Source organism: Actinomadura rugatobispora, assembly GCF_055379765.1.
The window spans coordinates 1940463-1996467 of the sequence record NZ_AP029191.1 but is presented as its reverse complement, the minus strand read 5'-3'; the positions used below and the strand labels follow the sequence as shown (position 1 = coordinate 1996467).

The following is a 56005-nucleotide window of genomic DNA, read 5'->3' as shown; positions in this document are numbered from 1 at the left end:
GCCTCCAACCGGGCCCCGTGCTCCGCGCTGGTTTTGCGGGTTGCGTTCGTGCTCTCTTTCCCTGCGCCTACCAACCGCGTTGGTGGCCCTGCACTCCGGTGCGAGCCGTGCCCGAACCCCGTGCTTGCGCCGCTGCGACCCGGCGGGCCTCGGCGGCTGCGCTGGGTGGCTGGTGGGGCGGGGCAGGCCAGGGTGGCAAATTTCTGTTCGCCCGAGCGGACGATCTTGATCCCGTTGGGGTCAGTGTGATCTCTCCGCATCAGGCCGGGAACGTCCTGAGCTACGTGGAGATGGCGGCGGTGGCGGGTGGGGTGGAGGTGGGTGCCGTCGGTCTGGCGGTGCCGCTGGTCGTGGAGAACAGGGGCGCGCGGTCGCCGACGCTCGGGGCGGCCAGCGCCTGGAACTGGCACAGGACCCGCATGATTTCGTCGCCTACGAGGTGAGCGCGATCGTGGTGCAGGCCCAGGCGGGCTGCCTGGTCGCCGTCCGCGACCCCGAACGCGCCGCCGACCTGTTCGCCCGCGTGGAGGAGGCCAGGCAGCGCGCCCTGTCAGGCCGTGGAGGCCCTGCGCGGGGACCGCGATGCCTAAGGCTCCCCGCTGGGGCTGGCCGTTGGCCGAACGCCATTCCGGCATCGGGGGCGCCGACCCGATTTGCGTGGTTGTGGTTACGACGGCGCAGCGGTGCTTGCGGCTTTCTGGTCAAGCGGTCCACGCTCGCGCTGCTGGTCGAGGTGCGCGCTGCGGTTGGGGAAGACGCCAGCCTGCAGACTGCTGCGTTGTCTTGTACGTCCCGCGCTGGTGGGCGGACGGGGCCGGGGGCGGGAGTTCGGCGTTGTGGGGTTGATCGAGATCGTTAGTGAGGTGCATCTCTCCTGCGGCACCGTGAAGAACTACGTTGCAGCCGTCCAGGACCCTTAACGGGGTGGGGATTGTGGCCTGGGCTTGGGACGACGGGCACACGATGACTAGGGAGGTGGCTGGGGTAGCATCGGCGCGATCTGTTCGCGAGCCCCAGGCGAGGACATGTCCGACAACGAGCTCCCTCCGGCCGAGTACCGCCATGTTTACGAGTTCCGTCTGCGGTTCGGTGACATCGACTCGCAGGGGCATGTCAACAACGTCAAGTTCCTGGGCTTCCTCGAGGACGCGCGGCTGGAGATGTTCCACGGCGACCCCGTCCGGAAGGGGGAGCAGCCGATCCGCGGGATGGTGATCTCCCGGCACGAGATCGACTACCGGCGGCCGCTGCTGCCGACCGTGTACCCGATTCGGGTGGAGACCTGGGTGACGGAGGCGCGGGCGGCGTCGTTCAAGCTCGCCTACGAGGTCCGCGATGACGAGCACGTGTACGCGGAGGCGATGTCGGTGCTGGTGGCGTTCGACCCGGAGGCGAACCGGCTGCGGCGGTTCACCGAGAAGGAGCGGGAGTTCATCGGCCGCTACGTCGCGGCATGACCGAGACGGTTGTCCGCCGGTCCCTGGTGGAGTTGCGGGTCGTGCGGCCGGACGACGCCGGGGCGCTGGCCCGCCTGTGCGTTGCCAACCGCGAGTATCTGCGCCCCTGGGAGCCCGAACGGGACGACGCCTACTTCACCGTGGAGGGGCAGCGCGCGAACCTGGACGACCTCCTCGACGCGTACGGGGCCGGCGAGATGTGGCCGGGTGTTGTTCTGGTGGACGGTCAGGTCGCCGGGCGCATCACGCTCAACAACATCCTGCGCGGGCCGTTGCAGAGCTGCTTCGTGGGCTACTGGGTGGCCTTCGCCCACGCGGGACGCGGCGTGGCGACCGAGGCCGTGCGGCAGGCCCTTCAGGTGGCCTTCCGCGAGTTGGGGCTGCATCGTGTCGAGGCGTTCACGCGCGTGGACAACCACGCGTCGCAGCGGGTGCTGGAACGCAACGGGTTCACCCCGGTCGGGGTGTCGCGTCGGCACATTCACGTGGAAGGCCGCTGGCACGACGAGCGGCTCTTCGAGCGGCTGGCTCCTTGGGACGACGGAGTCGCGCTGCACCCGCCGTGCGCGTGACGATCTCCGATCACGGGGAGTAAGCAGGTGACGCCCTTTCCCCCCGAGGTGATCGATGTCCCCCTATCTCGCCGCATGGATCTTCTGGATCATGATGTTCTTCGCCATCGAGCTGCCGGCGGTCTTCAACCGGCAGCCCGGTGACACCCTCTCCGAGGTCATCTGGCGCGTGTTCGCCGTCCGCGGCAAGCCGGCGGGGTGGCAGCTGCGCCGGGTGGTCCTGCTGCTGGGGCTGGGCTGGCTGGTGGCCCACCTGCTGACCGGCGGGAAGGTCTGAGTCAGGCGGTGGGCGAGTACAGCCAGGGCTCCTTCAGGTCGAGGTAGGTCCACTCGCCCTCGTAGAAGCTCATCATCTTCTGCATCTCGTCGCGCATCTCCTGCGGCGGCTCCTTGCGCTCGCCCTCCCTGGCCGCGGCCTCGGAGGTGAAGTACGCGGCCTCGGTGAAGCCGCCGTCGTGCTGGACCGCCACGACGCTGCCGATCATGTCGGGACGGAACTCGCGCATCGCCGACTCGTCCTGGCTCGCCAGGTAGGCGCGAAGGCCCGGCAGGTCGCGGATCCGGCCCTGCATGACCTGGACGAAGCCGGCGTCGTCGGAGCCGCCGTCCAGGAAGGTGTCGGTCTCGGTGCAGTCGTGGAAGTGGACGTCGCCGCCGAACAGCTTCGAGGTCTCCATCCACCATTGGTGCTGCTCGGGGCGGTCGCTGTTGCGGCGGGCCGCCTCGGGCGACTCGAAGCGGGCCAGGCAGACGAACATCCCGTCGTCCGTCACCCCCGCGGTGCTGCCCAGCCAGCCCGGGGCGGTCGGGCCGAGGTCGCGCTGCCAGTGGTCCATGGCCTCCTTGAGCTCGCCGGTGTCGCCGGAGACATGGCCTTGGATGGTCTGGATGAACATGGTGTCTCTCCCCCGTTGAGATCACCTTCCGGAACGGTACGGCCACGGCCGGCCGCACCCGATTCCGACGCTATGACGCCGCGCGGGCGGGGACAACCCTCGGGTCACGGACCCGTAACAAGCGCAACAGCAATCCGTTTTGGCCGCACTTCTCCCTTTAGTGTCACCTGGCGAATTGTGGTGATCCCACGCGAAAGGGAAAAGATGCGGCGCGTCTCACAAGGGGTGCTGGCCCTGCTGCTGGCAGCCGGGATGACCGGCACGGCGGTCCAGGGCGTCCAGGCGGCACCGACGGCGGCGGAGGACATCGCCGCGCGGCTCAAGGCGATCCCGGGCATGAAGGTCGAGGAGAAGCCCTCGACGCTGCCCGGCCACCGCTGGTTCTGGCTGAACTACCGGCAGCCGGTGGACCACCGGCGTCCCAAGGGGCAGTGGTTCGAGCAGCGGATCATGCTCCAGCACAAGGCGGCGGAGCGGCCGATGGTGCTCTACACCAGCGGCTACGACACCCCCGAGACCATGTTCCGGTCGGAGCCGACGGCGCTGGTGGACGGCAACCAGATCTCGGTGGAGTACCGCTACTTCACGCCCTCAAGGCCGGAGCCGACGGACTGGACGAAGGACACCATCTGGCAGGCCGCCACCGACGAGCACCGGCTGATCGGCGCGCTGAAGAAGATCTACCAGAGCCGCTGGATCTCCACGGGCGGCAGCAAGGGCGGCATGACGGCCGTCTACCACAAGCGGTTCTACCCGAACGACGTCGACGGCAGCGTCGTGTACGTGGCGCCCAACGACGTCGACAACGACGAGGACAGCCGGTACGACAGGTTCTTCGCCACCGTCGGCACCGACGACACGTGCCGCGCCCACATCAAGAGCCTGGCGCGCGAGTTCCTCAAGCGGCGCCCCGCGATGCTGGAGAGGTTCAAGGCCGACGCCGCCGGGAACGGCTGGACGTTCTCCATCCTCCGCGACCCGGACCGGGCCTTCGAGAACTCGGTCATGGACTTCGAGTGGGGCTTCTGGCAGTACAAGCTCCAGTCCGACTGCGCGGCCCTGCCGCCGCTCGACGCCACCGACGACGTCCTCTACAAGACCCTGGACGAGATCGCCGGGATCTCCTTCTACACCGACCAGGGCCTCGCGCCGTACATCCCGTACTACTACCAGGCCGGGACGCAGCTCGGCTGGGGCTCGCCCCAGTTCAAGCACCTGCGGCCCCTGCTGCGCTACGAGAGCAGCTACCAGCCCCGCACGTACGTCCCCCGGGACATCCCGATGCGGTTCGACGGCGGGCGGGCCATGCGCGACATCGACCGCTGGGTGCGCGACCACGGCAGCCGCCTGATGTTCCTGTACGGCGAGAACGACCCGTGGGGCTCGGAGCGGTTCCGCCTGGGCAAGGGCAGCAAGGACTCCGCGGTGTACGAGGCGCCCGGCATGAACCACAGCGGCCGGCTCATCGACAAGCTGCCGGCCGAGCAGCGGTCCAAGGCCATCGCGGACCTGCTCCGCTGGGCCGGCGCCACGCAGCGCGCGCAGGTGCTGACCACCACGCCCGCCGACGCCACGGACCCGCTCCAGCTGCAGCGTCCGCCCCTCTGAAATGAGTCACCGGCCGTCCCCGTCTTCCGGGGGCGGCCGGTGGAGGCGCCGGTTAGAGGGACGGGGCGTTCACCATGCTGCGGGCGGCCATCGTGAAGTAGTCCCAGAGCATCTTCTCCAGATCCTCGGGGAGATCCAGATCGTCCACGGCGTCCCGCATGTGCCGCAGCCACGCCTCGCGCTCGGGCTCGCCGATCACGAACGGGGCGTGCCGCATCCTCAGCCGCGGATGCCCGCGCTGCTGACTGTAGGTGTTGGGGCCGCCCCAGTACTGGATGAGGAAGAGCAGCAGCCTCTCCTCGGCCGGGCCGAGATCCTCCTCCGGGTAGAGGGGACGGAGCACGGGGTCGTCCGCGACTCCCTGGTAGAAGCGGTGCACCAGCCGCCGGAAGGTCTCCTCGCCGCCGACCGCTTCGTAAAAGGTCACCTGTTGCGCCATAGCGCTGTCCACCTTATGTGAGAGCGGGACCGCTCCGAGAGGGATCGTTCACCTTGATCGCGGTCCGGGACGCGGTCAGCCGGCGACGGCCGGGGTCGCCACGGCGATGCCCGCCTCGTCGAACGCCTTCTTGACCCGCTCGCGCAGCTCGCGGGAGACGTCGGCCTGCCGTCCCGGGGCGGTCTTCAGCACCATCCGGACGATCACCGCGTCCCCCGCCAGCGCCTGCACGCCCCACACCGACGGCTCCTCCAGGATGAGCTCGTCCCAGTCCGGGGCCGCCGCGAGCTCGTCGGCGGTGGCCTTGAGGATCTCCTTGACCTTCTCCACGTCCTCGCCGATGTCGACGGGGATGTCCAGCACGGCCCTGCCCCAGTTCTGGGACTCGTTCCCCACCTTCTTGATCTCCCCGTTCGGCACGTACCAGACCACGCCGTTGACGTCCCGCATCCGGGTGACCCGCAGCGTGACCGCCTCGACGGTGCCCTTGGCGCTGCCCACGTCGATCACGTCGCCGACCCCGTACTGGTCCTCCAGCAGCATGAACAGCCCGGCCAGGAAGTCCTTGACGATGTTCTGCGCGCCGAAGCCGACCGCCATGCCGATCACGGTGGCGCTGGCGAGCACGGGGGTGAGGTTCAGCCCGAGCTGGCCGAGGACGCTGAAGAACGCCGTCCCCATGATCACGATGGAGGAGATGCTGCGCAGCACCGATCCCATCGTCCTGGCCCGCTGGGCGCGCCGCTGGTTGAGCAGCGCGGGGCTGCCGTCGAACACCGTCCGGCTGCGCTCGCGGACCTTCTCCGACATGGTGCTCTCGGCCATCCGCAGCGTGATCCGGGTGATCATGCGGTGCGCCATGGCCCGCAGCACCAGCGCGATCACCAGGATCACGATGATCCAGAAGACGGTGGTCAGCGGCCGGTCGAGCCAGTTGCGGAAGAACCCGGTGAAGTCGTCGTTGTGCGAGATGTTCCACACCACGCGGCAGGCGACGCTGGGGGTCTTGCTGCGGCAGGCGGTCTCGGGCGTGCCGTCCTGTGCCCAGGGCAGCACGAGGGGCTCAAGGGTGAGTGACATAGGGGGCAGACCCTCCCCGGCCGGATGTGGGTGTCGCGTTGCCGCACCCGGCCCTCTCAGGGGCAGGACCCGGCGCGGTACGAGCCTGATCGTAAGGGACGGCGACAAGCGGTTCGTACTGCGCGGGGGGCGTGTGGTGTCCCGGCCGGGGAGGGGCGGGGAGGCGGATCGCGGGCGTCGGCACGGGGGTGGGGCCGGGTCAGCGGTATGGCTTTGACCTGGGCATACGGAGGCGGGGAGGGGGCCCGCGGCGTCGTGGACGCGGCGTGCTGAGGGTGATCGTCCGGGCGGGGGCCTGAAGCGGCCAGGATCACGCTCCAGGTCCGGCGGCCGGTCGCGCCGCGCCCCGGTTATCAAGCCATGTCCGGAATGCACGGCAATTTTCCCCTCGCGGCACGCCCCCCAAGTCGTGATCGGCCACCGTGCGGGTCGGTGGCGAAGAGTCCGCCTGCCCGTGCCCCGGTCCCCGAGGTCGCCGTTCCGCCCGCGGCGCGGGCGGAACGAACTGTCGGCCGGTAGGCCGTGCCAGGGCACGGGCAGGTGCCCAATGCGGCCCGCCCTTCCGCCACCGCCGGAAGGCAGGGGCGCCGCGATGGCGCCGTCAGGGCGGCGCTCAGGCCGGTCCGGGCGGCGGCCCGGTGTCCGGTGGGACGCTCTCTGGTCCGGTGGTGCCGTCTCCTTCCGGGGTGAGGCGGGTCGGCCGGGTGCATCGGGCGAACGTGTCCCGTGGGCCGGCGGCTGCCGCGCCGTTTCGGCCGCGACCGCACGGGACACGCCCGGTCTTTCAGGAGCGGCCGGTGGGCCGTTCCGCAGCCGCCGTCTCCGGCGGCTGAGCTCTCAGGGGGCGCTTCCCGACGGGGAGGTGCGCCTGGGGGAGGTGCGTCTTCGGGCGGTGCGCCGGGGACAGCGGCTCCTGGGGGAGGGGCCCGGCGGGGAGCGGTGCGGCGCGCAGGGACTCGCCGTGCAGCGGCTCACCGTGCAGCGATTCGGGGTGGAGCGTCTCGCTCGGAAGCGGTTGCAGCACGCGGGCCAGCTTGACGGCGGCGCCGCCCGGATCGTCCACGCGGTGCATCCGCTCGCCCCAGGACCACCAGTAGTAGTGGTCGTGGGACTCGGGGGCGGGGGCGCAGGTGACGTCCTCCGCGAGGCTCGCCGCGTCCGGGTTGACGACCCGGAGGAAGACCGGGCCTGAGCGGGTCCGCACCACCCGGGCCACAAGGCCGCGCGTGTCGAGTTCGTGCTCCAGCTCCTCCAGGTAGCCCGTGCGCCTGTCGGTGCCCACTTGCAACACCCCCTCCGTCGTCCGTGCCGTGAGGCCGCTCGCGGCGCCCCGCCGATGCGTGCGCTGATCGAACTCTCTGGGTCCGTTCGGTTACTCGCGGCGAGAATTGCAACTCTCACGCACGCGGTCAAGGGGCGCCGCCGTGCACGGGATAGCGGTATCGCCTCCGCCGGGAGAGGAATGCCCCCGTCCGGAGGAAGAATCTCTACCCCCGGGGCCCGAAGCACCCTCCGAAGCGCCCGTGATTCCCCGGAATGGCTTGGCCGGTCCCGTTGCGGGAGTTACGCTCTGTGCGCGAGAGATTATCTCTCGTGGCCATCCATTGACCTGGTCGCCGTGACCCTGAGGCGGGAATCCCCCCGGCACCCCGCCTTCCGGGCTCAGCGGTGAGGAGGCCGGAACCGATGTCGGACACCCCCCGGAAAGAAACGGACATAGCGCGCGGAATACGCGCGCGCGGTCTGGCCCGAGGGCGTGGCCCCGCGGAGATCGCGGAGGAAATCCACGATCAATGCGGGCCGCTTTTCGGCACCAGCCGGATCAAGGCGCACCGTTTGTCCCATGGTGTCGCTCTGTCCGACATCGTCGCCCAGGTGAAGGCGCTGTACGAGGTCGCCGGCAAACCCGTTCCCCGGCTCGGGGAGACCCTGCTGTCGGCGTACGAGAGCGGCTACAAGCGTCCGGGGCCCGAGTACCTTCACTACCTCTGCGCCGTCTATCGGGTCGAACCCGACGAACTCGGCTACCAGAGTCCCTGTATCTGCGGCCGTGGCCACGCGGCCGCGCCGGGCGGCGCCTCCCCCGTGGCGCCGCGGTACGCGCCTGAGCGCGTACCGGAGCACCCCCTGGGGCGCTCCATCGCGCCGGTCCCCGACCAGCCCCTGGTCGGCATGGTCGTCCCCAGCCCGGGCGACCGTTATTGGATTCCCGTCAGTGAAACCCGGGGCCCTGACCGCGCCGGCGGCCCCGCTTCCATCGATGTTGGAGAGGAGGACATCGTGCTTCGCAGAACCCTTCTGCAGCTGCTGGCCGGAGCGGGCGTGGCGCTCGACGGCCAGTTCCTGGGCGCAGTGGACAACCTACGACGCAAGATGGACGACACCCTGGTCAGCGCCACCGTCTCACCGACCATGCTGGACCAGTGGGAGGAGACGACCCTCGGATACGGCCGGCAGTACCAGGCCACCCCGTCCCTCCGGATGCTGTGCGATGTGCTGCTGGACTTCAGCGAGGTCCGCCGCATGGCCGACAAGCGGCAGCCGGTCGAGCTGCAGGAACGGCTGTGCCGCATCGCGGCCCAGCTGTCCGGGCTGTCCGGGCTGATCATGATCAATCTGGGCGACCACCGGCTGGCCCGCTCGTTCTTCCGCACCGCGCGCACGGCCGCCGACGAGACCGGCGACCGGCACCTGCGCGCCTGGGTGACGGTGCGCGAGTCGCTGGTGCCGATGTACTACGGCGACCCGCGCGAGGCGCTGCACCTGGCGCGCAAGGCGCAGGACCTGGCCGGCCGCAGTCCCGGGGTCGCGGCCGCCATGGCCCCGGCCGTGGAGGCGCGGGCGCTCGGGCTGCTGGCCATGCGCGGGCGCGGCGACGCCGCGCCCAGCGCGCGCCGGGCCCTGGTCCGCGGCCGGGCGGTGTTCGACCAGCTCACCACGGAGCAGACCAGCGACCTGGCGTTCGGGTTCACCGACCGGCAGATGGCCTTCTACGAGGGCGACACCTTCACCAATCTCGGCGATCACCGGCAGGGCGACGAGGTGCTGAGCCGGGCCCTGACCCTCTACGCGCCCACCGACCGGGTCGATCGCACCCTGGTGCGCCTCGACCGCGCCGCCTGCCAGTTGCACGCGGGCCATCCCGACGCCGCGCTGCAGGCCGGCCGCGACGCCATCCTCGACCTGCCGCCCGAGCACCGTTCCGACATCCTGGTGCACCGGGCCCGGCAGATCGGCGCCGCGGTCAACGCCAAGCACGGCCAGATCGCGGCCCTGAACGACTTCTACGAGGCGCTGTCGGCGCCGGTGAGGAGTCCCACCACCGGCTCCCCGCCCGCCGTGCCGCCGTCCGAGCAAGTCTGACCGAGATGGAAACGCGTGACGGCGCCCCCGGGAGCGGTGGCGCCGCGGGGGACGCGGAGCGTCCCACGGCGGCCGCCGCGGACGGCGCCGCCCGGGCCCGGACCCTGGTCCGGATCCAGGCGGAGCCGCCGATTTGGAGGTTCGACGACCTGAGTCTGCGGCGCTACCGCGCCGACGACCACGACACCGTCCTGTCACTGCACCGCGAGGGCCTGGCCCAGGTCGGCCTGCGGCCCGGCGACGGCGTCTACTACGACCACGACTTCTTCCGGATGGAGGACATCTATCTCCGCAACGACGGGGAGTTCATCGTCGGCGAGGCGAACGGCCGCATCGTCGCCATGGGCGGGCTGCGGCGGGCCGATCTGGTCCCGGCGGGCCGTGACCGCGCCCTCGGCGGGTACGTCACGGGCGGCCCCGCGCTGGACGCGGTCGAGATGGTGCGGCTGCGCGTCCATCCCGGCGCGCAGCGGCGCGGGTACGGCCGGGCGGTCGTGGCGGCACTGGAGGAACGCGCCGCCGAGTACGGCTACCGGGTGCTGCGCGCCGACACCACCGAACTGCAGGGGCCCGCGCTGCAGCTCTACCGGGGCTTCGGCTGGAACGAGACCAGACGCGAGGTGATCGGCGGCATCGTCAACATCTACCTGGAGAAAACCCTCCGCTGAGCCGCTCGGGACGGGGTGCCCGAGCAGCTCCGCTGAAGGGACGGCGGAACCCGAGTCGCGGTGGCCTCGCGCCGGCGGCGCGGCCCGGTGCGGGACCACCGCGATCTCGGGAGTCTTCCCCTGGCCGTCCCTTCAGCGGAGCACCTTTCAGCGCCGCGCGCGGACGGGCGGGACCCGTTTCCGTGCGCCCACCACCTGCATCGCCGGATAGCGGCGCTGCTTGAGCTCGGTGAGCCCGCGCCCGCGCAGGAACCCGGTGACCTCGCCGCTCCCGAACAGGCGGACCCCGGTGATCTCGGTGACGGCCCGTCCGCCGAGACGGGCCAGCGGGAGCGGAGGACGCCGGCTGGTCAGGACGACCAGCCGCCCGCCGGGCTTCAGCACGCGCACCATGGAGTCGAGGGCGCCCCACGGGTCCTCGAAGAGGTAGAGCGCGCCGAAGCAGCAGACGGCGTCGAACGAGGCGTCCCGGAACGGCAGGTCCGCCGCGTTCCCGCGCACGTACCCCACCTGCGGCTCGGCGGTGTCGGCGGCGGCGCGGTCGAGCATCCCGGCGGCGCGGTCGAGCCCGACCACCAGCCCGTCCTCGCCGACCCCGGCGGCCAGCGCGCGGGTGACGTTGCCGGGGCCGCACGCCACGTCCAGGACGGTCATGTCCGGCGGGCCGGTCCGCCGGCCGTCCGTGCCGCGACCGGCCGGACCGGGGGGAGCCCAGGCCCAGCCAGGTGCGGGCCAGCGCGTGCTCGGCGGCGGTGTCGGGGCCGACCGGCCAGCCCTTGGCCAGGTTGAAGCCGATGGGACGCCAGTACCGCTCGTAGATCCGCGGCAGGAACGTCGACTCCATGACCCGCTGGGCGATGGACGGCGGCGGCTCCTCCTCGGGACCGATCAGGTCGAGGTAGCCGGGGCCGGCATCGGACGCGGCGGGCGGGGGGACGTCGAGGAGGCCGAGGATCCGTTCCCGCACGGAGCCGTCGCGTGCGTGGCCCTTCCCGGAAGGACCCCCACGCGCGGCGCCGCCGCGCACCATCGAGGCCGTCACCCCCTTATTCGATCACCCGTCAATTGGGTTCGCCCTGTTTTCGCCCAGGTTGTGATGCATGCCACGCTACGTCACGACGCCGCGGCGCCGCTCAGAGGGCCAGGCCCGTCTGGGCCGCCATGAACGACAGCGTGTCGGTCATCAGCCCCACCGAACGGCTCACCGAACGGGCGTCATGCCCGACCTCCGACTCGTTCCGCAGCAGGATCGGCGCGTCACCCGCCGTCGCGTGCTGGAGCGCCGCGCACATCTTGCGGGCGTGCAGCGGGTCCACCCGGGTGTCGCTGTCGAAGATCGTGAACAGCACGGCCGGATAGGACACCCCCTTCTCCACACGGTGGTACGGCGAGTACGCCAGCAGCCAGCCCAGCTCCTCCGGGTCGTCGGCGGTGCCGTACTCGTCGTTCCAGGTGCGGCCGAGGCCGAACCGCTCGTACCGGACCATGTCCAGCAGCGGCGCCGAGCACACCACCGCCCGGTAGAGGTCGGGACGCTGGGTGAGCGCCGCGCCCACCAGCAGCCCGCCGTTGGAACCGCCGGAGATCGCCAGCCGGTCGGGAGCGGTCAGCCCGTCCGCGATCAGCCTCTCGGCGGCGGAGTGGAAGTCGTCGAAGACGTTCTGCTTGCGGTCGCGCATCCCCGCGCGGTGCCACTCCTCGCCCTCCTCCGACCCGCCGCGCAGGTTGGCGACGGCGTAGACGCCGCCCGCCTCCACCCAGGCCAGGATGCTCGCCGAGTACCCGGGCGTGAGCGAGATGTTGAAACCCCCGTAGCCGTACAGGATCGCCGGCCGCGGCCCCTCGCCGCCGGCGCCGGGACGGGAGAGCACCAGCATCCGCACCTCGGTGCCGTCGTACGACTCGTACGCCACCTGCCGCGCCTCGAGCTCCGGCACCTCCACGGTGCCCGGCGCGCTCGCCCAGACCCCGACCTCCCCGGTGCGGGCGTCGTAGCGCAGCACCCCGGTGGGCGTGACGTTGTCGGTGTAGCCGAACCACGCCTCGTGGCCGCCCTCCGGCCGCTCCACGATGCCGCCGATCGTGCCCAGGCCCGGCGTCGGCACCGTGCCGGTCCGCTCGCCGGTCGCCAGGTCGTGCACCGTGATCTCGCTGATCGCGTGCCGGGTCCAGGCGGCCAGCAGCACCGGGCGGTCGCCGAGGTCCGGCCCGTCCAGGATCGCGAAGTCGGTCAGCACCGCCTCCGGGTCCTGCGGGAGGAGATCACGCCAGTTCTCGTACGACGGATCCGCCGGGTCGGTGACGCACAGGCGCGAGCGCGGCGCGTCGCGGTCGGTGAACACGTAGGCGCGGCCGTCGCGGCCGACGTGCAGCCCCGTCCCGGCGTCCACGCCCTCCTGGACGGGACGCAGCGCGGGCCGCTCCGCGCCGCCCGCCGCGGTCAGATCGGCGATCCACAGGTCGTTGCGCGGCGCCGTGCCCTGGGACGCGGAGATCGTCAGCCAGCGCCCGTCGCGGCTCACCCCGGCGCCGTAGTAGTTGGTCTTCTCCATCCCGGCACCGAAGATCAGGACGTCGGTGCCGGGATCGGTGCCGACCCGGTGCAGGTAGACCCGCCGGTGGTACTGGTCCTCGCCCTCGGGGACGGCCTCGGGCGGCAGCCGCCGGACGTAGTAGAACGCCTCGCCGCCGGGCAGCCACGCGATCGAGCCGTACCGGCTGCGGTCGATCGGGCCCTCGACCCGCTCGCCGGACGCGACGTCGATCACGTACAGCAGCGACTCCTCGTCACCGCCCGTCGAGATCTTGTACGCCAGCCGCCGCCCCTCCTTGTCGGGCTGCCAGCCGTCCAGCGTCGTGGTGCCCCCGGGATCCAGCGCCATCGGATCGACCAGCGCCCGCTCGGAGCCGTCCGGGTCGACCGTGTAGAGCACCGGATGCTCCTGCTCGGCGGTACGGCGCGTGAAGAACCGCCGCTCGCCCCGCCAGACCGGGGCGCCGACGCTCCCGGCGCCGAGCAGTTCGCGCAGCCGCCCGCGGAGCCGGTCGCGGCCGGGCAGATCGTCCACGAACCGGTGGAACAGCTGCTCCTGCGCGGTCAGCCACGCCTCGGTGTCGCCGTCCTCCCTGGCCTCCAGCCACCGGTAGGGATCGGGGACCTGGTGGCCGTGCAGGGTCTCGACGATCTCCTCGCGCTGCGCGGGCGGGTACGGCGGTCGGCTCATGATCTGCACCTTATGCGGCCGGGCTGCCGTTCCGTACCCGTACCGCCGCAAGGCAAAGGCCGTGCCAGGGGGCGGCGAGGCGGGCGTGTCGCGCGGGCCCTCTCCGGTAGAAGGGAAGCCGATCACTGGATCGTCCAACGGGGGTTGATCATGAAGACCAGGTCGTCCGCGCGCCTCGCCGTCCTCGCCGCCGCGGCCGCGACCGCCGCGGCCCTGGCCCCGCCGTCGGCCGCCGCCCCGGCCCCCGACGGGAAGGTCGACTTCACCTACTCGCCCCCGGAGCTCTCCCAGACCGGCGACCAGGTCATCTGGCGCTGGGCGCTCCGCAACACCGGAGACCGCCCCGTGAGCGGCGTCCTGCTCTTCCACCGCATCAAGCCCAACCTCAAGATCGTTTCGATCAGCGCCCCCTGCAAGGTGACCCGCCGGACGGTCAGATGCGACTACCGCACGCTGAACCCCCGCCAGAAGAAGCAGGGCACCCTGACCGCCGACCTGCCGGACGACGTCACCGGCCTGGTCCAGATCCGCGGCAGGGTCACCTGGCAACTGCCCGCCACCGCCCCCACCCCGCCCGAACGCCCCTCCACCGGCGCCCTGCCCCCCGAAAGGGACGAATCCCCCCAACCTCGCCCCAACATCACCGTGAAACGAAGCGCGCTCATCACTCCCTGGTACGCGACGACTTCGTGACGGAAGGGCAGCAAGAACTCACCTTCCGTGATGACAGCAGCCCTTTGCGTTCGATCTGGAGCGCATGTGGGGATTAATGGGGTAGCGGACCGCCTTCTCAGGCGCCACACTGATTGCGGGTCGGTTCGCCCCTGGGGAGGTCCTCATGGCGGGTTCGCAGGTGCCGGAGACAATACTCGGGCCTCGGTGTGAGGCGCGGTCGCCCGCGTCCGCCGAGGCGAAGCAGAGCCCGGTGGAGGGCGTCTGATGAGACAGGTCCTCCTCCTGAACGCCACTTACGAACCGCTGACGACGCTCCCGCTGCGCCGGGCCGTGTGCCTGGTCCTCAGGGAGAAGGCCGAGGTCGTCCACACCGACGCCACCGGCGCCGTACTCCACTCGGCCACCATGTCCATCGAGGTCCCCTCCGTCATCCGGCTCCGCCGGTATGTACGGATCCCGTTCCGCACCCGCGTCCCCCTGACCCGGGCCGCGCTCATGCGGCGCGACAACTTCCGCTGCGCCTACTGCGGCCACCGCGCCGAGACGATCGACCACGTGCAGCCCCGCAGCCGCGGCGGCAAGCACATCTGGGAGAACTGCGTCGCCTCCTGCACCACCTGCAACCACCGCAAGGCCGACCGCCTCCTCGAAGAGATCGGCTGGACCCTCAACATCATCCCCGGCGTCCCCCGCGGCGCCCACTGGAGACTCATAGGCGTCATCCACGACGGCGACCCCCAATGGGCCCCCTACGTAACAGAACCTGCAGCGTAGTGTTTATTGCGAGCGCGAGCTGCGCTCCTCGCCTGGCGGCTCGTCGCTTGTCGCGCTCGCGGCGAGCGCTGCATCGCTTCGCGATCAGCCGGATTCTCGCCTTCGGCTTCGAACCCGGCTGGCCTTCGGACGCGCTCGCACGCCCGGGGGTCTCCACGGGGCTGGGCAGGCGGGCCGAGGTTGTCGCGGACGTAAGTCGGCTGAGGTCGTCGTAGCCGACCGGGCTCCCGGGTTTATATCCTTGGGGGCGTGCCACGTTATGACTATCGCTGCCGCGCCTGCGGGTCCACCTTCGAGGTCTCGCGCCCGATGAGCGAGGCGTCCGCGCCCGCCGCCTGCCCCGACGGTCATGATGACACCGTCAAGCTGCTGTCCACGGTCGCCGTCATGGGCCGAGGAGGTCCCGCCCCGGCCCCGCCCCCGCCCAGCGGCGGAGGCGGCTGCTGCGGCGGAGGCTGCTGCTCCTGACCGCGGCGTTCACAAGTCAGCGAACGGCGGGATGATCCTCACAATGATGATCAACCGATCGTGCGGTGAGGCCAGGAAGTAGAACCAGCCATTTGCGGCGTTCATCCTTCGTAGACCTCCCGCGTGAGGGCCTTCCCCGAGCTCCGAAACGTCCACGCCCACATCGGCGAGTTCGACGAGCTGGTCCGCGAGTCGCTCGACCTCTTTGATTACGGCGGCTGGAATACCGCCGGCGACGTGTGAGTGATCCGGGGAGTATTCCCATGCCCACTGGTCGCTCAAGAGCGCGTGTTCTCGGAGAGTGCGGCCTGCGCCTCGTCGAGAATGCGCCCGAGCTCCACGGCGGCCGCGCGGGCTTGGGCGGCATTTCCGCGCTGCGCGCGATCCTCAAGCTCCCGGAACCGAGCTGCCAGGTGTGGTTGCCGGTGGATATGGACGTAGATCGCCCATTGTCGAGAGAAACGCCGCAGCGGCCCGAGGTCCGACCCCAGCCGGGCCTCGTCCGCAGCCTGGTCCAGTTCGCGAGTGAACGCCGGCAGTGCCGCAGGGGAAACCTGTGCCACGGCCTGACGCAACGCGGTCACCGTGGCCGGAGGCTGCGGAATGAGCGGCTGCTCCGAAGCACCGAGAGACATAGGTTTCCCCCTGAGTGAGCGGCGTTCACCTCAGCTTATCGAGCTCGCCCTGGGAGAGGGGACGATCGTGGCTAGAGCTGGCTGATGTCTCTGGCGGCGCCGGTGGAGGCTGAGGTGGTCATGGCTGCGTAGGCCTGGAGGGCGGCGGTCACGGGGCGGTGGCGGTCGCGGGGGCGGTAGCCGCCCAGGTCGGCCAGGAGCTTTTCGCGGCGGACGGCCAGTTCTTCTTCGGGGACGTCCAGCTGGAGGGTGCGGCGGGGGATGTCGATGACGACGCGGTCGCCGTTCTCGACCAGGGCGATGGTGCCTCCGGCGGCGGCCTCGGGGGAGGCGTGGCCGATGGACAGGCCGCTGGTGCCGCCGGAGAAGCGGCCGTCGGTGACCAGCGCGCAGGCCTTTCCGAGGCCGCGGCCCTTGAGGAAGCTGGTCGGGTACAGCATTTCCTGCATGCCGGGGCCGCCCTTGGGGCCCTCGTAGCGGATCACGACGACGTCGCCCTCGCGGACCTTGTCGCCGAGGATGCCCTCGACGGCGTCCTCCTGGCTCTCGAAGACGACGGCGGGGCCGGTGAAGGTCCAGAGTTCCTCTTCGACGCCGGCGGTCTTGACGATGGCGCCGTCGGGGGCGATGTTGCCGAACAGGACGGCCAGGCCGCCGTCGGTGGTGTAGGCGTGCTCGGCGTCGCGGATGCAGCCCGCCTCGCGGTCGAGGTCGAGGGTCTCCCAGCGGGCGTTCTGGCCGGAGGCCTGCGTGGTGCGGACGCCGCCGGGGGCGGCGTGGAACATGTCCACGGCCTCGGGGAGCACGTCGGGGGAGTGCACGTCCCACTTCGCCAGGAACTCCTGGAGGGAGGACGAGTGGATCGTGTGGACGGTGCGGTTGAGCAGCCCGGCGCGGTCGAGTTCGGCCAGGAGGGCGGGGATGCCGCCGGCGCGGTGGCAGTCCTCGACGTGGTACTTGGGGGTGGCGGGGGCCAGCTTGCAGATGCACGGCACCCGGCGGGACAGCTCGTCGATCTCCTTGAGGCCGAAGTCGACGGCGCCCTCGTGGGCGGCGGCCAGCAGGTGCAGGATCGTGTTGGTCGAGCCGCCCATGGCGATGTCGAGGGCCATGGCGTTCTCGAACGCGTCGCGGGTGGCGATGTTCAGCGGCAGGACGGAGTCGTCGTCCTGCTCGTAGTAGCGCTGGGCGATCTCCACGACGGTGCGGCCGGCGTCGGCGTAGAGCTTCTTGCGGGCGACGTGGGTGGCCAGGACGGTGCCGTTGCCGGGCAGGGCCAGGCCGATCGCCTCGGTGAGGCAGTTCATGGAGTTGGCGGTGAACATGCCCGAGCAGGAACCGCAGGTCGGGCAGGCCGCCTCCTCCATCTGGGCCAGGGTCTCGTCGGACACCGAGTCGTCCGCGGAGGCGATCATCGGGTCGATCAGGTCGAGCTTGTGGCCGTCCCGCACGCCCTCGACCGGCTTGCCGGCCTCCATCGGGCCGCCGGAGACGAACACGGTCGGGATGTTCAGCCGCATCGCGGCGATCAGCATCCCGGGGGTGATCTTGTCGCAGTTGGACACGCAGATCAGGGCGTCCGCGCAGTGCGCGTTGACCATGTACTCGACGGCGTCGGCGATCAGCTCGCGGGACGGCAGCGAGTAGAGCATGCCGCCGTGGCCCATGGCGATGCCGTCGTCCACGGCGATGGTGTTGAACTCGCGGGGGACGCCCCCGGCCTCGCTGACGGCGGCGGCGACCATGTCGCCGACCTCGCGCAGGTGGACGTGGCCGGGCACGAACTGGGTGAAGCTGTTGGCGACCGCCACGATCGGCTTGCCGAAGTCCTCCCGCGCTACGCCGCTGGCCCGCATGAGGGCGCGGGCGCCCACCATGTTGCGGCCGTGGGTGACGGTGCGTGACCTGAGCGGGGGCATGAGGGACCTCTCCCAACCTGTGACGTGCGCTGAATGTGGACGCAGCGGCGGATCGCGGCGCTGCCGCCGGCTCCGCAGAGGTCATGTAGGGCCGGCCCGTATCGAACGATGGTATCAACGCGCGGCGAAACGCCGGGACGCGAAGCGTCCCGGCGTTGGAAGTCGGGGATGCGGAGTGGCACCTCGCCGGGGACGAGGTGCCCCTCCTCGGGGGCTCGTCGTTGAGCCGGGGCCCTTACTCCGCGTCGGGGTACTTGGGCGGCAGGGAGTCCCGGGCGGCCTGGTAGATGCGTTGCACGTCGGTCTCGGTCAGGACCTTGGGACGGCGGCGCAGGTAGCCCCGCGCCCGGTTGCCCGCGAAGACGTCGACGTCGCGGACCCGCATGACCTTCCACGGGATGGACGGCCCGTAGATGGCCACCGACGCCTGGACCGGCACCTCGAACCCGACCCCCGCCGCGATGATCTTGCTGGCCTGGTCGGCCTCCCAGCGCGCCTCGTCCAGCCGGTCCTTCTTGTTGAAGGGGCCGTGGAAGAGCTTGCGGTGGGAGAGGGTCCGCACCGGGAGGCGCTTGTCCCACTTCTCCGAGTCGATGGCGTACACGCCGCTCGGGCCGATGACCAGGTGGTCGATCCGGCCGTCGCTGACGCCCTCGTCGTCGCGCGGGACGGCGCGCGCGTGCAGCACGCGGTAGCCGCCCTTCTCGAGCGAGCGCAGCTGCTTCTCGGTGCGGCGCTCGGCCGCCGAGGACTTCTGCCAGGCCGGGACGCTGGAGTCCTTGCGGGAACTCCGGACGACGTCGCCGACCACGGCCAGCACCGCCACGGTGAGCCCGATCCGCAGGCCGAAGATGAGCGTGAGCAGCAGGCACAGCGCGACCGCGATCCCGGCGCGCACCAGCCACCGCTTGATCCGGGGGTCCTTGAGCGCGTCGTCGACGGTGTCGCGCAGGGGCGGGCGGCCGGACGGGCGGCCGCCGTCGGCGTCGTCAGGGGTCTGCTGAGGCTGCCCGCGGGCCTCCTGGGAGTTGCCCCTCTCCATGATCGCCATAAGTGACGCTCCGTGTTCCTTTCGCTCCGGAAGCATGATCCTCCGAGCGCAGAGTAATCATTTTCGCGATCGGGGACTAGCCATGTCGGGTTAATACTTTTGTCCCCGGTTCATCATGGTTGGAAGTTGCCGCCGCCGGGTACGGCGGTGCTCATCCCTCTTTCGTGGCTTGTCGTCCTTGTCATCTTTGATGCTGGGGCATCCGCCGTCTAGCGTTCCGCGGTGTGACCCATACCCATGATCTGAGCGCCATGCGGCTGGCCGCCGCGATTCGCTCCCGCGAGCTTTCCCCCGTCGAGGTCGCCGACCACTACCTGGAGCGGATCGAGCGGCTGAACCCCAGGCTGGGCGCCTATGTGACGGTCACCGCCGATCGTGCCCGTGAGGAGGCGGAGCGGGCGGAGAAACGGCTGATGGAGGCCGCCGATCCCGCCGATCTGCCGCCGCTGCTGGGCGTCCCGGTGCCGATCAAGGACCTCAACATGGTGGACGGCGTCCGGATGACCTTCGGTTCGGAGGTCTTTACCGATCTGTCCGGGTTTGCCGATGACAATGTCGTCCTACTGCTGAGGGAAGCGGGGTCTGTCCTTCCAGGTAAGACCTCGACCCCCGAATTCGGTCTGCCCTGTTACACCGAAAACGCCGTGGCGCCTCCGGCCCGGACGCCCTGGGACCTCACCCGGTCGGCCGGCGGCTCCAGCGGCGGGGCGGCCGCGGCGGTCGCCGGCGGGCTGGCGCCGGTCGCGCAGGGCAGCGACGGCGGCGGCTCGATCCGCATTCCCAGCAGCGTCTGCGGGCTGTTCGGGATCAAGCCGACCCGGGGCCGGATCTCGCAGGGGCCGATCGTCCCCGACCTGTTCGGCCTGTCGGCCAACGGGCCGATCGCGCGGACCGTCCGGGACGCGGCCCTCCTCCTGGACGTGATGGCCCGCCCGATGCCCGGAGACCTCTACCTGGCGCCTCCGCGCGAGGGGTCCTACCTCGACGCGGCCGAGCGTCCCCCGGGCCGCCTGCGGATCGCTCGGAGCCGTGAGCCGGTGGTGCCGGACGCCGAGGTCCATCCCGACTGCGTCGCCGCGTACGAGGACGCCTCGCTGCTTCTGGAGGAGCTCGGCCACGAGGTCGTGGAACTGCCCCAGGTGCTCGGCCCCGACCTCGTGCCCATCTTCGAGACGCTCTGGGGCGTCATGGCGACCCTCACGCCCGTCGAGCCCGAGCGGGAGCACCTCCTGCAGCCCCTCACCCGGTGGCTGCGCGAGCGCGGGCACGCCACCAGCGCGCCCGAGCTGTTCGGGGCCCACGCCATGCTGCAGGCGGCGCTGCGCAGCGCGTTCCCCGTCATGAACGAGTTCGACGCGATCCTGCACCCGACCCTGGCGCAGCCCCCGGCGCCCATCGGTTACTTCCACGGCCAGGAGCCGGAGGAGAACTTCGCGCGGCAGAAGCACTTCACGCCCTTCTGCGCCCCCTACAACGTGTCCGGCCAGCCCGCGGTGAACGTGCCGCTGTACTGGAACGCCGACGGCCTGCCCATCGGCGTCATGCTCGCGGGCCGCCTGGGCGGGGAGGACACGCTCATCTCCCTGTCCGCGCAGCTGGAGGAGGCCCGCCCCTGGATCGACCGCAAGCCGCCCATCTGGAACGAGTGACCTTCCCCGGCCTGCCGCCAGTGTGGGGTAGGGCGCTTGATACGGGTAATGCGTACCGGAGGGGAGCAAGCAGCGACTAAGGGGCAGGGTCAGAGCGTGGCGGATGCAGAACTGAACAAGCTGGCTCGGGCGCATCGCGTAGCGACCCGCTACGCCGACTGGCGTGGCCGGGACACCGAGGTCTCCCAGGGCACCCTCAGAGCGGTCCTCACCGCCCTGGGGGCGGACGTCTCCACGCCCGAGGCCGTACGGGAGACACTGGCCCGCCTGGAGGAGGAGCGGCGCGCCCGGTTGCTCCCGCCGATCCTGTTCCAGCGGGCGGGACGCCCCGCGGCCATCAGGATCCCGTGGAACGCGCGGGCGGCGACCGAGGTGTGGCTGGACATGTCCACGGGCGGCTCGGCAGAGCTGCACGGGACGAGCGTCCGCACGCCCGAAGGGCTGATGAAGCAGTACCACCTGCCGCAGGGCACCCCGGAGGGCTGGCACCGGGTGCGCGTGCGCGTCCGCGACCAAGGGCGGGAGGAGAGCGCTCCCCTGCTCCTCACCCCCGAACGCCTGCACCCGCCACAGCGGACCTGGGGATTCACCACGCAGCTCTACTCGGTGCGCTCCAAGGAGTCGTGGGGCCTGGGGGATCTGCACGACCTGGCCGACCTCGCCTCCTGGAGTGGACGGGACCTCGGCGCGGGCTTCGTCCTGGTCAACCCCCTGCACGCCACCGAACCCGCCACGCCCATAGGCCCGTCCCCCTACTCGCCCATGAGCCGGCGGTTCGCCAGCCCGCTCTACCTGAGGGTGGAGGACGTCCCAGAGTACGCCGCGCTCTCGCCTGAGGACCGCGAACGGTTCTCCGCCCTGGCCGCCGGGGCCCGCGACGTCGGCTCCAAGAAGGGGGCCGGGGGCGGCTACCTCGACCGCGACGCCGTATGGGAGGCCAAGCGGGAGGCCCTCGAAACGCTCTACGCCTTGCCCCGCGGCCCCGAACGGCAGCGCGCCTACGAGTGGTACCGCCACCGCGAGGGGGCACCGCTGACGGCGTTCGCCACCTGGAGCGCCCTGGGGGAGGAGCACGGCGCGGACTGGCGCCGCTGGCCCGCCGAGCTGCGCGACGCGGAGAACCCCGCCGTCGCGCACGCGGCCAAGCGCCTCGCCGACCGCGTCGAGTTCCACGCCTGGCTGCAGTGGCAGCTCGACGAGCAGCTCGCCGCGGCCCAGGCGTCCGCCCGCGCCGCGGGCATGCCCATCGGGATCGTCCACGACCTGTCCGTGGGCGTGCACCCCGGCAGCGCCGACGCCTGGATGTACCGCCCCATGTTCGCCCCCGGCATGAGCGTGGGGGCGCCCCCGGACGAGTTCAACCAGCTCGGCCAGGACTGGGGCCAGCCGCCCTGGCATCCCGGCCGTCTCGCCGAGGCCGCCTACCTCCCGTTCAGGGGGATGCTCGCCGCGGCCCTGCGGCACGGCGGAGGACTCCGCCTCGACCACGCCATGCAGGTCTCCCGCCTGTGGTGGGTCCCCGAAGGGCGTTCCCCGGCCGACGGGACGTACGTCGCCTACGACCGTGACGCGATGCTCTCCACCCTCGTCTGGGAGGCATCCCAGGCCGGGGCCGTCGTGGTGGGGGAGGACCTGGGGACCGTCGAACCCGACGTACGCGACGACCTCGCCGACAGGGGCATCCTGGGAACATCCCTCCTCTGGTTCGAGCGGGACGCCGAGGGCCGCCCCCGCAAGCCCCGGGACTGGCGCGAGAAGTCACTGGCCACCGTCGGCACCCACGACATGCCCCCGATCACGGGTTTCCTGCACGGCGACCACATCGAGCTGCGCAAACGGCTCGAACTGCTCACCCGCCCCCTGGAAGAGGAACTGGCCGACCACCGCACGCACCTGGCCGACTGGCTCGGGCTCCTCCACGACGAGGGCCTCCTCACCACCCCGCCCGGAGAGATCCTCGAAGCCGTGACGGCCGACGCCCCGGGAGGCGGCTCCACCCGCTACGACGCCGAGGTGGCCACGGCCCTGCACGCCTTCCTGGTCCGCACCCCGGCCCGCCTCATAGGGATCTCCCTGGCCGACGCAGTGGGGGAGCGCCGCACCCAGAACCAGCCCGGCACCACCGACGAGTACCCCAACTGGCGGGTGGCCCTCGCCGACGCCAAGGGCGACCCCGTCCTCCTGGACGACCTCCCCGGCCGCCCCCAGTTGGAAGCCGCCCTGGCGCCCCTCAGGGCGCTCACCCATCGTCCCGAGGACGAGGCCAGGCTTCCCTGAAGCGCCTCAGGCGAGGGCTGTGACGAGGCGGGTGGAGACCTCGTCCAGCAGGGTGTCCGGCTCGATCCGGGCCGAGGCGATCGCGGAGAACAGCCCCGGCAGGCCCGGCAGCGGATACCCGTCGCGATCGTCCCCGGCCAGCGCCGCCTTGCCCAGCGGGTTCCGGCGCAGAGACGAGCGCGCCCGCGCCCAGGCCGCCTGCACCTCCTCCGGAGACGGCACCCCGAAACCATGACCGACCGGAGCCGCGTGCCGCAGCTTCACCAGCGCCCCGTCGGTGAAGTCGGAGGCGAGCTTGCAGCGCTCCACCAGATCCGCGCGCACGCCCTCGTCCAGCCGCGTCATCACCGTGCACGGCGTGCGGCAGCGCGCCGCGCAGTCGCCCAGGGCCTGCGCCACCTGGCTGTGCTGCCGGTCGAGGTAGGCCCGCCACCCCGGCGGCGGCTCCGTCGCGACCCGCAGCGTCCGCTCGCACGCCGAACGCTCCGGACGGGTGTGGTCGCAGTTGCGCTCGGCGCCCGGCTCCAGCGGCACCCCGAACCGGCTCCCCGGACCCGACACCGACCCGCCTATCAGCGCCGGATCGCCCGCGTGCCCCAGCACCGGCTCCCACGCCAGCAGCGCCAGGTACTCGCTGGCGATGTGCACCGCGGCCACCAGCGCGGCCATCTCCCGCCGCTCCCAGCGGATCGCCACGACCTCCAGCAGCAGCGAGTACGCCGGGCGCAGGCTCGCCAAGGCACCGCGAGGCCGCTCCCTGGGCGCCTGCGGCATCCGGCTGGCGCGGGCCCGGTCGAGCAGGTCCTTGGGGACCTCCCCCACCTCCTCCGGCATGCCGAAGTCCTCGGCGTCCAGATCGAGCACCCGCTGCCCGAACGCGCACAACGCCCGTAACGACGCCGTCTCCGCCGACGGCACCACCCCGGCCCCGGCCAGCGCCTCGATGTCCCCGAAGGCGTGCCTGCGCGCCAGCGCCGTCAGAACGTCCCGTGCCGTCTCCACAGCCACCATTCTCCGCCGAGCCACCACCGTCCCGCGACCGCGCGGCCGCCCCCGGACGCCCAAGGGCACCGGTGGGGGCGGCCCCGCGGCCGGACCGAACTCAGGCGGACTCGGCGTCCTTGCGCCGGGCGCGCAGCGCCCGGGCCACACCGTCACGGCCCTCCGACAGCAGCCGGGTCAGCGCCGGCGGCGGCGCGTGCTCGGCGATATAGGCCTCGGTACGGTCGATCGTCGACTGCTCCACGACCAGGAAGGGATAGGCGACCTCGGCGAACGTCTGGGACATGTCGCTGCTCCACTCCTTCCAGATCCGGCCCACCTCGGCGAAGTACGGGTCGACGTACGGCACCAGCAGCTCCGCCTGGTCGGGCTCCACGAACCCGCCCAGCGTCGCCCGGTACACCGCGTTCGGCAGCTCCCCGCCGATGATCCGCTCCCACGCCGCGGCCTTGGCCTCGGCCGTCGGCACCGCGGCGCGGCAGGCCGCGGCGTGCCGCTCGCCCGCCGCCGTCGGGTCGCGCTCCACCTCGGCCGCGACCTCCGCCTCGCCCGCGCGGCCGGTGACCACCAGGCGCCGCAGCAGCGCCCAGCGCAGCTCGGTGTCGACCTTGAGCCCCTCCAGGGTCGCCGAACCGTCCAGCAGCCCGGCCACCAGGTCCAGGTGCTCCCCGGTGGCGGACGCCGCGAACGCCTGCACGTAGGCGAGCTGGAAGTCCGAACCGGCCTCCGCCCCCTCCGCCAGCTCGCGCAGGGCGTCGGCCATCAGCCGCAGCCCCTCCTCGCGCCACGCCGGGGCGGCGTACTGCTGCACGGCCGTACGGGTCTGCCGCAGCAGCGTCTGCGCCACCGAGATGTCGGTGACGCCGCGGATGCCGCTGATGACCAGCCGCACGTAGTCGCGGGTGGACAGCTCCGCGTCCCGGGTCATGTCCCAGGCCGCCGACCAGCACAGCGCCCGCGGCAGCCCGTCCCGGATCTCCCCGATGCCCTCGACCAGCGTCCGCAGCGACAGCTCGTCCAGGCGGATCTTGGCGTAGGTGAGGTCGTCGTCGTTCACCAGCACCAGGTCGGGACGCTTCCGCCCGGCCAGCTCGGGCACCTCGGTCCGGGCGCCCACGATGTCCAGCTCGACCCGCTCGCGGCGGACGATCCCCTCGGGCGTCCGGTCGTACAGGCCGATCGCGATCCGGTGCGACCGCAGCGTCGGGTACTCCGGCTTGGCCTCCTGCAGCACCGCGAACGAGGCGAAGTTCCCGTCCGCGTCCACCTCGTACTCGGGACGCAGCGTGTTGACCCCGGCCGTCTCCAGCCACTCCTTCGACCACGCCGTCAGGTCGCGGCCCGAGGTCTCCTCCAGCGCGTCCAGCAGGTCCGCCAGGACGGTGTTGCCCCAGGCGTGCCGCCGGAAGTAGCGCCGCACGCCCTCCAGGAAGTTGTCGCGGCCGACATAGGCCACCAGCTGCTTGAGCACGCTGGCGCCCTTGGCGTAGGTGATCCCGTCGAAGTTGACCTCCACCGCCCGGATGTCGGGGATGTCGGCGGCGATCGGGTGGGTGGAGGGCAGCTGGTCCTGCCGGTACGCCCACGCCTTCATCAGGTTGGCGAACGTGGTCCACGACCCCGTCCACTTGGTGGCCTCGGCCTGGCACAGCACGCTCATGTACGTCGCGAACGACTCGTTCAGCCACAGGTCGTCCCACCAGCGCATGGTGACCAGGTCGCCGAACCACATGTGCGCCATCTCGTGCAGGATCGTCTCGGCGCGCCGCTCGTAGGCCGCGTCGGTGACCCGCGACCGGAAGACGTAGTCCTCCAGGAACGTGACCGCGCCCGCGTTCTCCATCGCACCCGCGTTGAACTCCGGCACGAACAGCTGGTCGTACTTGCCGAACGGGTAGGGCAGGTCGAAGACGTCCTCGAAGAACGCGAAGCCCTGCCGGGTCACGTCCAGGATCGCCTCGGCGTCCAGGTGCTCGCTCAGCGACGCGCGGCAGTACACGCCGAGCGGGATGACGCCGCCGTCGGCCCGCCGGTACTCGCCGGTGACCTCGTGGTACGGCCCCGCGATCAGCGCCGTGATGTAGGTCGAGACCCGCGGCGTCGGCGGGAAGCGCCACTCGCCGGTGCGGGCGCCGTCGGTCGCGAACGCCTCGTTGGTGATCACCTTCCAGTCCGCGGGCGAGGTGACGCGCAGCGCGAACGTCGCCTTCAGGTCGGGCTGGTCGAAGCAGGTGTACATCCGGTGCGCGTCGGCCGTCTCGAACTGCGTGTAGAGGTACACGCTCTGGTCGACCGGGTCGACGAACCGGTGCAGGCCCTCGCCCGAACGCGAGTAGGCGCAGTCGGCCGCCACGCGCAGCTCGTTGGACGCGGCCAGGGACGGCAGCGGGACCCGGCCCTTCTCGGCGTCGTAGGACGCCGGATCGAGCGCGGTCCCGTTGAGGACGACCTCCCGCACCTCGGCGCCGTGGAGGTCCACGAAGGTCGACGCGCCCGGCTCGGCGCAGCCGAACTTGATCACGGTGGTGGAACCGAACCGCTCCGCGCCGGTCGTCAGGTCGAGATGGACCTCGTACGAGTCGACGGTGAGCAGCCGGGCCCGTTCCCGCGCCTCGTCGCGCGTGAGGTTGCCTGCCACATGTACTCCTTGGCTGTCCCGATAGCTGTCGCTCCATGTCTACCAACCGGGTCGGCCGTTGGGGCGCGGTGGCGCGTCACCGGTACGGCCAGGTGGCGGTGGCGCTGTCCGGAACAGACCGGAACGGGCCGGAACGGGTCGGAACAGCCGCAGACCTCGCGGGGAATCTCAGCAAAATCCCTTGGTCAGGTAGAGCAAGTGGGAATGGGGGTCCGCGGTGGGGGGTTGCCGCAGAGGAGTTGTCTGTGAACGGCCTGAGGAGGCTGCCTTGTCGTCCGAGTCGTCCCCCGAGACCCGCACCCCCGTCGACTTCTGGTTCGACCCGCTGTGCCCGTGGGCGTGGATCACCTCCCGCTGGGTGCACGAGGTCGCCGCGCTGCGCCCGATCGAGCCGCGCTGGCATGTGATGAGCCTGGCCGTCCTGAACGAGGACAAGGACATCCCCGAGAACTACCGAGAGATGCTGAAGACGGCCTGGGGCCCGGTGCGCGTGTGCATCGCCGCCGAGCAGAAATACGGCCCCGAGGTGCTGGGAACCCTTTACACAGAGCTCGGCACCCGTTTCCACCATGACAAGCTGCCCAGGGAGAAGGCCACCTACATCGCCGCCCTGGAGGCCGCGGGCCTGGACCCGGCCCTGGCCGGCGCGGCCGACTCCGAGGAATACGACGAGGCGCTGCGCGCGTCCCACAAGGACGGCATCGACCGGGTGGGGCAGGAGGTCGGCACCCCGGTGATCGAGGTCGAGGGCAGCGCCTTCTTCGGCCCGGTCGTCACCCCGATCCCGCGCGGCGAGGCCGCCGTGAAGCTCTGGGACGGAGTGCTGGCGGTGGCGTCCACGGATGGTTTCTACGAGTTGAAGCGCACCCGCACCAGGGACCCGATCTTCGACTGATCCCGACTGATTCGATCTTCGGCTGTTCCGGGGCCCGCCGTTCGGCGGGCCCCGCCGCCGTCCCGTCCACCGTGCGCTGCGATGATCTGCGCGAGATGTGAGCTGTTGCGACACTCTTGCAGCTGCCGCCATCTCGCGCCCACACTGGGCCTGTCCCAACATCTCCGCAGGGATGGTGATGATCGTGCACGTGCCGGACGGATTCATCGACGCGCCGGTCTCGCTCGCGGCCGGCGCGGTGGCCGTCGCGGGCGTGGCCGTGTCGCTGCGCGGCGCCCGCCGGGAGCTGGACGACCGCACCGCGCCGCTGGCCGGGCTGACCGCCGCGTTCGTGTTCGCCGCGCAGATGCTCAACTTCCCGGTGGCCTCCGGGACCAGCGGGCATCTGCTCGGCGGCGCGCTGGCGGCGATCCTGGTCGGGCCGTACGCGGGAGTGCTGTGCGTGTCGGTGGTGCTGCTCCTGCAGGCGCTGCTGTTCGCCGACGGCGGGCTCACCGCGCTCGGGGTCAACATCACGCTGATGGCCCTGGTCACGGTCCCGGTCGGGTACGGCCTGTTCCGGCTGCTGCTGAAGGTGCTGCCCGCGTCGCGGCCCGCCGCGAGCGGCGCCGCGTTCGTCGCGGCCGCCGTGTCGGTGCCCGCCTCCGCGCTGGCCTTCACACTGATCTACGCCGTCGGCGGCACCACCGACGTCCCCATCGGCACCGTCGCCGCCGCGATGCTGGGGGTGCACCTGCTGATCGGGATCGGCGAGGGCCTGATCACCGCGTTCGCCGTGTCGAGCGTGCTGGCCGTCCGGCCGGACCTGGTCCACGGCGCCCGCGACCTGATCAAGCCCGTGACGCTGCGCACCCGGCGGCCCGCCGCCGGAGAGTCCGCCCCGGCGCCCGGCGCGCCGGCCGAGCCCGCGGAGGGACGGTCATGACCACCAAGCGCTTCTTCGCCGCCGCCCTGCTGGTGACCCTGGTGCTCGCCGGGATCGTCAGCTACTACGCCAGCTCCCACCCCGACGGCCTGGAGAAGGTCGCCGGCGACAAGGGGATCAGCGCCGAGGAGAAGGACCACGCGCTCAAGGACTCCCCGCTGGGCGACTACGGCGTCAAGGGGATCGACGACGCCCGGCTGTCGGGCGGGCTGTCCGGCGTGATCGGCGTCGCCGCCGTCCTGGCCGTGGGCGGCGGGCTGTTCTGGGTGCTGCGCCGCCGCGGCGCCCCGGTCGCCGGAGAGGACGCCGGTGCGGAGCGCGCGGCGTCCGCGCCCGCCCCGTCGCGGGACGCCTAGATGGGCGGGGGCCACGCCCACCGGCTGCACGTTCCGGGGAGCTCGCCGGTGCACCGGCTGCCGCCGCAGTGCAAGCTGGTCGCCCTGCTGGCGTTCGTGCTGGTGGTCGTGGCCACGCCGCGCGAGCGGATCTGGGCGTTCGCGGTGTACGCGGTGCTGCTGGCCGCCGTCGCCGCCGTGGCCCGCGTCCCGTACGGGCTGGTGCTGCGGCGGACGGCGATCGAGGTGCCGTTCGTGGCGTTCGCGCTGGCGCTGCCGTTCGTCGCGACCGGTGAGAAGGTCGCCGTCCTGGGGCTGCGGCTGAGCGAGGACGGCCTGTGGGGCGCCTGGAACATCCTGGCCAAGGGCACCCTCGGCGTGGTCGCGTCCGTGCTGCTGGCCGCCACCACCGAGCCGCGGCTGCTGCTGCTCGGGATCGAGCGGCTGCGGATGCCGCAGCTTCTCACGCAGATCGCGGCGTTCATGCTGCGGTACGGCGATGTGGTGGCCGGCGAGCTGCGCCGCATGCGGGTGGCCCGCGCCGCCCGCGGTTTCGAGCCGCGCGGCATGCGGGACGCGGGTGTCCTGGCCCGCTCGCTCGGCGCGCTCTTCCTGCGCTCGTACGAGCGCGGGGAGCGGGTGCACCTGGCGATGGTGAGCCGCGGGTACGACGGCCGCATGCCCGTGCTGCACGACGTCGGCGCCTCCGCCGCGCAGTGGTGGACGGCCTCCGCCCTCCCCCTGGCGGCGGGCCTGGTCGCCCTGGCCGCTTGGATGGGGCCATGACGAGTGCTCCGTCCCTGGAAGTGAGTGGGCTCGCCTACGCCTACCCCGACGGGACCCAGGCCCTGTACGGCGTCGACGTCACCATCGGCCAGGGTGAACGGGTGGCGCTGCTGGGCCCCAACGGGGCGGGCAAGACCACCCTCGTCCTGCATCTGAACGGCATCCTGCACGGCGGGCTGGGAACGGTCCGGGTCGGCGGGATGACCGTGGACCCCAAGGACAAGAAGGCGCTGCGGGAGATCCGGCGTCGGGTCGGGATCGTCTTCCAGGACCCTGACGACCAGCTGTTCATGCCCACGGTCCGGGAGGACGTCGCGTTCGGCCCCGCCAACCTGGGGCTGCGCGGCGCCGAGCTGGACCGCCGGGTGGAGGTCGCGCTGGGCCGGGTCGGCATGCTGGAGGTCGCCGACCGGCCGCCGCAGCATCTGAGCTTCGGGCAGCGGCGCCGGGTCGCGGTGGCGACGGTGCTGGCGATGGAGCCGGAGATCCTGGTGCTGGACGAGCCGTCGTCCAACCTGGACCCGGCGGGCCGCCGGGAGCTGGCGGAGATCCTGCTGGGGCTGGAGGTGACCGTGCTGATGGTCACCCATGACCTGCCGTACGCGGCCGAGCTGTGCCCGCGGTCGCTGATCCTGTCGGGCGGCGTGATCGCCGCCGACGCGCCCACGCTCGACCTGCTGGGCGACGCCCCGCTGCTCGCCGAGCACCGGCTGGAGCTGCCGTTCGGCTTCGATCCGGCGGCGGCCGCGCGCTCGCGCGGCTGAACCCCGGGGAGTCGCTCCGGTCATGCCCTTCTGGCCCCTTCGGGCTAGTTCGGGGATTCGGCTTGCCTGCCGCACCGCGCTTCGGGAAGACTCGTCCACCTGAAATGGCAACGGTTTTCATATCCGAATCGAGGCATTCGTGAAGGTTGCGTTCGTCGGCAAGGGCGGCAGCGGCAAGACCACCCTGTCGTCGCTGTTCATCCGGCACCTGGCCGCCCGGGGGCTGCCGGTGGTGGCCATCGACGCCGACATCAACCAGCATCTGGGCGCGGCGCTCGGGCTGGACGACGAGACGGCGGCCGCGATCCCCGCCATGGGCGACCGGCTCCCCGAGATCAAGGACCACCTGCGCGGCGACAACCCGCGGATCTCCTCGGCCGCCGCCATGGTCAAGACCACCCCGCCCGGCTCCGGCTCCCGGCTGCTGCGGCTCGGCGGCGACGACCCCGTGCACGCCCTGGGCCGCGACGTCGCGGTCCGCTCGGGCGGCGCCGCCGGCCGGGTCACGCTGCTGGCCACCGGCCCGTTCAACGACGACGACCTGGGTGTGGCCTGCTACCACTCCAAGACCGGCGCGGTCGAGCTCTACCTCAACCACCTGGTCGACGGCCCCGGCGAGTACGTCGTCGTCGACATGACCGCCGGCGCCGACACCTTCGCCTCCGGGCTGTTCACCCGGTTCGACCTGATGTTCCTGGTCGCCGAGCCCACCCGGAAGGGCGTCGGGGTCTACCGCCAGTACACCGAGTACGCCCGCGACTACGACGTCGCGATCACCGTCGTCGGCAACAAGGTGCAGGGCGACGGCGACGTGGCCTACCTGCGCGAGCACGTCGGCGGCGACCTGCTGACCTGGCTCGGCCAGTCCGCCTCCGTCCGGGCCATGGAGCAGGGCCGCGACGGGATCGCGCTGGAGGCCGCCAACCGCGACGCGCTCGACCGCATGGTCGCGGCCGTCGACGCCCGCGAGCGCGACTGGGACCGGTTCCGCCGCCAGGCCGTGGAGTTCCACGTCAAGAACGCGCGGAGCTGGGCCAACCGGGCGGTCGGCGAGGACCTGGAGGCCCAGGTCGACCACGGCTTCCGCTTCCCCGTCCCGATCCCGGGCTGATCGCCGCCCCGGGGCGCCGGCGGGTCGGCGGACCTGGGACAATCTTGGCCATGCGCGTGTTTCTTGGATGCGACCATGCCGGCTTCGAGCTCAAGGAGCACCTGGTCGCCTGGCTGAAGGCGAACGGGCACGAGCCGGTCGACTGCGGGGCGCCGGTGTACGACGCCGTCGACGACTACCCGCCGTTCGTGCTGCGGGCCGCCCAGCGGACCGCCGCCGAGTGGCCCGGGGTCCTGGGCATCGTGATCGGCGGCTCGGGCAACGGCGAGGCGATCGCCGCCAACAAGGTCGGGGGCGTGCGGGCCGCGCTGGTCTGGAACGAGGACACCGCGCGGCTCGCCCGCGAGCACAACGACGCCAACGTCATCAGCATCGGGGCGCGCCAGCACGACCTGGACACCGCCACGGAGTTCGTCCGGATCTTCCTGGAGACGCCGTACTCCGACGAGCCGCGCCACACCCGCCGGATCCAGATGCTCAGCGAGTACGAGGAGACCGGAGAGGTCCCGCCCCTCTAGACGGTCAGGGCGCGGTCAGGGCGCGGGCGGTTTGCGGGCGCCGCCGCGCTTGTCCTGGCGGCGCCGCTCGTTCTTGGCCGCCTTGCCCCGCTTGCCCGGCTCGGCCGCCTCCGGCGCGGCGGCCGGCCTGGGCGGCGGGGGCTCCTCGCCGTCCGGGCGCGGCCGGGAGATGTCCCGCGCCCGCATCGCCGCGTCCACCGTGATCCGCATTCCCGGCTGACCCACCGCGACCTCCTCGCTCGTTCCCGCTCGCCCGCGCACGGCCGGTTCGGTGCGTCCATTGGACACCACCGGCCCCACCTCCTGGCAAGGGCGGCGGCCACGGAGTGTGATCCTGGACGGGCTCGGGGGCAAGGTGGGACCACGGGGGCGTAGTGGATCGTCGCAACCGGTGATCGCTGGCGCGGATGGGCGCCGGTCGGGCCGGATGCTCGATACAGTGCCGGAGTCATGCTGCAACGTCTGGTCCACCTCCTTCCGCCGAGGGTCCGCGCCTTCCTGCGCCGGATCCCGATCCTCGTGCGGGTCTACGGGTGGCTGCGGCGCGGCAGGCTGACCCGTGAACGGAACGTCTTCGCGGCCCTGGCGGTGTTGACGCTGGTGATCGGGTTCAGCGCGCCGGTGTCGCAGGCCTGGGCCCCGCTGAGCGCGCTGTTCCTGGCCGTGCTCGGCGGCGGCCTGCTGCTCAAGGTGCGCAGCCTGGTGGCGCTGCTGTGCGTGGTCGTGGTCATGGTCGGCTACAACGACTGGAAGGACCCGCAGGGCGTCGGGCCCGTCATGATCGCCACGCTGGGCGTCACGGCGGTGCTCGCCCTCACCCTGGCCCGCACCCGGCAGCGGCTCGGCGTGCAGGGGCTGCGCGGCGACTCGATGCTGCTGGAGCTGCGCGACCGGCTGCGCCGCCAGGGCGAGATGCCCGAGCTGCCGGAGGGCTGGGACTCCCAGGTCGTGCTCCTCCAGGCGGGCGGGTCGTCGTTCGGCGGCGACTTCGTGGTGTCGAACTGCGACGGGGAGACGCTGGAGGTCGCGCTGGTGGACGTGTCCGGGAAGGGCACCGACGCCGGCACCAGGGCCCTGATGCTGTCCGGCGCCTTCGGTGGGCTGCTTGGATCGCTCCAGCCCGAGCATTTCCTGCCCGCCTGCAACACCTATCTCCAGCGGCAGCGCTGGGACGAGGGCTTCGTCACGGCCGTCCATCTGGTGCTCGACCTCAAGACCGGCGACTTCACGGTCGAGTCGGCGGGCCACCCGCCCGCCGTGCAGTTCGAGTCGGCCACCGGCACCTGGCACGTCGGCACGGCCAAGGGCGTGGTGCTGGGCGTGGTGCCCGACCTGCGCTGCGTCCCCGAGCACGGCAGGCTCAAGCCCGGCGACGCGCTCATGCTCTACACCGACGGACTGGTGGAGTCGCCCGGCCGCGACCTGGACGCGGGCATCGACCGGCTGCTGGGTGAGGCCGAGCGGCTCGTCCCCGAGGGCTTCCGGAAGGGCGCCAGGGAGCTGGTCCAGACGATGGCGGCGGCCCGCGACGACGACTGCGCCCTCGTGCTGATCTGGCGCACCTGATCCCACGGCGCGCCCCATCCCCTGGGCCCAGGGCTCAGGGAGCGCCGCTGCCCCTGTTCCTTCCGCCGGTCTTGCCCTCGCCCTTGTTCTTGCCCTTCTGGTCGCGGGACTGCCGCTGGCCGGGGTGCCGCTTGGACGGGCGGGGCGTGACCGGCACCACGCGCCGCACCGGGGCGCGCGAGGTGGTGCCGGAGGCCGGTGCCGAGGGGGGCGTCGCCGACGTCGACGACGCCGGGACCGCGTCCCTGCCCGCCCCGCTCATTCCAATGATCAGTCCGCCGGCCAGCAGGGTCGCCACCGCCGCCCCGACTCCGGCCAGCAGCCGGACACGGGTCGACGAGCGCGCCCCGACGTGCCCGATCACGGTGAAGGCGGCCGTGTCGGGGCCCTCGTCGCCGGCACCGGAGGAGGAGGCCGGACGCGGCGGCGCGGCGACCGGCCGGCCGAGCGCCTTTCCGCCGTTGCCCGCGCCGTTGCGGGCGTTGTTCCTGGGGCTCGTCCTTGGGACGGTCCCGTTGCGCGCCGCGCCGCCGTTCCGGGCCGCCTTCCGTGCCTCCCGGCGGGGGAGGGCCGCGGTGGCGGACGGCGCGGGCGCCGGACGGCCGGTTCCCTGGACGAGGGCCAGCAGCAGGCCGGACGCGGTGGGCCGGTCGCGCGGGTCCTTGGCCAGCGCGGGCCGCACCGCGTTGAGCAGCGCCACGGGCAGCCCGTCCAGATCGGGCTCTTCGCGCATCACGCGCAGCGCGACCGCGGCCGGTTCGCCCTCCCCGAACGGCATCCGGCCCGTCCCGGCGTACGCGACCAGGCAGCCCCAGGTGAAGATGTCGGCCGCCGGGGTGGCGTACCCGCCGCGCAGCACCTCGGGGGCCATCCAACCGGGCGTGCCCAGGACGGTCCCGGCGGAGGTGAGGGTGCCGGGGGTGTCCTGGGAGCGGGCGATGCCGAAGTCGATCACGCGGCAGCCGGACAGGGTCAGCATCACGTTGGCGGGCTTGAGGTCGCGGTGCACCAGCCCGGCCGAGTGGATCGCCGCCAGCGCCGACACCACGCCCACCGCCACCGCGTGCGCGTCCGCGTCCGGCATCGGCCCGCCCGCGGTGATCCGGTGCTGGAGCGACATCCCGCCGACGTACTCGCTGACGATGTAGGGGCGGCCGTCCTCCTCGCCGTGCGCCAGGACGCGCGCGGTGCAGAAGGAGGCGACCCGCCCGGCCAGGACGGCCTCGTCGCGGAACCGGTCCCGGAACGCGGCGTCGACCGCGAGATGGGGGTGGATGGTCTTCACCGCCACCCGCCGGTCGGAGTCGGAGCGGCGGCCGAGGTAGACCGTGCCCATCCCGCCGGCGCCGATCCGGCCGAGCAGGGAGTAGCCGCCCACCGTCCGCGGATCACCCGCCTCCAGCGGGCGTACGTCGTACGTCGGGGATTCGCGCACAGGGGTGGATTCGTGCGCGGGGGATCCGGTGGCGTGCCCGTCCATGCTTGACCCGTCGGCCCCTTTCGTCACTCCAGTCCGTCCAGCCCCCGATCATGTGCACAGTATGGTGCCGTATGAACACAGATTGCAGGAAACGTGTTCGTCACCTCGATGTAGCCCCGATGGCATTCGGACAGGGCAGAGTTATCTCCAGTTCGGCAATCGCCCGGCTCCGTCGGATCCTCCTCGGCGCGCGGAGCGAGCGGTTGGCGGCACCGAAGGCGATGTCCGCGCGGTCGGCACCCCAGGGGTGGGAGGCGCCGTTCCGCGCGGGCATCGATCCTTTTTGGGGGTCCTCCCCCGCTCTTGCCCTCTTATGTCCGGTGCGGCTGGTCGCGGATTCCCTCGGATGTTTCCTATCTAATTGGTTGACTTAGTGGGGAACATGGACCAGGATGAGGTTCGTGAGCTTCGAGGTCATCATCGGCAATCCCCGTCCCGGATCCCGTACGGCCGCCGCCGCGGTCGCCGCCGCCCGCGCCGTCGCGGAGGCGGCCGGCATCGACGGCGAGCCCGGCGTGATCGACCTGTCCGAGTACGGACCGGGACTGCTGGAGGCCACGCCCCCGGCGGAGGTCGCCGCGGCCCTCGAACGCGTCAAGGCGGCCCAGGTGCTGCTGGTCGCCAGCCCCACCTACAAGGCCACCTACACCGGCCTGCTGAAGGTCTTCCTCGACCGGATCGCCGGCGGCGCGCTGCACGGCGCCGTCGCGCTCCCGGTGCTGGTGATGGGCGCGCCTCAGCACGCGCTGGCGGTCGAGGTGCACCTGCGGCCGCTGCTGGTCGAGCTCGGCGCCACGGTGCCCTCCCCGGGGCTGGCGCTGCTGGAGTCCGAACTCGAAACGATCATCCGGCCGCCCGGCGCGGCCGGCGAGACCCCCCGGCCCGGCTCCGTGCTCGCGGAGTGGGCCGGCCAGGTCGTCCCCGCCGTTCGGGGCGCTCTTACGGCGGGGGCCGTCCGGTGACCGGGACGGCGACGGCACGGCCCGTCCCGGTCACCGGCGACTCCTCCCAGGCGGCTCATCCTTGACCTGAGCCGTTGTTTCACCGGCAATGGGAGGGTTACAACAAGCCCTAGAGAAGGTAGAACACTCCATTCCGCTCACCCCCAGGTGCGGACGCGGCGCGGTGCACGACCGCGCGCTACCCGGGGAGGGCGCCGGAATGTCGCATCCGGTCACGCGGTGGTCCCCATCGCACTGGTCGATGCAGGCACGGCTGACCGCCCTGGCCACCGCGATGGCCGGGGCGCTGCTGCTTCTGGGCGTCCTGGCCATGTTCGTGGCGGTGCCGGTCGGGCACATCGGCAGCACCACGCTCGCCCTCCTGCTGGGCCTGGGCCTGGGGCTGGTGCTGGGCCTGCCCCTGGTGGGCTGGATCGTCTGGCACGCCGTCGAACGGGCGCTGCGCCCGGTCGGCGTGATGACCTCCGAACTCGACCTGATCACCAAGCGCCGCGGGGCGCGCCGGGTCAGCGTCCCCGACCGGCACGACGAGGTCGCCGAGCTGGCCCGTGCCGTGAACGTCACGCTGGAGCGGATGGAGCACCTCGGCGAGCGGCAGCGGGCCTGGGTCGCCGACGCCTCGCACGAGCTCCGCAGCCCGCTGACCGGCCTGCGCACCCAGCTGGAGGCGGCGCTGCAGGATCCCGACGAGGAGGACTGGCCGCGGGTGGCGCAGGCGGTGCTGTCCGACGCCGACCGGCTGCAGCGGATCGTCCAGGACCTGCTGATGATGGCGAGGCTGGAGTCCGGCGCCCCCGGCGAGCGGGAGCGGATCGACCTGGGCGCGCTGGTCCGTACCGAGACCGCCCGGCGCGCCGTCCGGTCGCGGGTGCCGATCGAGCTGGAGACCGACGAGGGCGTGGAGGTGTCGGGCGTGCGCGCCCACCTGGTACGCCTGCTGACCAACCTGCTGGACAACGCCGAGCGGCACGCCAGGTCGTGGGTGCGGGTGGCGGTCGGGAGCGACGGCAGCGACGCCCTGATGATGGTCGCCGACGACGGACCCGGCATCCCGCGCGAGGAGCGGGAACGGGTCTTCCAGCGCTTCCAGCGGCTGGCCGAGGGGCGCCGCTGCGACGCGGGCGGCACCGGACTGGGGCTGCCGATCTCCCGCGACATCGCGCACGCGCACGGCGGCTCGCTCGTCGTCGGGGAGTGCCCCGACGGCGCCCGGCTCATCCTCCGCATCCCCCTGGCCTGATCGTCCCCCGCGACCTGTCCTAGGTTGAACGAACTCGAACGAAACGTGTGGAACCGGCGGCGGCCGGGCGCGGGAGGGGACAGCATGCCGGGATCGGCGGGCGGCCGGGTGGGGGCGCGCGAACTGCTGCGCCGGGTGCTGGACGGTGACGGCCACCGGTCCTGGGACGTCGAGCCGCTCCCGGTCGCCGACCCGGACTCCCCGTACGGCCGGGACCTGGCCGCCGCCCGCGAGCGCAGCGGCTGCGACGAGGCCGTGATCACCGGGGAGGGGCTGCTGCGCGGGCGGCGGGTGGCCTACGTGGTGTCGGAGTTCCGGTTCCTGGCGGGCTCGATCGGGCTGGCCACCGCGGAGCGGATCGTGGCCGCGGTGGAGCGCGCCACCGCCGAGGGGCTGCCGCTGGTGGCGGCGCCGTCGTCGGGCGGCACCCGGATGCAGGAGGGGACGGCCGCGTTCGTGCAGATGGCCAGGATCACCGCGGCGGTGACCCGGCACCGCGCGGCGGGGCTGCCGTACCTGGTCTACCTGCGGCATCCGACCACGGGCGGCGTCTACGCCTCCTGGGGCTCGCTGGGGCACGTGACCGCCGCCGAGCCGGGCGCGTTGATCGGGTTTCTGGGGCCGCGCGTGTACGAGGGGTTGTACGGGGAGCCGTTCCCCGAGGGCGTCCAGGTGGCGGAGAACCTCTTCGCCAAGGGCCTGGTCGACGCCGTCGTGGGGATCGACGAGCTCGCGGAGGTCGCGGCGGGGGCGCTGGACGTCCTGTCCGCGCGGCGGGCGCCCGATGGCCATGAGGTCCGTCCCGCGGGCTCGACCAGGCTTCCCGGCGCGCTCGCGGGCTCCTCGCCGGGGGACGGGGCGGTCGCCGTGGAGGACGGCGGATCGGCCTGGGAGTCGATCGAACGCTCGCGCGACCCCGCGCGGCCGGGCGTGCGCGAGCTGCTGCGGTACGGGACCGGCCGCGTCACCCTCATGTCCGGGACCGGGCAGGGAGAGGCCGACCCCGGGCTGCTGCTCGCGCTGGCCCGCGTCGGCGGCGCGGCCTGCGTCGTGGTCGGCCAGGACCGCCGCAGCCAGCGCGAGGGCCACCGGCTCGGCCCGGCGGGGCTGCGCGTCGCCCGGCGCGGGATGGGCCTGGCCGCCGAGCTGGGCCTGCCCCTGGTCACGGTGGTCGACACGCCGGGCGCGGTGCTGTCGGCCGAGGCGGAGGAGGGCGGGCTGGCCGGGGAGATCGCCCGCTGCCTGGCCGATCTGATCACCCTGCCCGTGCCCACCGTCTGCCTGCTGCTGGGGGAGGGGACCGGGGGCGCGGCGCTGGCGCTGCTGCCCGCCGACCGGGTGCTGGCCGCCCGGCACGCCTGGCTGTCCCCGCTGCCGCCCGAGGGCGCCTCGGTGATCGTGCACCGGACACCGGACCGGGCGGCGGAGATGGCCGGGGCGCAGGGCGTCCGCTCGGCCGATCTGCTGCGCGACGGCATCGCCGACCAGGTGGTGGACGAGCGCCCGGACGCCGCCGACGAGCCCGAGGAGTTCTGCGTCCGGGCGGCCGGGGCCGTCGCGCGGGCGCTGGCCGGGCTGTCCGCGCTCCCCGCCGCCGACCGGCTGGCCGCCCGCGACCACCGCTACCGGACCGTGGGGACCGTCCCGCGCGACTGAGCCAGCCCGGCCCCGATTACGGTGCGGAGGCGGTTACCAGGGCCGTGAACAGGGCCTGCTGGGCGGGGTCGGTGGCGGCGGTGTCCTCCGGATGCCACTGGACGCCCAGGAACCACCCGGCCTCCCGCCCCGGATCGGCGTACTCGACCCCCTCGATCACGCCGTCGGCGGCGCGCGCCGTCACCGCCAGCCCGCGGCCCAGCACCTCGAGGTCCTGGTGGTGGTAGCAGGACGCCCGCGCCTCGCCCGCGTCCAGGATCTTGGCCAGCAGCGTGCCCGGATCGACCGCGACCGGGTGGACGAGGTGGCGGTGCTCGGCGTCCATGTGCTGGCGCAGCGTGCCGCCGCGGACCACGTTCACCACCTGCAGCCCCCGGCACACCGCCAGCAGCGGCAGCCCCGAGGCGAGGGCGTGCTCGGCCACGGCCAGGTCGAACGCGTCCTGCTCCTCGTCCACGTCGTACAGCGCCTCGTGCTCGTCGGCGGCGCCGTAGTGGCGGGGGTGCAGGTCGCCGCCGCCGGGGAGCAGGACGCCGTCGCAGCGGGCCAGCCGCGCGGCCGCGCCCGCCGGGTCGGCCGGATGCATGACGAACGGCTCGCCGCCGCCTCGCCACACCGCCTCCACCAGCGCGCGGGCGGCGACCTCGGCGCGGTACCGCAGCGCCGAGGCACTGGTGGAGAAGCGGGCGGGCAGGGCGATCAGCGGCCTGCTCACAGCTCGATCCAGGTGGTCTTCAGGTCGGTGTACTTGTCGAGGGCGTGCAGGGACTTGTCGCGGCCGTGGCCGGACTGCTTCACCCCGCCGAACGGCACGCTCATGTCGCCCTCCTCGTAGCAGTTCACCCACACCGTCCCGGCCTTCAGCGCGCGGGACACGCGGTGCGCGGTGGACAGGTCGGAGGTCCACACGGCGGCGGCGAGCCCGTAGTCGGTGCCGTTGGCCAGCCGGACGGCCTCCTCGGCGTCGTCGAACTCCAGCACCGCCAGCACCGGCCCGAAGATCTCCTCGCGGGCGATCGCCATCCCGGGCTCGACCCGGTCGAACACCGTCGGCCGCAGGAAGTGCCCACCCTCGTGGACGCCGTCCGGCCGCCCGCCGCCGCCCGCGCGGAGCCGGGCCCCGCCGTCGCCGCCGGCCGCCACGTACGACAGCACCCGCTCCCGCTGCGCGGCCGACACCAGCGGGCCCATCTCGGTGGACGGGTCGAGCGGGTCGCCGACCCGGATCGCCCCGGCGCGGGCGACGATCCGGTCCAGCACCCGGCCGGCGACCGAGCGGTGCACCAGCAGCCGGGACGGCGCCGAGCACATCTCCCCGGCGTTGAAGAAGATCCCCCAGGCGGCGGTGTCGGCGGCGGCGTCCAGGTCGGGCGCGTCGGGCAGGATGATGTTGGGCGACTTGCCGCCCAGCTCCAGCCAGACCCGCTTGAGGTTGGAGTCGGCCGCGTACCGCAGGAAGTGCCGCCCGACCTCGCCGGACCCGGTGAACGCGACCGCGTCGACGCCCGGATGCTCGCCCAGCGCCCGCCCGGCGACCTCGCCGCGCCCGTTCAGCACGTTGAACGCCCCGGGCGGCAGCCCCGCCTCGGCGGCCAGGGCGGCCAGGTGCAGCGCCGACAGCGGCGACTCCTCGGCCGGCTTGAGCACCACCGTGCAGCCCGCGGCGAGCGCCGGGGCCAGCTTCCAGGCGGCCATGGTCAGCGGGAAGTTCCACGGGACGACCGCCGCGACCACGCCCACCGGCTCCCGGGTGACCAGCGCCAGCGAACCCCCGCCGGTGCGCGGCGACTCGTCCAGCTGCTTGTCGGCGGCCTCGGCGTACCAGCGCAGGCAGCCGATCACCGCGCGCAGCTCGATGCCGTACGCCTCGGTGATCGGCTTGCCCATCTCCAGGCTGATGAGCAGCGACAGCCGCTCCCTGTCACGTTCCACCAGATCGGCCCAGCGCAGCAGCGCCGCCTTGCGCTCGGCGGGCGCCAGCCGCGGCCACGGGCCCTCGTCGAACGCGCGCCGCGCGGCGGCCACCGCACGGTCGGCGTCGGCCGCGTCCGCGGCGGCGACCCGGGCGATCACGGCGCCGTCGCGCGGCGACACGACGGGCAGCTCGCCCGCGCCGGGAGAGAACGCGCCGTCGATGTGGAGGCCGGTGTACGGGTCGAGCTTCTCGGCCCGGGCAAGCCATTCCTCGTACGGTACGCCGGTCAAGGCCCCTCCTATGCAATTGGGAGGGCGGGCCAGGGCCGTGATGGCCCTGGCCCGCCGTCGATCCGTCGGGTCGGAGATTCCGAGATTCAGAGGGGCAGGCCCGTGAGGACCATGACCTTCTCCTCGGTGTAGTCCAGCATCGCCGAGCGCAGCCCCTCGCGGCCGACCCCGGAGTCCTTCACGCCCCCGTACGGCATCTGGTCGGCCCGGTAGGACGGCACGTCGCCGATCACCACGCCGCCGACGTCCAGCTCCCGGTGCGCCCGGAACGCGATGTCGAGGTTCCGCGTGAACACCCCGGCCTGGAGCCCGAACGTGGACGCGTTGACCAGGTCGAACGCCTCGTCCACGCCGTCGACGGGCTGGACCAGCATGACCGGCCCGAAGACCTCCTCGCGCTGCACCTTGGCGTCGGCGGGCACGCCGGCCAGCACGGTGGGCGCGTACGCGGCGCCCTCGCGGGTGCCGCCGGCCAGCACCTCGGCGCCCGCCGCGACCGCCTCGTCCACCCAGGACTCCACCCGCTCGGCGGCGTCCTGGCTGACCAGCGGGCCGACCTGGGTCTTGTCGTCCCACGGGTCGCCGGTGACCAGCGCGTTGACCGACTCGACCAGCTTGGGGACGAAGTCGTCGTACACCGACCGGTCGACGTACACCCGCTGCACCGCGATGCAGCTCTGCCCGGCCTGGTAGTTGGAGAACAGACCGATGCGGGAGGCCGCCCAGTCGAGGTCGGAGTCGGGCAGCACGACCGCGGCGCCGTTGCCGCCGAGCTCCAGCGTGACGTGCTTGCGCGGGACCGAGTCGCGGATCGACCAGCCGACCGGGACCGAGCCGGTGAACGACACGATCGGCAGTCGCGGGTCCTGGACCAGGCCGGGGGCCCGGTCGTTGGGCACCGGCAGGACCGAGAACATGCCCTCGGGCAGGTCGGTCTCGGCCAGCAGCTCGCCCAGCAGCAGCGCCGAGAGCGGGGTGGCGGGGGCGGGCTTGACCACGATCGGGGCGCCCACCGCGATCGCCGGGGCGATCTTGTGGGCGGTGAGGTTGAGCGGGAAGTTGAACGGCGAGATGCCCAGCACCGAGCCCTTGGGCACGCGGGCGACGTAGGCCATCCGGCCGCCCGCGGCCGGGTCGGTGTCGAGCCGCTGGGTGGTGCCGCTCCAGCGGCGGGTCTCCTCGGCGGCGAACCGGAACGTGGCGATCGCGCGGGTCACCTCGCCGCGCGCCCACAGCAGCGGCTTGCCGTTCTCGGAGGTGATGAGCCGGGCGATCTCCTCGGAGCGCTCCTTCAGCCGCGCCGACACGTGCGCCAGGGCCTCGGCGCGCACGTGCAGCGGCAGCGCGGCCGCCTCCCGCCGGATCGCGTCGGCCGCGGCCACGGCCTGTTCGACCTGGTCCGGGGTCGGTACGGCGGCGGTCCCCACGACGCGTCCGTCGTAGGGGTGGGTAACGGTCAGTTCCTCGTCACCGGTCGCGGGCCGACCGGCCAGCCAGAATGGGGTCACGTCCATGGCCTCACGCTATCTCCGGTCCGCCGCCGCGGGAGCCTCCAGCGTGTCCAATCGGGCCGCCGTCGCTCGCCGTGACGGCGAGCGCGATCCACAGCTCGGCGCGGACCGCCGGATCGTCCAGGTCGCGGCCCAGCAGCTCGGCCGCCTTCCGCATCCGGGTGCGCAGCGTGTGCCGGTGCACGCCCAGCGCCCGCGCGGCGGCCTCGCCCTGCCCGTTCGCCGCCAGGTAGGCGCGCAGCGAGGCGACCAGGGACGGGTCCTCGGCGCGCAGCGGGGCCAGCAGCGCCTCCGCGAAGCCCTGCGCCACGCCGGGGTCGAGCAGGCCCAGCAGGCCCCGGCCCGGAAGGTCGGCGTGGTGGAGCACCCCGTGCGGGCTGTCGGCCCCCGCCCGGACGCGGCGCGCGGCGGCCAGGGCCCGTTCCGCCTGGGCGAGGGCGCGGTCGAGGGCGTCCAGGTCCTCGGCCGGGTCGCTGACGCCGACCGGGCCGCTCGGCCGCGCCAGCGCCGCCACCTGGCCCGCCAGCCGGTCCGGGACGATCACCGCGCACGGGCCGTCCCGCAGCGGCACCGCCAGGCAGCGCTCGCCCGCCGGATCGGCGTCCAGCGCGTCCAGGACGGCGCCGCCGCCCGCGCACGCCAGCACCCGCACCGGAGGATCCGGCAGCGCGGACTCCGCCGCCCCCGCAGGGCGCACCCCCAGCAGCAGCCCGGCCAGCGCCGCCCGCAGAGGACGGCCCGTGCGCGGGCTCTCCGACTGGAGGGTGAGCAGGGAGACCGCCGCGCCCACGATCGTGTGGGCCGCGGGCGGCAGCGGATCGCCGGTGCCGACGGCCAGGAACCCGCGCGGCCGCCCGCCCAGCCCGATCGACTGCACGACCACCTGCCCGTCCTCCCCGGACAGCGCGACGCTGGAGGCGCCCTCCCGCGAGTCCGGGGTGCCGCGCAGCCGGGCCAGCTCGGGCGCCAGACCGGGGGCGCGGCGCCGGGCGCGGGCGGGCTCGGCGTGCCGCACCTCGCCGGCGGGGTCCAGCAGCAGCGCCCAGCCGCCCAGCTCCCGCGCCAGCCTGGTGATCAGCGGCCCGGGGCCCTTCAGCGCCGCCCGGGTCAGCTCCCGCTGGGCGTGGGACGAGCGGGTCGCGTCCTCGTACCACTCGGCGGCCAGCAGCCGCGACACCGCCTTCCCGACCGCGATGAACGGCGTCGGCCGCGGCACCTCCAGCAGCGCCAGCCCCTGCGCCCGCGACGCCGCCACCAGCTCCGGCGGGACGTCCTCGTGGATCACCCCGACCGCGAAGCCGAGCCCGGCCACGCCCCGCGCCACCAGCCGCGCGACGTAGGGGGCGGCGCCCTCGGCGGTCAGCCGCATCCCGGTCGTCAGCAGCAGCTCCCCGCCCTCCAGGAACGGCGTCGGATCCTCCAGCTCGCTGACCGCCACCCACCGCACGGGCGCGTCGGGCGCCGGCCCGGTCAGCGGGCGCAGGCGCAGCTGCGGCAGCGCGGCCACCTGGCGGAGGGTGGGAGGCACGGGCGGCTCCTTACGGGTCGTCGAAAAGGGCGGCCGGGATTCGCCGGTCCGTACGGTTCAGCGTAGGTCGCGCCGCGCTTATGTTCACGCCATGAGCAGCCAGATCATCGGCGCGCCGTCCGGCGTGCACCGCCTGCCCCAGGAGCGCCGCGTCGTCACCGAGATTCCCGGACCCCGCTCGCGCGAACTCCAGGAGCGCCGCGCCGCCGCGGTCGCGCCCGGGGTGAGCAGCGTGCTCCCGGTGTACGTGACCGACGCGGGCGGCGGCGTCGTGGTCGACGCCGACGGCAACTCCCTCATCGACTTCGGCTCCGGGATCGCCGTCACCAACGTCGGCAACGCCAACCCGCGCGTCGCCGAACGGGTCGCCGCGCAGGCGGAGCGCTTCACCCACACCTGCTTCATGGTGGCGCCCTACGAGTCGTACGTCGCGGTCTGCGAGGCCCTCAACCGGCTCACCCCCGGCGACCACGCCAAGCGCACCTTCCTGGTCAACAGCGGCGCGGAGGCGGTGGAGAACGCCGTCAAGGTCGCCCGGTACGCCACCGGGCGGCAGGCGGTGGTGGTGTTCGACCACGGCTACCACGGCCGGACGCTGCTCACGATGACGCTGACCGCCAAGAACATGCCGTACAAGCACGGGTTCGGCCCCTACGCGCCCGAGGTGTACCGGATGCCGATGGCCTACCCGTTCCGCTGGCCGGGCGGGCCGGAGAACTGCGGGCCGGAGGCGGCGGCGCAGGCCGTCGACCAGATCACCAAGCAGATCGGGCCGGAGAACGTCGCCGGCGTGGTGATCGAGCCGATCCAGGGCGAGGGCGGCTTCATCGAGCCCGCGCCCGGGTTCCTGCCCGCGATCGCCGAGTTCTGCCGGGCGCACGGGATCGTGTTCATCGCCGACGAGGTGCAGACCGGGTTCGCCCGCACCGGCGACCTGTTCGCGTGCGAGCACGAGGGCGTCGTCCCCGACATCGTCACCACGGCCAAGGGCATCGCGGGCGGGATGCCGCTCGCCGCGGTCACCGGCCGCGCCGACCTGCTCGACCGGATCCACGCGGGCGGGCTCGGCGGGACCTACGGCGGCAACCCGGTCTCCTGCGAGGCGGCGCTGGCCGTGCTGGAGGAGATCGAGAACGAGAAGCTGGCCGACCGGGCCCGCGCGATCGGCGAGGTGATGCTGCCCCGGCTGCGCGCCCTGGCCGAGCGCCACCCCGAGGTCGGCGACGTGCGCGGCCGCGGCGCGATGATCGCGGTCGAGCTGGTGCGCGGCGACGGCTCGAAGGAGCCGAACCCGGAGCTGACCGCCGAGGTCGCGCGCCGCTGCCACGCCGCCGGGCTGCTGACGCTGACCGCGGGCACCTACGGCAACGTGCTGCGCTTCCTGCCGCCGCTGGTCATCCCCGAGCACCTGCTCAAGGAGGGCTTGGACGTCCTGGACGAGGCGTTCGCCGCCGCGACCGCCTAGAAGGCGCTGGCGGCGGGTTCCTCGGCGGCGGGCCGTTCGGTGCCGAGGCCGTAGAGGCCGGCGAGGATGTCGTACGAGCGCAGGCGGTCCGCGTGCTCGTACACCGAGGTCACCACCATCACCTCGTCGGCCTCCGTCCGCCCCAGCAGCGCGTCCAGCTGGGCCCGGACCGTCTCCGGGCCGCCCACGACCTGGCCGGCCAGCCGCGACTCGATGGCCTGGCGTTCGAACGGCGTGTACGGGTGCGCGGCGGTCTCCTCGGGGCTGGGCAGCGGCCCCGGGAGGCCCTGCCGCAGCCGCAGGAACGACAGCGCCTGCGGGGCGGCCAGCTCGCGCGCCCGCTCGTCGGTCTCGGCCGCCGTGACCGCCACCCCGATCATCGCGTACGGGCGTTCCAGCGCCTCCGAGGGGCGGAACGACTCGCGGTAGAGCTCGAGCGCCGGGAGGGTGTTCTCGGAGCTGAAGTGGTGGGCGAACGCGAACGGCAGGCCCAGCAGGCCCGACAGCCGGGCGCTGTAGCCGCTGGAGCCCAGCAGCCACACCGGGGGCTCGTTGCCCGCGGCCGGGGTCACGGTGCTCTGCGCCCCGAAGTAGGCGCGCAACTCGTGCACCTGCTCAGGGAAGTCGTCGACCGACAGGGCGTCGGGGGAGCGGCGCAGGGCGCGGGCGGTGGCCTGGTCGGTGCCGGGGGCGCGGCCCAGGCCGAGGTCGATGCGCCCGGGGTGGAGCGCCTCCAGCGTCCCGAACTGCTCGGCCACCACCATCGGGGCGTGGTTGGGCAGCATGACGCCGCCCGAGCCCACCCGCATCCGGGACGTGGCGGCGGCGACCTGGCCGATGAGCACGGCGGTGGCGGAACTGGCGATCCCCGGCATCGCGTGGTGCTCGGCCAGCCAGTACCGGTGATAGCCGAGCGCCTCGGTGTGCCGGGCCAGGTCGAGGGTGTTGCGCAGGGCCTGGGCGGAGGTGGAGCCGCTCACCACGGGGGACAGGTCGAGAACCGAGAAGGGGACGCTCATGATCCGTGCAACTTCGCGGGGCCGCGTCCTCTTCCCGGTGCCCGCCGATCATTCGGCGGAACGGCTCAGCGGAACGGCAGGGTCGCGGCGATGACGACGGCCACCGCGAGCACGGGGGCCACCGTGACGCTGAGCCAGGACCACGACACGAGCTTGCGGGCGCGCGCGGGGTCGTCCTTGAAGACCTCCTCGGCCTTCGTGTAGAGGATCGCGCCGACGAAGAGCAGGGGGAAGAACAGCACCATCGTCCACAGGCCGGCCAGGAAGGCGAGGACCTGGCCGGTCCGCGTGTAGGTGCCGTCCTGGCCGATGCCGAAGGCGGGGTGGGAGGCGGTGGGACCGGCGGAGGCGACGGGCAGGGCGCCGGGGGCGGGGGCGGCTTCGTTCATGACGGGTCACCGATCGACGTAGCAAACGTTCGGTCAAGTGACCTGGATCATACGCCGCGGAGGCGCACCCGTCGATGACCCCGTCCCCGTCCCCGCCCCCGGGCTCACCGCAGCCGCAGCCCGACCAGCACCGGGTCGTGGTCGGAGGAGCGGTAGGCGTCCGGCCGGTACAGCCCCGGCGGGTTGTACTCGGTGTTGTAGTCGAGGATGAGCGGCTCGTCGCTGTTGATGTGCCAGATCGTCGCGCCGCTGACCCGCTTGGACAGCTCCGGCCCGGCCAGGACGTGGTCCAGCTCGCCCGACTGGCCGTCGAACACGTAGCTGTAGCGCTGCCCGTCCCGGACGAACCGCTCGGTCTGCCCGACCAGCCCGGCCGCGGTCAGCACCTTCATCGGGTCCTCGGCGGAGTAGGCGTTCAGGTCGCCGAGCACCAGCGGGCCCTCCTCGCGCGCCGCCAGGTCCGCGATCGTCCGGGCCTGGGTGACGCGGCGGGGGTTGAAGCAGCCCTGGCCGTCGCCCTGGTCGCGGTCCGCGCCGGTCGCGCCGTCGCAGCCCTTCGACTTGAAGTGGTTCACGATCATGGTGAACGGGGCGCCGCCCGCGGCGGGCCGGAACGTCTGCACCAGCGGCGGCCGCTCGAACACCGGCTCGGCCGACGACCGCGCCGCGCCCACCGGCGTGAGCCGGGCGGTCTTGTAGATGATCGAGACGTGGATCGCGTCGGTGCCCGGGTTCGGGTGCCTGATCCAGCTGTAGGTGCCCGCGCCGACGGCCGCGTTCAGCCGGTCCACCAGCGCCTTGACCGCGGTGTCGCCGTTGTTCTCGACCTCCATGAGCCCGACCGCGTCGGCGTCCAGGCCCTTGAGCGCCGCGACCAGCTTGGCGATCTGCCGCTCCTGCTCCTCGGCGGTCGTGGCGCCGCGCTCGTCCAGCGTCGTGAACCAGTTCAGCGTGTTGAAGCTCGCCACCTTGACGTCGCCGCCGACCCCGGCGGGCTTGGCGGGACGCGGGTTGGCGCGGGCGAAGTGGGTGTCGCTCGTCGGCTGCAGCCGGTAGCTGCCGAAGCCCTGGCTGAGCACGCCGGTGAGGTTGGTCGTGGTGTCGCCGATGCGCAGCGCGTGCGGCTCGGTGAACGGGACGCGCGCCGGGTTCTGCACCGTCGAGCCGTCGTCGACCAGCAGCCGGCGCGCGTCGTTGCCCGCCTGCGTGCCGCCGCGTCCCTCGGTCGGCTGGAACAGCCGCCCGCCCTCGGAGACGGTCACCTCGCCGTACCGTCCGAGCTGGTAGGTCTCGGTCGCGGTGAGCCGCTGGCCGAACCGCAGCAGGACGCCCTCGTACGCCTCGACGCCGCCCTCCAGCGGCAGCCTCACCCGCGCGGGCTTGATCGAACGGGCCGTGCCGCACACGTCGACGGCGGTCACCGGCGACAGCTCGGTCAGGCCGCCGAACTCGACCGCCCGGCCGGTCACCAGCACGCGGTCCCCGGTCTTGACCTCTTTGGTCGAGTAGACGAACAGGCCGTCGGAGGTGCGCGGGTCGTCGTCGGGGGCCGGGTCCTGGACGAAGAAGCCCTTGAGCTGGTCGTCGGCCTGGAAGTCCCCGGTGACGGTGCCCTCGATCCGCACCGTCTGCCCGTTCAGGGGCGTGGTGGCCCCGGTGCCCTGGACCTGGGCGATCCGGTGCGTGGCGGGGGTGCTCTCGCACGCCTCCGCCGGTGTCCCGCCCAGGGCCGTCCCGGCACCGGCCGTCGTGGTGGCGAGACCCGCGGCCAGGGCGGTCGCGACTGCTGCTGCTGTACGGCGCATGCGCGGAGGCTAAGCCGGACGCGGTTCACCCTGGCCAACCCTTGGTGAAGACTCCATCGATTCGTAATGAACCACGAAATATCGGGCTTGGAGGGCAGGGGCGGATTGACCTGGAGTGTGCTCCAGTCCCTAGCGTGGGGGCCATGACGGCACAGCGGACGACACCGCAGCACAAGATCGGCTCGGGCTTCGGCGCGCAGAGCACCGCGGCCGAGGTCCTGAGCGGCATCGACCTGTCCGGCAGGCTCGCCATCGTCACCGGCGGGTACTCGGGGATCGGCCTGGAGACCACCCGGGCGCTCGCGGGCGCCGGCGCGCACGTGGTCGTCCCGGCCCGGCGGCGGTCCACCGCCGAGGAGGCGCTGGCGGGGATCGACGGCGCCGAGGTCGGCGTGCTGGACCTGGGCGACCTGGAGAGCGTCCGCCGCTTCGCCGAGGACTTCCTGGCCTCCGGACGCGGCATCGACATCGTGATCAACAGCGCCGGCGTCATGGCCAACCCGGAGACCCGCGTCGGCCCCGGCTGGGAGTCCCAGTTCGCCACCAACCACCTGGGCCACTTCGCGCTGGTCAACCGGCTGTGGCCGGCGCTGCGGCCCGGCGCCCGGGTGGTGTCGGTGTCCTCCATCGCCCACCGGAACTCCGGGATCCGCTGGGACGACCTCTCCTTCGAGCGCGGCTACGACAAGTGGGCGGCCTACGGGCAGGCCAAGACGGCCAACGTGCTGTTCGCCGTGCGGCTCGACGCCCTCGGCCGCGACTCCGGCGTCCGCGCCTTCGCCCTGCATCCCGGCGGCATCCGCACCCCGCTGCAGCGCCACATCCCCAAGGAGGAGATGATCGCCAGCGGCTGGATGGACGAGGAGGGGAACTCGCTCTTCGATTGGAAGTCGCCCGAGCAGGGCGCTGCCACGCAGGTGTGGGCGGCCACGTCGCCGCAGCTGGACGGCATGGGCGGCGTCTACCTGGAGGACTGCGACATCGCCGAGGTCTGGACGGACGACGCGCCCCCCGGCACCGGCGTCCAGCCGTACGCGGTCGACCCCGGCGACGCCGAGCGCCTCTGGACGCTCTCCGCCGAGCTCACCGGCGTCGACGCCTTCGCCCCGGCCCCGTCCTGAATGCCTCGCCTTGAACCAAGCCTCCTGAACCCGGCCGCAAGCCCGAAACGCCCGGGAGGCGCGCCTCGATAACCGTGCGACGACCCCGCCGACCCGGCGGCGGGGCGCGGCGGGAACGGGGTGCGCGCGTTGGCGGGGAGCGGGTCGGCGGTCGGCACCGGATACGCGCGCACGCGCGACATCGTCCTCGTCGCTGCGGCCCTGGCGCTCCTCGCGGCGGGACTGGCGGTCGTGCTCGTGCAGGCGTGGCCGCCCGCGCCCCAGATCGGCCGGGACGGGCGGCCCGAGGCGACGGCGAACGTGGTGACCGTCCACCTGTTCGGCGCCGTGGCCAGGATGACCCGCGAGGAGTGCCTGTTCGTCATCGTCATGGCGGCGGGCGCGATCGGCGGGGTCGTGCACGCCCTGCGCTCCCTCTACTGGTACGTCGGGAACCGGGCGCTGCGGCGCAGCTGGCTGATGATGTACCTGTTCCTGCCGTTCGTCGGGGCGCTGCTCGGGCTGATCGTGTACCTGGTGCTGCGCGGCGGGCTGACCTCGCCGACCGGCGGCTCGTCCGACGTCAACCCCTACGGCGTCACCGCGATCGCCGCGCTGGTCGGCCTGTTCTCGCAGGAGACCGCCGAGAAGCTGCGGTCGGTCTTCGCCACCCTGCTCACCCCCGCCCAGGCGGGACGCGACCAGGCGCTGCCGCCCCAGGTGCACTCGGTGGAGCCCGCGTCCGGGCCGGTGGGCGCCGTGGTCGTGATCCGGGGCGCGGGCCTGGGCTCGGCGTCCGCCGTCCGCTTCGGCGCGGTGGACGCCCCGGTGACCGACGCCGGCGACGACCGCGTCCAGACCACGGTGCCGCCCGGCGCCGTCACCGGGCGGCCGACCGTCATCACGCCGGGCGGCACGGCGACCGGCCCCATGGAGTTCACCGTGGAATGACCCCGGGTCAGTCGCCGGGCCAGTGGTCGTGCCAGAGGTGGTACGCGGCGCCCGGCATGACGGCCGGGAGGGCGCGCGTGTCGTCCAGCACGGCGGGCTCCTCGCCGGTCTTGGCGCGGGCGAACTGGACGTCGCCGGCGTACGAGGCGCGGGCGGGGTCGCCCGGACCCGCCACCAGGGCGGTGTAGCGGGGGCCCTGGAGCTCGTCGGCGGGGACGGCCGTGCCGATCACCAGGCTGTTGGCGACCGTGACCCAGCCGCCCAGCGCCGAGATCTGCCGCTCGGCGGCCTGCTGCTCCCACCGGTAGCGCAGGATGGGCTTGGAGAAGATCGGCACGAACAGGTGGGAGACGCCGCAGGACAGCAGCTCGCGCTCCCACCCGACGGAGCGGCTGAGGTCCTCGCAGATCAGGACGGCCAGCCGGCCGAAGGACGAGTCGAGCAGGCCGACCTTGGAGCCGGGGGTGAGGTACTCGTCGGCGGTGCCGGTGGACGGCGCGCCCGGCAGCCGCCACAGCCGCATCTGGGCGGCGTCCAGGGTGAAGCCCGACAGCTTGTCCTGGACGAGCAGCTCCCGGCCCGTCCAGCGGTCGATCAGGACCGCCCGGTTGGGCGGCGGGTCGTCGGTGCCGAGGGGGCCGCTGCCGAGCAGGAGGAAGCGCAGCGGGTGCCTGCCGCGATCGCGGCCGGCGGTGTGGAAGGCGGCCTCCTTCCAGCGCTCCAGCAGCGTGTCCGACAGCGACACCTCCGGCATCACCGCGATCCGGGCGCCGGCCTCGTCCAGCCGCCGGATGATCGTCTCGATCCGGTCCCGGCTGACGTGGGAGTCGCTGGGGCGCAGCCGGTACACGGTCATGCCGTACCGGCGCTCGAAGTCGATCTCGATGTCGTCGAAGGTCTCCAGCACGGGCACGCAGCCGACCGGCACCGGCTCGTCGCGGTCGAAGTGCGGGTCGAGGACCGGGGGCAGCAGGGTGTGGTCGACCTTCGCCCACTCCTCGGGCGGGACGCGGTGCACGCCGAAGAACTCGGCCTTGGTGCGGCGTCCGCGCGGGCGGCCGGGGAAGGCGCAGCGGGGGAGCAGCGCGCCCTCCCGCTCGTCCCCGTTGAGGCGCCCCTCGGTGAGGTACCGGACGGTCAGGCCGGTCAGCGCGGGGGCGTCGTGGTACGGGCCGTAGGGGTTGGCGTGCGCGAGCGCGCCGTCGAGCCCCAGCAGGACCGTGAACCGGCCGCGGTCGCCGTCCTCGGCGATGTTCTCCTCGGTCACCTCGGGGCTGAGCGAGCCCAGCGCCAGGACGATCTCGGAGATCTCCCCGGCGCGGCGCCGCACCCCCGCGTCGTCGTACCACCGCGTGGCCTGCCACCCGTGGAAGTGGCGGTCGGGAAGCTCGTCGTAGAGCTGGAGGAAGAGATCAGCTGGATCGGCGGGATGGGCCTCACGGGCAGGTGCCGCCAACTGATCCGTCATAAGCGCCCCCAGGGGGTTGACAAGGGTGGTCACGGGTGGTCGATCGATGCTAACTCTCGCGAGTTCCGGCCATCAGTGGCATCTGATACAGAAACCCCGGCGGATGTCGGGGGCCCCGATTTCGGAACGTCCGTACGTGATCTTGGGGCTTCCGAAACCTCGCCGGAAAGGTCTCCTTCGTCACTTGACATTCACTTGGCATGGACGCATCCTGAGGTGGTCCGTCTTCCGCGACGACCGTGGGGTGAGCCGTGAACGCAGGGGCGCAGGGCAGGGGGCAGATGCCGCAGCTCGGTCACGACCGGAGGTCGGAGGTCAGGCGGCTGATCGACGCGATGGAGCACGCCAAAACGATCAGCGACGGCCAGTTCAGCGCGCTGGGCATGCTCATCACCGACGCCTCGCTCTGCGCCGACGAGCCGGCGCTCGTCGAGGTCCAGGACGGACTCCAGTGGCTGCACCGCACGCACTATCTCGACGCCCCCGCCCTGGACGGCGACCAGCGCGAGCAGCGCGGCCGCGTCCTCGGGCTCATCGACACCGTGCACTGGGCGCTGCGGCGCCTGCCGTCCGGCCTGCAGCTCTCGCTGCACCCCGAGGGCCACGCGGCCCGCTTCCTGGTCGCGGTGGCGCGCCGGCAGGGCTTGTCCAACCAGCAGCTCGCCGCTGAGCTCGGCACCGACGAGACCGAGATCAGCCGGGTCGGGCGCAAGCTGCTGAGCGCGGGCGTGGTGTGGCGCCGCAAGGAATGGCGGCACAACGCCTGGGACATCACGCCGCGCGGGCTCCAGTACGCCGAGAACGCCGGGCTGCTCAAGGACAGGGACAAGGACCGTGAGGAGGCCGTCGCGGCCTCCGCCCCCCGTCCGGGTGAGGGTCGTCCGGAGCCGTCCGGCCGCCGGGGCCTCGACCAGGCCGCCGACCGTGCGGACCGGTCCGACCGTGCCGAGCGTCCCGCGGGCTCCGAGCGCCCGCGGCGGGGCCCCGAGGAGCCGGGCCGCGGCCAGGGCTGAAGCACACCCGTTTCTACTCGGGGCGGGGATTCTGGATCAGTTCGACCAGGCGCGTCAGCGCGTCGGCGCCGTGGCCCTCGGCGTACGCGCGGTCGATCAGCTCCCCGATCGGTTCGAGGAGTGTGGTGCCGATCCCCTGGTCGCGGGCCGCGTCGACCAGGTTGGGGAAGCCCGCCGCGTTGTTGGCAATGCTGGACACCTCGGTCGCGTGGTCGCCGCCGTCGATGTGCCGCGCCGCCCCGGGCAGCCCCGCCAGCATCGCGGTGAGCCAGTCGGCGACCATCGGGGTGAACTCCTCCGCGGTGACCTTCTCGGTGCCGACCAGCGCCATCGCGTGGTAGTAGCCGCCGAACATGCCGTACATCGCGCTGAGCAGCGCCAGGTCGTACAGCGGGGCCAGGCCCGCGTCGCCGCCGAGGAAGCGCGCGCCGGCGAGGGCCTCCAGCGTGCCGCGGTGGGCGTCGAAGGCGCGCCGCGAGCCGCTGTAGAGCACGAGGGCGCCCGGATTCCCGATCATCGGCGGGACGGCCATGATGCCGCCGTCCAGGTAGTCGGCTCCGTGGCCGGCGACCCGTTCGGCCATCGCGCGGGCCTGGCGCGGCGTCCCGTTGGTCAGGTTGGCGACGGTGCGCCCGGCGAGCGCCCCGGCGGCCTCGTCCAGCACGTCCTGGACGTTGGCGTAGACCGACAGGCAGACGATGACCAGATCGCTCGCGGCGACCGCCTCGGCCGGGGTGCGGGCCTGCGCGGCGCCCTTGCCGACCAGCGGCGCGGCCTTCGCCGGCGAGCGGTTCCACACGGTCGTCTCGTGGCCGTTCCGCAGCAGGGCCTCGGCGAGGGCCGTCCCCATCAGGCCGAGCCCCATGACCGTCACTTTCATTCGTGCGCTCCCATCGTGTGATCCGTTCGGTGCGTCAGTGCGGTCAGCGTCGCCCGCGGGACTTCGGGTTCGTTTCGGGCCCGGTCCGGGTCGCATACGGTGATCGGTATGCGTTTCGGGGTGCTCGGGCCGCTGGAGGCGCGGACCGGGGACGGGGAGCCGGTCACCGTGCCGGACCGGAAGGTGCGGGTGGTTCTCGCGGCCCTGCTGGCGCACCGGGCGCGGGTCGTCCCGGCGGACCGGCTGGTCGACGACCTGTGGGGGTCCGGCCTCGCGGCCCGGCCGTCCCGTCCCGCCGCGACGTTGCAGGCCCGCGTCTCGCAGCTGCGCCGGACGCTGGAGGACGCCGAGCCCGGGGCGCGGGCGCTGGTGGAGTCGCGCCCGCCCGGGTACCTGCTGGCGGTCACCGCGGACGACGTCGACTCCGGAACGTTCGAGGCCCTGGCAGAACGGGCCGCCGCCGTCGCCGACCCGCGCTCGAAGGCCGCGCTCCTGGACGAGGCGCTCGCCCTGTGGCGGGGCGAGGCGTTCGCCGGGTTCGACGAGGTCGAGTCCGTCCGGGCCGAGGCCGTACGGCTGGAGGAACTGCGGCTCACGGTCGTCGAGGAGCGCGCCGAAGCCCTCCTGGAGCTGGGGGAGCGCCACCGCCTCGCGGGAGAACTGGCCGAGCACGTCGCCCGCCATCCCCTCCGCGAACGGCTCCGCGCCGCCCACATGCGCGCCCTCTACCGCGCGGGACGGCAGCACGAGGCCCTGCGCGCCTACGACGAGCTGCGCGAGCACCTCCGGGAGGAACTGGGCCTGGACCCGGCCCCCGGCCTGGCCGCCCTCCACCAGGCGATCCTGCGGCAGGACCCGGCCCTGGACGCCCGCCCCCGCACCAACCTGCCCGCCCCCGTGACCGGGCTGGTGGGACGGGAGGGGGCGCTGCGCGACGTGCGGGCCGAACTCGCGCGGACCCGCCTGCTGACCCTGACCGGGCCGGGCGGGGTCGGCAAGACCCGGCTCGCGCTGGAGGCGGCGCGGGAGACCGTCCCGGACCATCCCGACGGGGTGTGGCTGGTCGAGCTGGCCGCCCTCGACCACGTGGGCGCCGCCCTGGTCCCGATGGTGTCGGCGGCGCTCGGCGTCCGCGACGGCGACCGGCCCGCCGCCGATCCCGTCGAACGGCTGGCGGGGGCGCTGCGCGGCAGGCGGATGCTGCTGATCCTGGACAACTGCGAGCACGTGGTGGAGCCGGTCGCGGCACTGGTGGCGGTGCTGCTGCGCTCCGTACCGGGGCTGCGGGTGCTGGCGACGAGCCGCCAGCCGCTCGGCGTGTACGGGGAGCGGCTGTGGCCCGTGCCGCCGCTCGAGGTGCCGCGCGGCGGGGAGGACCTCGCCGAGCTGGCCCGGTACGGCGCCGTCGAGCTGTTCACCGCCCGCGCCGGGCCCGGGTTCGCGCTGGCCGCGGCGAACGCGGCGGCGGTGGCGGCGATCTGCCGCAGGCTGGACGGGCTGCCGCTGGCGCTGGAGCTGGCCGCGACCCGCGTCCGCGCGCTGGGCGCCCGCGAGCTGGCCGCCCGCCTCGACGACCGGTTCCGGCTGCTGGACGGCGGCGCCCGGGACGCGCCCGGCCGGCAGCGCACCCTCCGGGCGGTGATCGACTGGAGCCACGAGCCGCTGCCCGAGCCCGACCGCCGGGTGCTGCGCCGCCTGGCCGTGCACGCCGACGGCTGCACCCTGGAGGCGGCCGAGCGGGTGTGCGACGACGGCGACGTCCTCGACCGGCTGGCCGGGCTGGTCGACCGCTCGCTGGTGGTCATGGCCGAGACCCCGGGCGGGCCGCGCTACCGGCTGCTGGAATCGGTCGCCGCGTACTGCGTGGAACGCCTCCGCGAGGCCGGGGAGTACGAGCGGACCCGGCGCCGCCACTACCTCTACCACCTCGGCCTGGCCGAACGTGCCGAGCCGCGGCTGCGCTCGCACGACCAGCGCGAGTGGCTGGCCCGCCTGGACGCCGAGAGCGCCGACATGCGGGCCGCGCTGGACGCCGCCG

Annotated in this window: 50 protein-coding genes (1 of these 50 running past the window's edge); 27 read left to right on the top strand and 23 right to left on the bottom strand. The window is 73.0% G+C overall.

Annotated elements, in window-relative coordinates; genetic code table 11:
* Window positions 1-280: 280 nt before the first annotated feature.
* The gene (locus tag ACZ466_RS08290) at window positions 281-421 is read right to left on the bottom strand and encodes a hypothetical protein (RefSeq protein ID WP_378282598.1); all 141 of its coding nucleotides are present in this window, start codon (window positions 419-421) and stop codon (window positions 281-283) included.
* Between the two features lie 604 nt (window positions 422-1025).
* On the opposite strand from ACZ466_RS08290, the gene ACZ466_RS08285 reads away from it, so the two are divergent.
* The 3 genes from ACZ466_RS08285 to ACZ466_RS08275 are packed head-to-tail and all read left to right on the top strand — an operon-like array spanning window position 1026 to window position 2306.
* Window positions 1026-1457 (top strand): acyl-CoA thioesterase, encoded by a 432-nt coding sequence (locus ACZ466_RS08285; RefSeq protein ID WP_378282599.1) that lies wholly within the window; start codon window positions 1026-1028, stop codon window positions 1455-1457.
* Window positions 1454-2029 carry a GNAT family N-acetyltransferase gene (locus ACZ466_RS08280; protein ID WP_378282600.1) on the top strand — a complete coding sequence of 192 codons (576 nt, stop codon included), beginning with the start codon at window positions 1454-1456 and terminating at the stop codon, window positions 2027-2029. Before ACZ466_RS08285 ends, ACZ466_RS08280 begins: the two co-directional genes overlap by 4 nt.
* Window positions 2030-2084: 55 nt before the next feature.
* A complete protein-coding gene (locus tag ACZ466_RS08275; protein WP_378282601.1) occupies window positions 2085-2306 on the top strand; it encodes a hypothetical protein in 222 nt (73 codons plus the stop codon).
* A gap of 1 nt (window position 2307) precedes the next feature.
* Here the strand turns inward: ACZ466_RS08275 and ACZ466_RS08270 are convergent, their stop codons facing one another.
* Entirely contained in the window at window positions 2308-2925 is a 618-nt protein-coding gene (locus ACZ466_RS08270; RefSeq protein WP_378282602.1) for a hypothetical protein, read from the bottom strand.
* Window positions 2926-3129: 204 nt separating this feature from the next.
* Between ACZ466_RS08270 and ACZ466_RS08265 the strand changes: the two genes are divergently transcribed.
* A complete protein-coding gene (locus ACZ466_RS08265) occupies window positions 3130-4533 on the top strand; it encodes a S28 family serine protease (RefSeq protein ID WP_378282603.1) in 1404 nt (467 codons plus the stop codon).
* A 52-nt stretch (window positions 4534-4585) separates the two neighbouring features.
* Here the strand turns inward: ACZ466_RS08265 and ACZ466_RS08260 are convergent, their stop codons facing one another.
* From ACZ466_RS08260 to ACZ466_RS08250, 3 genes are all read right to left on the bottom strand, one after another.
* Window positions 4586-4960 (bottom strand): globin, encoded by a 375-nt coding sequence (locus ACZ466_RS08260; RefSeq protein WP_378282604.1) that lies wholly within the window; start codon window positions 4958-4960, stop codon window positions 4586-4588.
* Between the two features lie 87 nt (window positions 4961-5047).
* Window positions 5048-6052: a mechanosensitive ion channel family protein gene (locus ACZ466_RS08255; protein WP_378282605.1), complete on the bottom strand. Its 1005-nt coding sequence runs from the start codon at window positions 6050-6052 to the stop codon at window positions 5048-5050.
* A gap of 784 nt (window positions 6053-6836) precedes the next feature.
* Complete coding sequence (locus ACZ466_RS08250) at window positions 6837-7334, bottom strand: hypothetical protein (RefSeq protein ID WP_378282606.1); 498 nt, start codon at window positions 7332-7334, stop codon at window positions 6837-6839.
* A gap of 404 nt (window positions 7335-7738) precedes the next feature.
* Here ACZ466_RS08250 and ACZ466_RS08245 point away from each other — a divergent pair, with 404 nt between their 5' ends.
* Together ACZ466_RS08245 and ACZ466_RS08240 are read left to right on the top strand one after the other, a co-directional pair.
* Complete coding sequence (locus ACZ466_RS08245; protein WP_378282607.1) at window positions 7739-9415, top strand: helix-turn-helix domain-containing protein; 1677 nt, start codon at window positions 7739-7741, stop codon at window positions 9413-9415.
* Between the two features lie 5 nt (window positions 9416-9420).
* Window positions 9421-10083 carry a GNAT family N-acetyltransferase gene (locus ACZ466_RS08240; protein ID WP_378282608.1) on the top strand — a complete coding sequence of 221 codons (663 nt, stop codon included), beginning with the start codon at window positions 9421-9423 and terminating at the stop codon, window positions 10081-10083.
* 147 nt (window positions 10084-10230) lie between these two features.
* Here the strand turns inward: ACZ466_RS08240 and ACZ466_RS08235 are convergent, their stop codons facing one another.
* Entirely contained in the window at window positions 10231-10737 is a 507-nt protein-coding gene (locus ACZ466_RS08235; RefSeq protein WP_464043118.1) for a class I SAM-dependent methyltransferase, read from the bottom strand.
* 479 nt (window positions 10738-11216) lie between these two features.
* The gene (locus tag ACZ466_RS08230) at window positions 11217-13307 is read right to left on the bottom strand and encodes a prolyl oligopeptidase family serine peptidase (RefSeq protein ID WP_378282610.1); all 2091 of its coding nucleotides are present in this window, start codon (window positions 13305-13307) and stop codon (window positions 11217-11219) included.
* 150 nt (window positions 13308-13457) lie between these two features.
* Between ACZ466_RS08230 and ACZ466_RS08225 the strand changes: the two genes are divergently transcribed.
* The 3 genes from ACZ466_RS08225 (at window position 13458) to ACZ466_RS08215 (ending at window position 15224) form a co-directional block, all read left to right on the top strand.
* Complete coding sequence (locus ACZ466_RS08225; RefSeq protein WP_378282611.1) at window positions 13458-14000, top strand: hypothetical protein; 543 nt, start codon at window positions 13458-13460, stop codon at window positions 13998-14000.
* 246 nt (window positions 14001-14246) lie between these two features.
* Window positions 14247-14756: an HNH endonuclease gene (locus tag ACZ466_RS08220; RefSeq protein ID WP_378282612.1), complete on the top strand. Its 510-nt coding sequence runs from the start codon at window positions 14247-14249 to the stop codon at window positions 14754-14756.
* A gap of 249 nt (window positions 14757-15005) precedes the next feature.
* Window positions 15006-15224, top strand: a complete 219-nt coding sequence (locus ACZ466_RS08215; RefSeq protein WP_378282613.1) for an FmdB family zinc ribbon protein — start codon at window positions 15006-15008, stop codon at window positions 15222-15224.
* Between the two features lie 278 nt (window positions 15225-15502).
* On the opposite strand, the gene ACZ466_RS08210 is transcribed toward ACZ466_RS08215, so the two are convergent.
* The 3 genes from ACZ466_RS08210 to ACZ466_RS08200 form a co-directional block, all read right to left on the bottom strand.
* Window positions 15503-15859 carry a hypothetical protein gene (locus ACZ466_RS08210; protein ID WP_378282614.1) on the bottom strand — a complete coding sequence of 119 codons (357 nt, stop codon included), beginning with the start codon at window positions 15857-15859 and terminating at the stop codon, window positions 15503-15505.
* A gap of 71 nt (window positions 15860-15930) precedes the next feature.
* Window positions 15931-17778 (bottom strand): dihydroxy-acid dehydratase, encoded by a 1848-nt coding sequence (ilvD, locus tag ACZ466_RS08205; RefSeq protein WP_378282615.1) that lies wholly within the window; start codon window positions 17776-17778, stop codon window positions 15931-15933.
* Between the two features lie 235 nt (window positions 17779-18013).
* The gene (locus ACZ466_RS08200) at window positions 18014-18829 is read right to left on the bottom strand and encodes a nuclease-related domain-containing protein (protein ID WP_378282616.1); all 816 of its coding nucleotides are present in this window, start codon (window positions 18827-18829) and stop codon (window positions 18014-18016) included.
* A gap of 224 nt (window positions 18830-19053) precedes the next feature.
* Between ACZ466_RS08200 and ACZ466_RS08195 the strand changes: the two genes are divergently transcribed.
* On the top strand, window positions 19054-20478 hold the full coding sequence (locus ACZ466_RS08195; RefSeq protein WP_378282617.1) for an amidase: 1425 nt from the start codon (window positions 19054-19056) through the stop codon (window positions 20476-20478).
* Between the two features lie 96 nt (window positions 20479-20574).
* Complete coding sequence (gene malQ / locus ACZ466_RS08190; RefSeq protein ID WP_378282618.1) at window positions 20575-22755, top strand: 4-alpha-glucanotransferase; 2181 nt, start codon at window positions 20575-20577, stop codon at window positions 22753-22755.
* Between the two features lie 6 nt (window positions 22756-22761).
* On the opposite strand, the gene ACZ466_RS08185 is transcribed toward malQ, so the two are convergent.
* Window positions 22762-23640 (bottom strand): hypothetical protein, encoded by an 879-nt coding sequence (locus ACZ466_RS08185; RefSeq protein ID WP_464043114.1) that lies wholly within the window; start codon window positions 23638-23640, stop codon window positions 22762-22764.
* A 217-nt stretch (window positions 23641-23857) separates the two neighbouring features.
* Window positions 23858-26395 carry an aminopeptidase N gene (gene pepN, locus ACZ466_RS08180; protein ID WP_378282620.1) on the bottom strand — a complete coding sequence of 846 codons (2538 nt, stop codon included), beginning with the start codon at window positions 26393-26395 and terminating at the stop codon, window positions 23858-23860.
* Between the two features lie 268 nt (window positions 26396-26663).
* Between pepN and ACZ466_RS08175 the strand changes: the two genes are divergently transcribed.
* From ACZ466_RS08175 to ACZ466_RS08145, 7 genes are all read left to right on the top strand, one after another.
* The gene (locus tag ACZ466_RS08175) at window positions 26664-27290 is read left to right on the top strand and encodes a mycothiol-dependent nitroreductase Rv2466c family protein (RefSeq protein ID WP_378282621.1); all 627 of its coding nucleotides are present in this window, start codon (window positions 26664-26666) and stop codon (window positions 27288-27290) included.
* 178 nt (window positions 27291-27468) lie between these two features.
* Window positions 27469-28215, top strand: coding sequence for an energy-coupling factor ABC transporter permease (locus tag ACZ466_RS08170; protein WP_378282622.1), 747 nt, complete (start codon window positions 27469-27471; stop codon window positions 28213-28215).
* A complete protein-coding gene (locus ACZ466_RS08165; protein ID WP_378282623.1) occupies window positions 28212-28571 on the top strand; it encodes a PDGLE domain-containing protein in 360 nt (119 codons plus the stop codon). Before ACZ466_RS08170 ends, ACZ466_RS08165 begins: the two co-directional genes overlap by 4 nt.
* Window positions 28572-29336: a cobalt ECF transporter T component CbiQ gene (gene cbiQ, locus ACZ466_RS08160; RefSeq protein WP_378282624.1), complete on the top strand. Its 765-nt coding sequence runs from the start codon at window positions 28572-28574 to the stop codon at window positions 29334-29336. It begins immediately after the preceding gene.
* The gene (locus ACZ466_RS08155; protein WP_378282625.1) at window positions 29333-30100 is read left to right on the top strand and encodes an energy-coupling factor ABC transporter ATP-binding protein; all 768 of its coding nucleotides are present in this window, start codon (window positions 29333-29335) and stop codon (window positions 30098-30100) included. Before cbiQ ends, ACZ466_RS08155 begins: the two co-directional genes overlap by 4 nt.
* Before the next feature lie 139 nt (window positions 30101-30239).
* Window positions 30240-31211: an ATP-binding protein gene (locus ACZ466_RS08150; RefSeq protein WP_378282626.1), complete on the top strand. Its 972-nt coding sequence runs from the start codon at window positions 30240-30242 to the stop codon at window positions 31209-31211.
* 50 nt (window positions 31212-31261) lie between these two features.
* Window positions 31262-31729 carry a ribose-5-phosphate isomerase gene (locus ACZ466_RS08145; protein ID WP_378282627.1) on the top strand — a complete coding sequence of 156 codons (468 nt, stop codon included), beginning with the start codon at window positions 31262-31264 and terminating at the stop codon, window positions 31727-31729.
* Window positions 31730-31744: 15 nt separating this feature from the next.
* Here ACZ466_RS08145 and ACZ466_RS08140 read toward each other — a convergent pair whose 3' ends face one another.
* Entirely contained in the window at window positions 31745-31954 is a 210-nt protein-coding gene (locus ACZ466_RS08140; RefSeq protein ID WP_378282628.1) for a hypothetical protein, read from the bottom strand.
* Window positions 31955-32179: 225 nt separating this feature from the next.
* Here ACZ466_RS08140 and ACZ466_RS08135 point away from each other — a divergent pair, with 225 nt between their 5' ends.
* The gene (locus tag ACZ466_RS08135; protein ID WP_378282629.1) at window positions 32180-33295 is read left to right on the top strand and encodes a PP2C family protein-serine/threonine phosphatase; all 1116 of its coding nucleotides are present in this window, start codon (window positions 32180-32182) and stop codon (window positions 33293-33295) included.
* 34 nt (window positions 33296-33329) lie between these two features.
* Here the strand turns inward: ACZ466_RS08135 and ACZ466_RS08130 are convergent, their stop codons facing one another.
* Window positions 33330-34730 carry a serine/threonine-protein kinase gene (locus ACZ466_RS08130; protein ID WP_378282630.1) on the bottom strand — a complete coding sequence of 467 codons (1401 nt, stop codon included), beginning with the start codon at window positions 34728-34730 and terminating at the stop codon, window positions 33330-33332.
* A 437-nt stretch (window positions 34731-35167) separates the two neighbouring features.
* Here ACZ466_RS08130 and ACZ466_RS08125 point away from each other — a divergent pair, with 437 nt between their 5' ends.
* From ACZ466_RS08125 to ACZ466_RS08115, 3 genes are all read left to right on the top strand, one after another.
* On the top strand, window positions 35168-35737 hold the full coding sequence (locus tag ACZ466_RS08125) for an NADPH-dependent FMN reductase (protein ID WP_378282631.1): 570 nt from the start codon (window positions 35168-35170) through the stop codon (window positions 35735-35737).
* Between the two features lie 241 nt (window positions 35738-35978).
* Window positions 35979-36977, top strand: a complete 999-nt coding sequence (locus tag ACZ466_RS08120; protein ID WP_378282632.1) for a sensor histidine kinase — start codon at window positions 35979-35981, stop codon at window positions 36975-36977.
* 84 nt (window positions 36978-37061) lie between these two features.
* Window positions 37062-38633: a carboxyl transferase domain-containing protein gene (locus ACZ466_RS08115; protein ID WP_378282633.1), complete on the top strand. Its 1572-nt coding sequence runs from the start codon at window positions 37062-37064 to the stop codon at window positions 38631-38633.
* A gap of 16 nt (window positions 38634-38649) precedes the next feature.
* On the opposite strand, the gene ACZ466_RS08110 is transcribed toward ACZ466_RS08115, so the two are convergent.
* The 4 genes from ACZ466_RS08110 to ACZ466_RS08095 form a co-directional block, all read right to left on the bottom strand.
* Window positions 38650-39348: a gamma-glutamyl-gamma-aminobutyrate hydrolase family protein gene (locus ACZ466_RS08110; RefSeq protein WP_378282634.1), complete on the bottom strand. Its 699-nt coding sequence runs from the start codon at window positions 39346-39348 to the stop codon at window positions 38650-38652.
* Window positions 39345-40838, bottom strand: coding sequence for an aldehyde dehydrogenase family protein (locus ACZ466_RS08105; RefSeq protein ID WP_378282635.1), 1494 nt, complete (start codon window positions 40836-40838; stop codon window positions 39345-39347). The genes ACZ466_RS08110 and ACZ466_RS08105 overlap by 4 nt, the downstream gene beginning before the upstream one ends.
* Before the next feature lie 86 nt (window positions 40839-40924).
* Window positions 40925-42352 (bottom strand): aldehyde dehydrogenase family protein, encoded by a 1428-nt coding sequence (locus ACZ466_RS08100; protein ID WP_378282636.1) that lies wholly within the window; start codon window positions 42350-42352, stop codon window positions 40925-40927.
* Window positions 42353-42356: 4 nt separating this feature from the next.
* A complete protein-coding gene (locus tag ACZ466_RS08095) occupies window positions 42357-43877 on the bottom strand; it encodes a PucR family transcriptional regulator (protein ID WP_378282637.1) in 1521 nt (506 codons plus the stop codon).
* Between the two features lie 91 nt (window positions 43878-43968).
* Between ACZ466_RS08095 and gabT the strand changes: the two genes are divergently transcribed.
* On the top strand, window positions 43969-45342 hold the full coding sequence (gene gabT, locus ACZ466_RS08090; protein ID WP_378282638.1) for a 4-aminobutyrate--2-oxoglutarate transaminase: 1374 nt from the start codon (window positions 43969-43971) through the stop codon (window positions 45340-45342).
* Here the strand turns inward: gabT and ACZ466_RS08085 are convergent.
* From ACZ466_RS08085 to ACZ466_RS08075, 3 genes are all read right to left on the bottom strand, one after another.
* The gene (locus ACZ466_RS08085; RefSeq protein ID WP_378282639.1) at window positions 45339-46361 is read right to left on the bottom strand and encodes an LLM class flavin-dependent oxidoreductase; all 1023 of its coding nucleotides are present in this window, start codon (window positions 46359-46361) and stop codon (window positions 45339-45341) included. The two genes, gabT and ACZ466_RS08085, sit on opposite strands and share 4 nt — an antisense overlap.
* A gap of 65 nt (window positions 46362-46426) precedes the next feature.
* Window positions 46427-46750 (bottom strand): hypothetical protein, encoded by a 324-nt coding sequence (locus ACZ466_RS08080; protein WP_378282640.1) that lies wholly within the window; start codon window positions 46748-46750, stop codon window positions 46427-46429.
* Between the two features lie 104 nt (window positions 46751-46854).
* On the bottom strand, window positions 46855-48555 hold the full coding sequence (locus ACZ466_RS08075; RefSeq protein ID WP_378282641.1) for an ExeM/NucH family extracellular endonuclease: 1701 nt from the start codon (window positions 48553-48555) through the stop codon (window positions 46855-46857).
* Between the two features lie 143 nt (window positions 48556-48698).
* Between ACZ466_RS08075 and ACZ466_RS08070 the strand changes: the two genes are divergently transcribed.
* Window positions 48699-49676: an SDR family NAD(P)-dependent oxidoreductase gene (locus ACZ466_RS08070; protein WP_378282642.1), complete on the top strand. Its 978-nt coding sequence runs from the start codon at window positions 48699-48701 to the stop codon at window positions 49674-49676.
* Window positions 49677-49805: 129 nt separating this feature from the next.
* Complete coding sequence (locus ACZ466_RS08065) at window positions 49806-50606, top strand: IPT/TIG domain-containing protein (protein WP_464043106.1); 801 nt, start codon at window positions 49806-49808, stop codon at window positions 50604-50606.
* A gap of 7 nt (window positions 50607-50613) precedes the next feature.
* Here ACZ466_RS08065 and ACZ466_RS08060 read toward each other — a convergent pair whose 3' ends face one another.
* Window positions 50614-52062, bottom strand: coding sequence for a hypothetical protein (locus ACZ466_RS08060; protein WP_464043104.1), 1449 nt, complete (start codon window positions 52060-52062; stop codon window positions 50614-50616).
* A 293-nt stretch (window positions 52063-52355) separates the two neighbouring features.
* Here ACZ466_RS08060 and ACZ466_RS08055 point away from each other — a divergent pair, with 293 nt between their 5' ends.
* Window positions 52356-53087: a hypothetical protein gene (locus ACZ466_RS08055; RefSeq protein WP_378282645.1), complete on the top strand. Its 732-nt coding sequence runs from the start codon at window positions 52356-52358 to the stop codon at window positions 53085-53087.
* A 13-nt stretch (window positions 53088-53100) separates the two neighbouring features.
* Here ACZ466_RS08055 and ACZ466_RS08050 read toward each other — a convergent pair whose 3' ends face one another.
* The gene (locus ACZ466_RS08050) at window positions 53101-53967 is read right to left on the bottom strand and encodes an NAD(P)-dependent oxidoreductase (RefSeq protein WP_378282646.1); all 867 of its coding nucleotides are present in this window, start codon (window positions 53965-53967) and stop codon (window positions 53101-53103) included.
* A 108-nt stretch (window positions 53968-54075) separates the two neighbouring features.
* On the opposite strand from ACZ466_RS08050, the gene ACZ466_RS08045 reads away from it, so the two are divergent.
* A protein-coding gene (locus ACZ466_RS08045) for an AfsR/SARP family transcriptional regulator (RefSeq protein ID WP_378282647.1) crosses the window boundary here: on the top strand, window positions 54076-56005 show its 5' portion. 1187 nt of this gene lie beyond the right edge of the window; the window shows 1930 of its 3117 coding nt (coding positions 1-1930); its start codon is at window positions 54076-54078; its stop codon lies beyond the right edge, outside the window.

What these genes read in the sequence shown, in the direction of transcription:
- ACZ466_RS08290 (WP_378282598.1), bottom strand. Translation starts at nt 421, where the DNA reads ATGCGGGTCCTGTGCCAGTTCCAGGCGCTGGCCGCCCCGAGCGTCGGC.
- ACZ466_RS08285 (WP_378282599.1), top strand. Translation starts at nt 1,026, where the DNA reads ATGTCCGACAACGAGCTCCCTCCGGCCGAGTACCGCCATGTTTACGAG.
- ACZ466_RS08280 (WP_378282600.1), top strand. Translation starts at nt 1,454, where the DNA reads ATGACCGAGACGGTTGTCCGCCGGTCCCTGGTGGAGTTGCGGGTCGTG.
- ACZ466_RS08275 (WP_378282601.1), top strand. Translation starts at nt 2,085, where the DNA reads ATGTCCCCCTATCTCGCCGCATGGATCTTCTGGATCATGATGTTCTTC.
- ACZ466_RS08270 (WP_378282602.1), bottom strand. Translation starts at nt 2,925, where the DNA reads ATGTTCATCCAGACCATCCAAGGCCATGTCTCCGGCGACACCGGCGAG.
- ACZ466_RS08265 (WP_378282603.1), top strand. Translation starts at nt 3,130, where the DNA reads ATGCGGCGCGTCTCACAAGGGGTGCTGGCCCTGCTGCTGGCAGCCGGG.
- ACZ466_RS08255 (WP_378282605.1), bottom strand. Translation starts at nt 6,052, where the DNA reads ATGTCACTCACCCTTGAGCCCCTCGTGCTGCCCTGGGCACAGGACGGC.
- ACZ466_RS08245 (WP_378282607.1), top strand. Translation starts at nt 7,739, where the DNA reads ATGTCGGACACCCCCCGGAAAGAAACGGACATAGCGCGCGGAATACGC.
- ACZ466_RS08240 (WP_378282608.1), top strand. Translation starts at nt 9,421, where the DNA reads ATGGAAACGCGTGACGGCGCCCCCGGGAGCGGTGGCGCCGCGGGGGAC.
- ACZ466_RS08235 (WP_464043118.1), bottom strand. Translation starts at nt 10,737, where the DNA reads ATGACCGTCCTGGACGTGGCGTGCGGCCCCGGCAACGTCACCCGCGCG.
- ACZ466_RS08230 (WP_378282610.1), bottom strand. Translation starts at nt 13,307, where the DNA reads ATGAGCCGACCGCCGTACCCGCCCGCGCAGCGCGAGGAGATCGTCGAG.
- ACZ466_RS08225 (WP_378282611.1), top strand. Translation starts at nt 13,458, where the DNA reads ATGAAGACCAGGTCGTCCGCGCGCCTCGCCGTCCTCGCCGCCGCGGCC.
- ACZ466_RS08220 (WP_378282612.1), top strand. Translation starts at nt 14,247, where the DNA reads ATGAGACAGGTCCTCCTCCTGAACGCCACTTACGAACCGCTGACGACG.
- ACZ466_RS08210 (WP_378282614.1), bottom strand. Translation starts at nt 15,859, where the DNA reads ATGTCTCTCGGTGCTTCGGAGCAGCCGCTCATTCCGCAGCCTCCGGCC.
- ilvD (WP_378282615.1), bottom strand. Translation starts at nt 17,778, where the DNA reads ATGCCCCCGCTCAGGTCACGCACCGTCACCCACGGCCGCAACATGGTG.
- ACZ466_RS08200 (WP_378282616.1), bottom strand. Translation starts at nt 18,829, where the DNA reads ATGGCGATCATGGAGAGGGGCAACTCCCAGGAGGCCCGCGGGCAGCCT.
- ACZ466_RS08170 (WP_378282622.1), top strand. Translation starts at nt 27,469, where the DNA reads ATGATCGTGCACGTGCCGGACGGATTCATCGACGCGCCGGTCTCGCTC.
- ACZ466_RS08165 (WP_378282623.1), top strand. Translation starts at nt 28,212, where the DNA reads ATGACCACCAAGCGCTTCTTCGCCGCCGCCCTGCTGGTGACCCTGGTG.
- cbiQ (WP_378282624.1), top strand. Translation starts at nt 28,572, where the DNA reads ATGGGCGGGGGCCACGCCCACCGGCTGCACGTTCCGGGGAGCTCGCCG.
- ACZ466_RS08155 (WP_378282625.1), top strand. Translation starts at nt 29,333, where the DNA reads ATGACGAGTGCTCCGTCCCTGGAAGTGAGTGGGCTCGCCTACGCCTAC.
- ACZ466_RS08145 (WP_378282627.1), top strand. Translation starts at nt 31,262, where the DNA reads ATGCGCGTGTTTCTTGGATGCGACCATGCCGGCTTCGAGCTCAAGGAG.
- ACZ466_RS08135 (WP_378282629.1), top strand. Translation starts at nt 32,180, where the DNA reads ATGCTGCAACGTCTGGTCCACCTCCTTCCGCCGAGGGTCCGCGCCTTC.
- ACZ466_RS08125 (WP_378282631.1), top strand. Translation starts at nt 35,168, where the DNA reads ATGAGGTTCGTGAGCTTCGAGGTCATCATCGGCAATCCCCGTCCCGGA.
- ACZ466_RS08120 (WP_378282632.1), top strand. Translation starts at nt 35,979, where the DNA reads ATGCAGGCACGGCTGACCGCCCTGGCCACCGCGATGGCCGGGGCGCTG.
- ACZ466_RS08115 (WP_378282633.1), top strand. Translation starts at nt 37,062, where the DNA reads ATGCCGGGATCGGCGGGCGGCCGGGTGGGGGCGCGCGAACTGCTGCGC.
- ACZ466_RS08100 (WP_378282636.1), bottom strand. Translation starts at nt 42,352, where the DNA reads ATGGACGTGACCCCATTCTGGCTGGCCGGTCGGCCCGCGACCGGTGAC.
- gabT (WP_378282638.1), top strand. Translation starts at nt 43,969, where the DNA reads ATGAGCAGCCAGATCATCGGCGCGCCGTCCGGCGTGCACCGCCTGCCC.
- ACZ466_RS08085 (WP_378282639.1), bottom strand. Translation starts at nt 46,361, where the DNA reads ATGAGCGTCCCCTTCTCGGTTCTCGACCTGTCCCCCGTGGTGAGCGGC.
- ACZ466_RS08080 (WP_378282640.1), bottom strand. Translation starts at nt 46,750, where the DNA reads ATGAACGAAGCCGCCCCCGCCCCCGGCGCCCTGCCCGTCGCCTCCGCC.
- ACZ466_RS08075 (WP_378282641.1), bottom strand. Translation starts at nt 48,555, where the DNA reads ATGCGCCGTACAGCAGCAGCAGTCGCGACCGCCCTGGCCGCGGGTCTC.
- ACZ466_RS08070 (WP_378282642.1), top strand. Translation starts at nt 48,699, where the DNA reads ATGACGGCACAGCGGACGACACCGCAGCACAAGATCGGCTCGGGCTTC.
- ACZ466_RS08055 (WP_378282645.1), top strand. Translation starts at nt 52,356, where the DNA reads ATGCCGCAGCTCGGTCACGACCGGAGGTCGGAGGTCAGGCGGCTGATC.
- ACZ466_RS08050 (WP_378282646.1), bottom strand. Translation starts at nt 53,967, where the DNA reads ATGAAAGTGACGGTCATGGGGCTCGGCCTGATGGGGACGGCCCTCGCC.